Below are 56,794 nucleotides of genomic sequence, written 5' to 3'. Positions count from 1 at the left end.
TGATCTTGCAGCGCATCCAGCTCATCGGCGCTCACCGGGTCAAACCGCACCGCATCACCCGCGCGCAGCACGAACGGCTCCGCTGCGCCGCGCCGGAAGGGCCGGAAGGCGCAGCGCCCAATCATGCGCCAGCCGGTCACGCTTTCGCTGGGAAACAGCACAAGCTGCCGCACCGCCACCACCAGCGCCCCGGCGGGCACCTTGGGCGTCAGCTCGGTTTGGCGGGGGATGTTCCAATGCTCGGGCAGGTAGCCAAGATAGGGCATCCCGGGCGAAAACCCGATAGCGCGGACACGAAGTTCAGCCGCTGTTAACTCTTTGATGGCATCTTCCACCGAGAGTCCGGCCATCTCTGCCGCTTCCGTCAGTTGCGCACCGTCCAGCGCCACCGGCACGCGCCAGAGCCGTCTGGGCGCCGGGTCTGCCAGTGCCTGCCAGTCGTGGGTGTTCAGCAGGGCTTCTACCGCGCTCACCACCTCGGGTCGCGTCACCCGGGCCGGGTCGAAGCGTAGCAGCACCGAGGCGAGGGCAGGGGCTACCTCTTCGGCCAAGCCCTCCGCCTCTGCGGCAAAGCGGGCCACTGCCGCGCTGGCCTCTGGGCTTACCGCGCGGGCAAAGCGCACCAGCACGCCATCCTGCCCCAGTGGCAAAACCTCCGGTTTGATCACCCCATCCATCATCGCCCCACTCTCTCCCGCGCACAGCTCGGCAGCAATATGCAGAAAAATGCACATTTTTCGCGCGCCGCTTGATCGCTCCGGTGATGTATGCATTATAACGCACATACAGGGAGGAGACGCGATTCTGCGGAGTCGCGTCAGGGAGGACGACGCCAATGAACAGCAACGCAGCCCTTTATTTCGTTGATCGCCACATCACAGAAGGCCGGGCCGACAAGCCTGCTTTCCGCGAGGCAGACGGGGCAAAACGCAGCCTGACCTACGGCCAACTGGCTGATGAAACGTCAAAATTCGCCGGGGCGCTGCTGCGCCACGGGGTGCGCCGCGAAGAGCGCGTGGCGATGATCGTGCGCGACCAGATCGAGTTTCCGGTGGTGTTCTGGGGCGCGATCAAGGCCGGGGCGGTGCCGGTGCCGCTGAACACGCTGCTGGCCGCGCCGGTCTATGAGACGATCCTGCAAGACAGCCGCGCCTCCATCCTCGTTGTCTCCGAAGCGATGTGGAAAACCGTCGCCCCCGCCGTGCAGGGCAACCCCTTCCTCCGCGCCATTCTGGTCATCGGCGATGCCCCGGAAGGCACGGAGTCCTATAGTAAATTCTGCGAGGGCGCGGAGCCGGTGCAAGCTGCCCACGCCCATGATGACGAGCTGGCCTTCTGGCTCTATTCCTCCGGCTCCACCGGCACGCCGAAGGGGGTGCGCCACGTTCATGCTTCGCTGAAGGCCACCGCCGATACCTTCGGCAAGGAGGTGCTCGGCATCCGCGAGGATGATGTGGTGTTTTCCGCCGCCAAGATGTTTTTCGCCTACGGTCTCGGCAACGCCATCTCCTTCCCGATGGCCGTCGGCGCCACCTCCATCATCTACTCCGGCCGCCCCACGCCCGATGCCTGCCTCGCCATCATGGCCGAGGAGAAGCCCACGCTGTTTTGCGGTGTGCCTACCCTCTTCGCCGCGCTCGTCGCCGCGCAGGAAAAAGCCGGCACATCGCCCAGCCACGCCATCCGCCTTTGCACCTCCGCCGGCGAGGCTCTGCCGCGCGAAATAGGCGAACGGTGGGAGGCGCTCTGGGGGGCTGAGATCGTCGATGGTGTGGGCTCCACCGAGATGCTGCACATCTTTCTGTCCAACCGCCCCGGCGCATGCGTCTATGGCACCTCCGGGCTGGCTGTGCCGGGCTATGAGGTGCGGCTGGTGAATGAGCATGACGAACCGGTAAGTGACGGAGAAGTCGGCGAACTTCTGGTTCGTGGTCCCTCCGCCGCCGAGGGATACTGGTGCCGCCGCCTCAAGAGCCAAGACACGTTTCAGGGCCATTGGACGCGCACCGGCGACAAGTACGAGCGCACCGCTGAGGGCCGCTACGTCTACTGCGGGCGCACGGATGACATGTTCAAGGTCTCCGGCATTTGGGTCAGCCCCTTCGAAGTGGAGCAGGCGCTGGTGGAGCATCCGGCGGTGCTGGAGGCTGCCGTCGTTGCCCGCGCCGATGAGAAGGGGCTCGACAAGCCCGCCGCCTACATCGTCCTGAAGGACGGGGCCGACCCCTCCATTGCCGGGGATCTCAAGGAACTGGTGAAGGAGAAGATCGGCATGTGGAAATACCCCCGCTGGATCGAGGTGGTCGACGAGTTGCCCAAAACCGCCACCGGCAAAATCCAGCGTTTCAAGCTGCGTGAAGGAGAACCGGCATGATCGACTTTCCCGGGAACGGCCGCGTTGAGGCGGCAGGCAAATCGCTCGAATGGCAGAGCTGGGCGGGTGATGCGTCCGCCCCGGTCATCGTGATGATTCACGAGGGGCTCGGCTGCCTCGCCCTCTGGCGCGATATTCCGGAGCGGCTGGCACAGGCCACCGGATTGCGCGTGTTCGCCTATTCGCGCGCTGGCTACGGCCAGTCAGACCCCGCCGATCTGCCCCGCCCGCTTGATTACATGACACGCGAGGCGATGGACTCGCTGCCAGAGGTGCTCGCCGCAATCGGTGCCGATCATTACATCCTCATGGGCCACTCCGATGGCGCCACCATCGCCGCCGAACACGCAGGCCGCCATGCCGATCACCGCATTCGCGGCCTTGTCCTCATGGCCCCCCATTTCTTCACCGAACCCGCCGGGCTGGCCGCCATCGCCGCCGCCCGCGAGAGTTTCGAGGCAGATCTCAAGCCGCGGATGGCCAAGTATCACGCCGACCCGGAGGCCACCTTCCGCGGCTGGAACGACGCCTGGCTCGCGCCCGGCTTCAAGGATTGGCACGTGGGCGAGGTGGTCGATTACCTCCGAGTGCCCAGCCTCGTGATTCAGGGCGCCGACGACCAATATGGCACGCTGGCGCAGGTCGAAGAGGTCGAAACCCGCAGCTATGCGCCGGTTGATGTGGCCATCCTTCCCGATTGCCGCCACAGCCCCCATCTGGATCAACCCGAGGCCGTGCTCGATGCCGTGGCCGAGTTCACCGCCCGCCTCGTGCGGATCGAGCGCGAAGAGGTGGTGCCCGCGTGAGCGCCACGCCCGAATACGCCTATGTCCCCGGCCAGACCGCGCGCCACCCCGAGGGCGCGTTCGACGGGTTGCGCGCAACCGCCGAGCCCAAGCCGCTGGCCTCCGAGGCGCTCACCACCGGCCTCGACTGGATAGACGCGGGCTATTTCTGGGAGGCCCATGAGGTGCTGGAGCCTGTCTGGCTGGCACTGCCCGATGGCGCCGCGCGCACCGGCATTCAGGCGCTGATCCAGCTTGCCAACGCCGGGCTCAAGGCCCGCATGGAGCGCCCCGCCGCCGCCCTGCGCCTGTGCGACATCGCCGCCCGGCTGATCGACGAAGCCGCCCCCTTCACCGCGCCTTCCCGCCCTGCCGGGTGGTTCACCCTGCGACTTGAGGCGATTCGCGAGCGCGCGCTGGAGATGCAAAATAGTGCAGTATAATGCATAATTGGCGCTGATATTGCGCCGATATGCCCGAAGATGTGAATTATTATGCCAATTTCCCGTTTACTCCGGCCCTGCAAGCCGGTAGAACGCGGTAACAGGAGGAAACGCGCCATGAGTGACAAGCTGATAGATTTCCGTACCGACCCGTCAAAGTATCGCCACTGGAAAGTGGAGTACGAAGGCGAGGTGGCCCGCGTTTCCATGGACGTCGATGAAAACGGCGGGTTGTTCGACGGCTACCAGCTCAAACTGAACAGCTACGATCTGGGTGTTGATATCGAGCTGTCCGACGTGGTGCAGCGCATGCGCTTCGAGCACCCCGAGGTGAAGGTCGTCATTATGCAGTCGGGCAAAGAGAAGGTCTTCTGCGCCGGGGCCAATATCCGCATGCTCGGCGGCGCGAGTCACGCCCACAAGGTCAACTTCTGCAAGTTCACCAACGAGACCCGCAACACCTTCGAGGCCGCCGAGGCGGACTCCGGCCAAAAGTGGATCGCCGCCGTCAAAGGCGCCTGCGCCGGGGGCGGCTACGAGCTGGCGCTGGCCTGCAACCACATCATGCTGACGGATGACTCCAGCTCCTCCGTCGCGCTCCCCGAGGTGCCGCTGCTCGCCGTGCTCCCCGGCACCGGCGGCCTCACCCGCGTGACCGACAAGCGCAAGGTCCGCCGTGACCTCGCCGATGTGTTCTGCGCAATGGAGGAGGGCGTGCGCGGCAAGCGGGCAAAAGACTGGCGGCTGGTGGATGAAGTGGTGCCGAACTCCAAGTTCGATGACACCGTCACCGCCCGCGCCGCCGAATTCGCCTCGCAAATGCCCAGCCGCGCCGAAAAGGGCATCAGCCTCGGCCCGATCGAGCGCAGCATCACCGACACCGCCGTGACCTACACCCATGTCGAGGTGGAGCTTGATCGCGCCGCACGCTCGGCCACGATCACCATCAAGGGCCCCGAAGGCGCCGCCCCGAGCGGCCCCGAAGACCTCGTGGCGCAGGGTGATCAGAGCTACCTTCTCAAGCTCGCCCGCGAGCTGGATGACGCCATCCTGCACCTGCGCCTCAACGAGATGGAGCAGGGCACATGGACTTTCCGCACCCAGGGCGATGCCGAGGCGCTGCTGGCCCATGAGGCCGTGCTGCTGGCCAACAAGGATCACTGGCTGGCGTCCGAAACCCTCGCCTTCTGGAAGCGCATCCTGAAGCGGATCGACGTGACCTCGCGCAGCCTCGTCGCGCTGGTCGAGCACGGCTCCTGCTTTGCCGGTGTGCTGGCCGAGATCCTATGGGCTGCCGACCGCACCTACATGATGGAAGACGAGTTCGAGGGCGATAATCGCCCCACCGCCGCCATCACCCTGTCAGAGTCCAACTTCGGGCAATACCCGATGGGCAACGATCTGACCCGCCTGCAAACGCGCTTCCTCGGCACCCCCGAGCAGGTAGACACGCTGCGCGAGCACATCGGCGAGGCCATCGAAGCCGAAGAGGCCGAAGAACTGGGCCTCGTCACCTACATCCTTGATGACATCGACTGGGAAGACGAGATCCGCATCTTCATGGAAGAGCGCGCCAGCTTCTCGCCCGATGCGATGACCGGGATGGAAGCCAACCTGCGCTTCGCTGGCCCCGAAACGATGGAAACCCGCATCTTTGGCCGCCTCACCGCTTGGCAAAACTGGATCTTCCAGCGGCCCAACGCGGTGGGTGAGGAGGGGGCCCTGCAACGCTACGGCACCGGCATCCGCGGCGACTACAACATGCAACGCGTCTGAAATTTTCCGTAGGGTGGGCAATTTGCCCACCACCCCGAGGAGGAACCCAATGCTCGATCTCATCAACGTAAGCTACGACACGCAAATCCCCAACAACGTGGGCCTCAGCGAAGACAAGCGCGTGCTGAAGGCGCTGGAAAAATGGCACCCCGGCTACATCAACTGGTGGAACGACCTGATCCCCCAGAACTTTCAGGAAAGCCTCGTTTACCTGCGCACCGCCGTCTCCGTGGACCCGAAGGGCTGGGCCAAGTTCGACTACGTGAAGATGCCCGAGTACCGCTGGGGCGTGCTTCTGGCCCCGCAGGGCGACGGCCGTACCATCCCTTGCGGCGAGCATGCAGGCCAGCCCGCGTGGCAGGAAGTGCCGGGCGAGTACCGCAACATGCTCAAGCGCCTGATCGTGATCCAGGGCGATACCGAGCCGGGCTCGGTTGAGCAGCAGCGCTTTCTCGGCCTCACTGCCCCCTCGCTCTACGACCTGCGCAACCTGTTTCAGGTCAACGTCGAAGAGGGCCGCCACCTTTGGGCCATGGTCTACCTGCTGTTCAAATACTTCGGCAAGGACGGCCGGGAAGAGGCCGATGACCTGCTCCGCCGCTCGTCGGGCTCCGAAGAGGCCCCCCGGATGCTCGGTGCCTTCAACGAAGAAACGCCCGACTGGCTCTCTTTCTTCATGTTCACCTATTTCACCGACCGCGACGGCAAGATGCAGCTGGAGTCGCTGGCCCAATCCGGCTTCGACCCGCTCAGCCGCACCTGCCGCTTCATGCTCACCGAAGAGGCGCACCACATGTTCGTGGGCGAAACCGGCGTGGGCCGAGTGGTGCAGGCCACCTGCGAGGCGATGAAGAAGGCCGGCATCACCGACCCCTACGACATCAACAAGATCCGCGATCTCGGCGTGATCGACCTGCCGACGATCCAGAAAAAGCTGAACCTGCACTACACGCTCAGCCTCGACCTCTTCGGTCAGGAAGTCTCCACCAACGCCGCCAACGCCTTCAACGCGGGCATCAAGGGCCGTTACATGGAGCACCGCATCGACGATGACCACCAGCTGCGTGGCGACACCTACAAGGTCTGGAACCTCGTGGACGGCAAGGTGGTGCAGGAGGAAGTGCCCGCGCTGACGGCGATCAACATGCGCCTTCGCGACGACTACGTGCGCGACGCCTCGGGCGGTGTGGGCCGCTGGAACAAGGCCATCGAGAAAATGGGCATCGAGTTCGAGCTGAAGCTGCCGCACGAAAGCTTCCACCGCCAGATCGGCGTGTTCTCGGCCGCCAAGTTCGACCCGCAGGGCAATCCGCTGTCCGAGGAGGAATACGCTGCCAAGAAAGACGAGTGGCTGCCCACCAAGGCCGATGGCGACTTTATCCAGTCGCTGATGAAGCCCTGCTACGAACCCGGCAAATACGCCAGCTGGATCGCCGCGCCCAAGGTCGGCATCGACAACAAGCCCGGCGACTTCGAATACGTGAAGCTGCACATGGCCTAAGGCCACCCCGGGCGGCGCTTCGGTGCCGCCCGACCCACTGCAACAGGGAGGAAACCGCCATGATGACCCAAACCCAGGCCCTCGCCCGCCCGCGTGCGCTGACCACCGGCAAATGCCTCGGCTGCACCGGCTGCAAGGGCGCTTGCCGCGAAGTGCTGGATCTGTTGGCGGTGCCCGAGATGGTGCTGAAGCCGAAGGGCAGGGCGGCATGAACAAGCCTCTCAAGCAACACCTGATCGACCCCGAAATCTGCATCCGCTGCTACACCTGCGAGATGACCTGCCCGGTCGAGGCGATCACCCATGACGACATGAACGTCGTGGTCGATGCCGAGAAGTGCAACTTCTGCATGGATTGCATTCCCGTCTGCCCCACCGGCTCCATCGACGAGTGGCGGGTGGTTGAGCAGCCCTACTCGCTCGAAGAGCAATTCGAGTGGACGGAACTGCCCGAGCAGGAAGAAATCGAAACCGGTGGCGGCGACAGCACCGAGGCGCTCGACGAGGCGATGGCCGCGCTGCTGGCCGAGGCCCACGCCGGGGCAGGGGGCAAATCGGTTGCGCCCGCCTCCGCCTCCAAGCCCTCGATCAACCTCCACACCATCGGCAAGCCGGTCACGGCCAAGGTGCAGGGCAACTACCGCCTCACCGCCGAGGGCGCGGATTCTGATGTGCGCCACATCATCTTGGATATGCAGGGCGCGCCCTTTCCGGTGCTCGAAGGCCAATCCATCGGGATCATCCCGCCGGGCACCGATGCCGAGGGCAAGCCCCACCTGCCGCGCCTCTACTCGGTCAGCTCCCCGCGCGATGGCGAGCGCCCCGGCTATGCCAATGTTTCACTCACCGTGAAGCGCGAGGCCCACGGCGTTGGCTCCAACTACGTTTGCGATCTGGAGCAGGGCGCAGAGGTGCAGGTCACCGGCCCCTTCGGCGCCACCTTCCTCATGCCCGACGACCCTTCAGCCCGGCTGCTGATGATCTGCACCGGCACCGGCTCCGCCCCCTTCCGCGCCTTCACCATGCGCCGTCAGCGGATGTCGGCAGGCGCGGCGGGCGACATGGTGTTGTTCTTCGGCGCCCGCACCCCCGACAGCCTGCCCTACTTCGGCCCGCTCAAGAAGGTGCCCGACAGCCTGCTGAAGAAGCACTTCGCCTTCTCGCGCCAGCCCGAGGCGCAAAAGGAATATGTGCAGGACAAGATGCGCCAGCACGAGGACGAGGTGGCCGAGCTTCTGGCCGACCCGAAAACCCATATCTATGTCTGCGGGTTGCGCGGCATGGAGGCGGGGGTGGACGAGGCGCTTTCCAATATCGCCGAAAGCATCGGCTTGCCGTGGCAGAGCACCCGCGACGCCATGCGCGCCGAAGGGCGCTATCACGTCGAAACCTACTGATGGCCCCCTACACTCACCAGATCCAGGTTGGCTGGGGCGATTGTGACCCGGCCCGCATCGCTTACACCGCCCGGCTGCCGTGGTTTGCGCTGGAGGCCATCAACGGCTGGTGGGCCGATGCGCTGGGCGAGCAGGCGGGCTGGTATCATATGGAACTCGACCGCGGCACCGGCACCCCCTTCGTGTCGATGTCCATGGATTTCCGCGCGCCGGTCACGCCGCGCCATGTGCTGGAGTGCGCCTGCTGGCCCACGCGGCTGGGCACCACCTCCATCAGTTTTCGGGTCGAGGGGCGGCAGGACGAGACGCTTTGCTTCGAGGGCGAGTTCACCTGCGTCTTCGTCGATAGCCCCACCTTCACCAAGGCACCTCCGCCCGACGACATTCGCGCTCTGGTTGAGGCGCGCATCCCGGGCTAAAGTGGGCGCGCCCGGCTGACGCTACGGAAATGCTGCACCTGCGCAACTCTCCGCCCATCGCGGTTGACATGACGCCACCCTTGCGGACTCATGGCGCCATTAGAGTCACCTACCCTGCTGATTTTCGGGCGATTAATTTCCATGAGTTCCATCCAGCTACCGGATTTCTCTGTCGACGTGCCCGATGGTTGGGTCGATCGTTCTGTGCTCGTCTGGTCCGCCCACGGCACGCCTTCTGCGGTGCCACCCAACGTGGCCATCGCGCGTGACGAGATGCGCCCGGACGAGAGCTTTCTGGACTACTGCAACCGCCAGATGATGAGCCTCAGCTCCGCGCTTGATGGCTTTCGCCTTATCAAACAGGACGAAACCAACCTCTCCGGGCGCTTCGCCATGGAGCTTGTCTTTACCTGGAAAACCGCCGCGGGGCGGATGAAGCAGCGGCAAATTTTTCTGCCGCTCGACGCCCCCCGGATCGCCTCATTTGCCGGCACCGCCTCTGAGGCGGACTTTGACCATGCCGACGAAACCCATTTTCAACCGATGTATGCCTCGCTCGCAATTACCGCGCGCCAGTAAGTAACCGTTCCTTTCTCTGGCCCTCGGAGGGCCGCAAGTCATGTCCGATGCAAAGCCGGCCGCCCGGCTGCTTGATCAGATCTCCCACACCTCCGCGCTCGCCGGGTTTCTCGGTGGGGCCATCCTTGGCGCTGTGGTCGGCGTGGCCATCGTTGCGGCCACCGTGGCCACCGGCGGCGCGGCACTGGCGGTGGTGGCGGCGGTGGGCGCGGGCGTGGCGGCAACGGGGGGCACGGCGCTTTTGGGCGGAGCGCTTGGCGCCACCTTCATGGGGCCACCATGCGGCACCATCTCGCCGCCCTGCGCGGTCAATGTCTTCGTCAACAACCGCCCGGCAGCGCGCTCGGTGCTCGACGGGGTGCTCTGCGCCATGCATGCGCCCGGCCCGCCCAAGCCCATCGCCACCGGCGCGGAGCGTGTTCATATCAACATGATGCCTGCCGCGCGGGTTGATGAAACCTCGGTTTGCGGCGCAAAGATTTCGCAGGGCTCGGAAAACGTGAGATACGGCGGTGCCTCGGTGCAGATGCTCGACATCCAGCCCGAGATCCCTGCGTGGATGACCACCACGGCACAGGTCATGGCCATCGGCGGCTCCATCGTTGCGGTGGGCGCCGGGGCGGCGGCGGCCTTCATGGCAGGCGGCACCTGTGCGCTCATCGGCTTTGCCGGTGAAACCATCGGCGGCCTGGCGCTTGGCTACGTTGGCAAAGAGGCGGGCGGCACCGTCGGCGAGCAGATCGGCGGCGAGCGCGGGCGCATCATCGGTGAGGCCACCGGCGAGTGGATCGGCGGCTTCTTCGGCGGCAGGCTCGGCGGGCGGATGTCGCGGGGCCACCCGGTTGACGTGGCCACCGGCGAGCTGTTCACCACTTCTGTCGATTTCACCCTGCCCGGCCCGCTGCCATTCGCCTTTTCGCGGGCCTGGATGTCGAGCTCCACCGAAACCGGGGCCAGCGGCAACCTCGGGGCAAAATGGGCCGATGTGCTGGGCCAGCGCCTGCTCTACTCGCCCGCACTCGATGCTTTCGCGCTGCGTCTGGAGGATGGCCGCCTTGCGCTGTTCCACGTGCCCGAGCCGGGCCGCCCCTCCGTCAACACCGTCGAGCGGCTCATTCTGGAGACAGACGGCAGCCGCTTTTCCGTTCGCGATTACAACGGCATCTCGCGCCACTTCGCGCCCGATCCCTACACGGCTGGCGGCTACCTGCTGTCGGGCTTCTCGGATCGCAACAACAACCGCATCTCAATCGAGCGCGACCGTCTGGGCCTGCTGACCCAGATGACAGGTTCGGCGGGCCATGTCGTCGGGTTTCACCACGACAGCTATGGCCGCCTTGTCGCCCTTGATGCGCCGCACCCCACCATTGAGGGCGAGCGCTTCGCACTGATGCGCTATGGCTACGATGCCGCGGGCAATCTCGCCCATGCCACCGATGCCGAAGGCAACGCCATCCGCTATGCCTATCACGCGGGCCAGATGGTCAGCGAAACCCGCAAGGGCGGGCTGCACTATGTGTTCGAGTGGGATGCCAGCTTTACCCGCGTCACCCGCACGTGGGGCCGCTCTGCCTCCGGCGCGATGGACCTGCTCAACCACGCCGCCTTCACCTATGACGAGCTTCACAGATGCAGCGTGGTCGCCGATGCGGACGGCCACGAAACGCGCTATTTCCACGACGGTGCAGGCCATGTGACGCTGGAGGTGGATCCGCTCGGGCGCGAGCGCCGGATGAGCTACGACAAAGCCGGCAACCTGCTGCGCACCGAAGAGCCCACCGGCGCGGCGGTGGAAAATGCCTATGACGACATGGGCCGTCTGGTGAAGGGCACCACCGAGAAGGGCGCGGTCTTTACCCAGACCATGCTCGATGTGCCGCCCACCGATATCCGCTTCGGCCTCGTGGCCTCCACCACCGACAGCCACCACGGCCCCACCAGCTACAGCTACGACGAGATCGGCAACTGCATGGCCGAGACCGATGCCACCGGTGCCGAAACCCGCTTTCTGCGCGATGAGCACGGCCGCAGGCTGGCCACGCTCGACGCCAAGGGCCCGCTCTGGCGCGGGCGCTACAGCGCTGGCGGCCTTCTGGTGGCCGAGGGCCCCGACGCGCTGGAGCGGTTCTATGAACGTGACAGGCTGGGCCGGGTTGTGCGCGAGCGCTACAGCGATGGGCGCGAGCTGCGCATCACCCTCGATCTGCTTGGCCAGCCGCTGGAGATAGATGAGGGCGCAGGCCGCATCACCCGGATGGAGCATGACCCGGACGGCAACATCGTGCGCCACATCACCGCCGAAGGCGCGGAAACCCGGCTGAGCTACGATGGTATCCGCCACCCTGTCCGCCGGGTCGAGCCCACCGGGGCCACCACTGTTTATACCTACGACAGCGAGTTTCGCCCGCTCACCGTCACCAATGCCGAGGGCGAGGTTTATCGGCTGGAGTATGACGCCGCGGGCGATCTGCTGCGGCAGGTGGCCTTTGACGGGCGCGAGACGCTGCTGGAGCTTTCCCCCGAAACCGGCGCGCTGGTGGCCTGGACAGAGGGTGGGCGGCGCACCGAGCAAACCGCCGATGTCTGGGGCAGGCCGCTCCAGCGCCGCCACGACGATGGCAGTTTCCACCGCTTCAGCTGGGCCGCGAATGGGCAGGTCGAAAAGGCGGTATCGCCCGGCGTGGTGGTGGGCTTCAGCTATGACGCGGCGGGCCGCGTGGTGGATGAAACCATCAACGGCGATACCACCACCCGCCGCTATGATCTGCGCGGGCGTGTAGAGGCGCTGCTGCTCCCCGATGGCCGCGAGATCACTCATGATTACGCCGATGATGGCAGCCCCGCTGCGCTCGCCCTCGATGGTCGCGAGCTCGCGCGCTTTTCGCACGATCCTCTCGGCCGCCTGAAAGGCATTGCCGCCGGGGCCGTTCACTTGCGGCACAGCTACGATGCGGGCGGGCGCCTTGCCGAGCGGGAGGTGCTGCACCACAGTGGCTCCGGCAGCTTCCGCCAATTGCTGCGGCGTGACTACGGCTGGACGGCCGAGGACACGCTGGCCGAACTGACCGACAGCCGCTTTGGCACCCGCACCTACAGCTATGACGCCGCCCAGCGGCTCACCGCCATTCAGGGCTGGTCGCCCGAGCACTTCGCCTACGATCAGGCCAACCACCTCATCGCCGCCACCACGCCCGAAAGCCCCACCACTTCCTTGGCGATCCGCCAGAACGCCGGGCAGGTGCGGGTGATGGGTGACCACCACTTCAGCTATGATGCCGAGGGCAACATGGTGGAAGACTGGTCAGGCGCACGTCAGAACACCCGCCGCACCTATACCTACGACGGGGCCGGGAGGCTCAGCGAAGCGCGCATCACCACTTGGGAAAGCGAGGTCACCGCCAGCTACACCTACGACGCCTTCAACCGCCGCATCTCCAAAACCCTGCGCACCCACCGAGACTCTGCCAACGACGGCGCAGGCGCGGACAGCATTCAAACCACCCGGTTCTACTGGTGTGGCGACGATATGATCGGCGAGAGCACCGCAGTCGGGGCAGGAGCTGAGGCGGAGGCCGATATCACGCCCTGCCAGCGGCTTTATATCTATCACCCCGGCAAGTTCGTTCCGCTCTTCCTCGTCGAGAACGGCGCGCATTATCTCTACGACACCGACCACCTCGGCACGCCGCAGGCGCTGTTTGACGCGAAGGGTGGCATGGTCTGGTCGGCGCAGTATCGCGCCTATGGGCGGGCACAGGTCATGGAGCCCGGCGGCCTATCTCAGCCTCTGCGTGCGCCCGGCCAGTATCACGACCCCGAAACCGGCCTGCACTACAACCGCAACCGCTACCTGCACCCCGAGCTTGGTCGCTACACCCAACCCGACCCAATCGGCCTGCTGGGCGGCGAAAACCTCTATGGCTACCCAACCAACCCGACAGGCGCGATCGACTTCTTCGGCCTCACGCCGCTCGATCAGGGGGGCTATTCGCTCTACCACATCACCAATGGCGCCGGTGATGTCGTCTATGTCGGCATCACCAACGACCCAGCCGTCCGCCGCTCGGGCCACACCGGCACTGGGCGGCTCGGCCGGGGCTACCAGATGAACGTGGTCGAGCGGAATTTGACTTACGCGCAGGCCCGTGGTTACGAACAGGCCGACATCAGGCACTACGGCACCCGCGATACCAGCCGCATCGGCCAGCCCTATCAGGCCGGCGATCCCAACCGGGTCTGGTCCTATGCCGAAGGTCGAAACGACGCCCGCGCCCAGGCGTTTCAAGAACACGAACGGCAGCGCACCGCCGGCTACGGCGGCTGCGGATGAGGAGAGCAGATGCCACGGATGCCCAAGATCAAACCCGGCCAGTATTTTTCGGCCCCGCTGCTCGGCGGGGGCTATGGCTACGGATATTTCACCCACGTCTATGAAAACTTCATCTTCTTCTGCGACGTCTTCGACCGCATGGGCGAAAGCCCCGATCTGCCCGCCGACATCGACGATAGCCCGCTGCTGATCACCGATATGGCGATCGGCGGCGAGGAGTTTACGCTGAAGCCGGAAGAGGCCGAGGAATTCGGCGGCAAATGGGTGCTGCACAAGGCGCCGATGCGCGAGGGCGCGGCGCTGCATCAGCCGCTGCGGATCATGGGCACCAAGGTCGTTGATCTCAGCGAGGCCGCGCCCGACCGTCCCGCCACGCCCGCCGAGCTGGAGAGTCTCGGCAAGCTAGGCCACCCCTTCCCGCCGACCACGCACAACATGATCGAGGTCGCGCTGCGGCGGATCGACGTGAACCCGGATGACTTCTACCCGAAGGACTTCCCGAAAAACTGAGCCTCCCGGGCGGAACCCGCGCCGGTTTCAACCGTTGAGGGCCGATCCCCGGAGGCTTCCATGCAAATCTTCCACTGCCCCGACTGCGCCGCTCAGGTGTGGTTCAACAACACCTTCTGCCCAAACGGCCACCCGCTGCACTTCGACCCCGATGCGCAGGTGATGACCCATGGCGACGATTGCGCTCGCCGCGTGGCCATCGGCTGCAACTGGCGGGCCGAGGGGGCAGGGGAGCTGTGCCGCTCCTGCGCGATGACAGAGGTGATCCCCGATCCCGAGGTGGAAGGGGCCGAAAGCCGGCTTGCCCGCACCGAGGCCGCCAAGCGCTGGGTGCTGGCCGGGCTGTTGCGCTGGGGCTGGTTCGGCCCCGCCGATCACGGCCCCGCCCCCCGCTTCGATCTGGTCGCCGACCGCACCCGCCACGGGCCGGAAGACATCATCATGGGCCACGCCGATGGGCTCATCACCCTCGATGTGGCCGAATCCAGCCGCGCGGTGCAGGAAGAGCGCCGCGAGCAGTTGGCCGAAGATTACCGCACCATGTCGGGCCATCTGCGCCACGAGCTGGCGCATTACCTCTTCATGCGTCTCAGTCAGGATGATCCGGGCTTTGCCCCCGCCTTCCGGGCCCTCTTTGGCGACGAGCGGGTCGACTATGGCGAGGCGCTCAAGGCGCATTATGACAATCCCAAGCCCGCGGGCGGCACCCACATCACCAGCTACGCCACTGCGCACCCGCATGAGGACTGGGCCGAGACGGTGGCCCACTTGCTGCACCTGACCGACCTTGTCGACAGCGGCTGGGCCGTGGCCCTCGCGCCCGGCGGCGATGGCTATGCCGAGCCCGATGCGCTGGCCCTGATCGAACGCGCCGCCGATTTCGCCATGCGCGTCAACCACGTCAACCGCGCGCTCGACCTCCCCGATCTCTACCCCTTCGTGCTCACCGACGCGGTGCGCGACAAGCTCGCCTTCGCCCATGGGGCGCTGCGCCGGGGAGGGTAGGCGCGAATTTCGTTGAAGCCGCCCGGCGGATCGTCCATCTTGTGCACTATAATTCACACGATGGATTGACGGGCACCAAACGCGGCAGGACATGAGCGAGATCACCAACTTTCAGGGCGAGGCGACCGATGCGCTTGCCGCCGACGAGATGGAGGCCGCCGTCGACCGTCTGATCGCGCGGGTGGGCGAGCGCGTGCGCAAGGCCCGCGAGCTGCGCGGGCTGCCCCGGCGGGTGGTGTCAGAGCTGTCCGGCGTCTCGCCGCGCTATCTGGCGCAGCTTGAGGCCGGAGAGGGCAATATCTCCATCGGCCTGCTCAAGCGCGTCGCCGTGGCGCTCGATCACCGGATCGAATGGCTGGTGGGCGAGGATGACCCGTGGACTTCGGAGGCCATGCGCGTCGCCGATCTGTTTTCCTCCTCGTCCGCCGATGTGCGCAGCCGCGTGCTCGACCTGCTCAGCCCCGAGCCCCCGGGCCGCCTGCGCGGCCAGCGGATTTGCCTCATCGGCCTGCGCGGAGCCGGAAAATCCACGCTCGGTGCGGCGCTTGGCGCCCGCCTCGGCCTGCCTTTCATCGAGCTCAACCGCGAGATCGAAGAGCAATCGGGCATGCCGGTGAACGAGGTGATGGCGCTCTACGGGCAGGAGGGTTACCGCAAGCTGGAGGCGCAGGCGGTGAGCCGCATCACTGCCACCCATGAGGCCCTGATCCTCGCCGTCGCCGGCGGTATCGTCGCCGAGCCTGATACCTACAAAAGCCTGCTGTCGCAGTTTCATACGGTCTGGCTCAAGGCCTCGCCCGAAGAGCATATGGGCCGGGTGCGGGCGCAGGGCGATACGCGGCCCATGGCGGGCAATCCCGAGGCGATGGAGCAGCTCAAAAGCATCCTGCGTTCGCGCGAGGCGCTCTATGAGCGGGCCGAGGCGCAGCTCGACACATCGGGCCAAGCCTTCGAGGCAACGCTCGACGCGCTGGAGGCGCTGGTGCGCGAGCGCGGCTTTCTCACCAGCGAATGACCAGCACTATAATTCATGACGCCACCGCCCGGCTTCTGGCCGTGAGCCATGCCGAGGTGGAGGCGCTGCTGCTCGAAGGCTCCAACCCGTGGGAGTTGGACGAGGCGCTGGAGGCGGGCGGCATGGCGCAAGGCCCCTGCGCCATGCAGGACCAGATCGGCCTTGATGTGATCGCCGCCGCGCGCACCGAGCCCTTTCTCGTGGCAGACAGGATGGTGGCCGAGGGGCGGCTGGGCCGGAAGGTGGGCGTGGGCTGGTTCCGCTACCCCGGCGGCGGTGGCGCGGTGGTGGACCCGCTGGTCGAAGACCTGATCCGCGAAGAGGCGCATTTTGCCGGGCGGGAATGGCGCGAGCTGAGCGCCGATGTGATCCGGGCGCGGTATTTCGCGGCGATGGACCTCGCCTCGCGCGATATGCCGCCCGAAGCCCGCGCCGCGCTGGGTTTGCCCGGCTGACCGCCTCTTCGCCCCGGCCGGGGCGAAGACGCCTCGAAGGGCGGATGAGCCCTCTCCTCACAACCGCCGAAACACCTCCTGCATTACCCGCTCCGCCGCGCGGTGCATCTGCTGGCTGCGGTTGTGGATCACGAAATAGGGCGCCACGGCCAGTGCATCGGCCAGTTCCAGCGTGGCAAAGCTGTCTCCTATCCGGTTGCGGGTGATCACATCCGCCACTTCCTGGCTTTGCGGGGCAATCGCATCGGTGCCGCCGAGGATCGACAGCACCACCAGCAGGGACGATGAATTGGTGATCCGCTCCGGCGCGCCCAGCCCGGCGGCATGAAAGGCCCCGTCCATCGCCACCCGGATCGGCGTGCCGAGATCCTGAATCACCCATTCATAATCCCGCAGCTCCGCCAGCCGCCGCGGCGCGCCAAGCGCCGGGTGCCCGGCCCGCACCACAAGGCTCACCACCTCGTTGCGCGCCGGGTAAATGGCAAACTGGCGGCTGTCGTATTCCGGCGGCAAGCGACAGATGACAAAGTCAAACCGCCCCTCCTCCAGCCCCCGCACCAACTGCCCTGAAGGCCCCACCTCGATGGTGGCCTGAATGTCCGGCGCGGCCTCCCGCACCGCCTGAATGGCAGGCACCAGCACCCCCACCGTCGGCCCGGTCACCGAGCCCACCCGCACCTCGCCGCTCTCTCCGGCGCGCAGCCCGGCCACCTCGCTCTCAAGGCTTTCCAGCTCGCTCAGGATCACTCGGGCGTGGCGCAGAAAGGTCTCGCCCAGCAGGGTCGGCTCCATGCCCTTGGGGTGGCGGGCAAAGAGCGGCGCACCCACCTCGGCCTCGATTTCGGCAAGCACGCGGGAGGCGGCGGGCTGGCTCATCGCCAGCATATGCGCGGCCGTCTGCAACTGCCGCGTCTCCCCGATCCGCTGGATCAGCATCAGCTGCCTCGGTTTCAGCCGCCCGGCCAGATCCATGCGCCGCCCTCATAACAAAACTGATATGCACATCGCGCATAATCGCATTTTACAGTCATGTAAACGCCGGGCTATCGGAAGGGCATGGGCGCTTCACGGCCCCACAACAGGGAGATGTGCGCATGCAGGGGCTGGGAGGCCCGCCAAGCGCACGCATTTGGAGGAAACAAATGAATATCAAGACCCTTCTCGCCTCGGCTGCGGCCGTGGTGTCGCTGGCCGCTGGCGCCTATGCCGAAGGCACCGTTGGCATCGCCATGCCCACCAAATCCTCGGCCCGCTGGATCTCGGACGGTGAGTCCATGGTCAAGCAATTCGAAGAGGCCGGTTATGAAACCGACCTGCAATACGCCGAAGATGACATCCCCAACCAGCTCGCCCAGATCGAGAACATGATCACCAAGGGCGTCGACGTGCTGGTCATCGCCGCCATCGACGGCACCACCCTCTCCAACGCGCTGGAAAACGCCGCCGCCTCCGGCATCAAGGTCATCGCCTATGACCGCCTGATCCGCGACTCCGGCAACGTCGACTATTACGCCACCTTCGACAACTTCAAGGTTGGCGTGCAGCAGGCTTCCTCCCTCGTGGACGGCCTCAAAGAGCGCTTCGGCGACGGCCCCTACAACGTCGAACTCTTCGGCGGCAGCCCGGACGACAACAACGCCTACTTCTTCTACGATGGCGCGATGTCGGTGCTTCAGCCGCTGATCGATGACGGCACCATCAACATCGTCTCCGGCCAGATGGGCATGGATACCGTCGGCACCCTGCGTTGGGATGGCGCGGTGGCTCAGGCCCGGATGGATAACCTCCTCTCCGCTCATTACACCGACAAGCAGGTGCACGGCGTTCTCTCGCCTTACGATGGTCTCTCCATCGGCATCCTGTCATCCCTCAAGGGCGTCGGCTACGGCTCGGGCGACCTGAAGATGCCCATCGTGTCCGGTCAGGACGCCGAGGTGCCCTCGGTCAAGTCGATCCTCGCCGGTGAGCAGTATTCCACCGTCTTCAAGGACACCCGTGAACTGGCCCGCGTTACGGTGGGCATGGTTGATGCGGTGCTCGGCGGTGGCGAGCCCGAGATCAACGACACCGAAACCTATGACAACGGCGTCAAGGTTGTGCCGTCCTACCTGCTCGAGCCCGTCTCCGTCGACGCGAGCAACTGGGAAGAGATCCTGATCGGCTCCGGCTACTACAGCGAAGACCAGATCAAGTAATCCCTACGGGGGTTCCTCTGGGGCCTGCGCTCGCGCGGGCCCCAACCAAGGCGGAGGCAAAGCGAATGACAGCGCTGCTTGAAATGCGCTCGATCACCAAGGAATTCCCCGGCGTGAAGGCTCTCGATACCGTCAATCTGACGGTGAAAGAGGGCGAAATTCATGCGCTGGTGGGAGAGAACGGTGCGGGCAAATCCACCCTGATGAAGGTGCTTTCCGGCGTTTATCCCGTCGGCACCTACGAGGGCGAAATCCATTACGAAGGCGCGCTGGCCGAGTTTCGAAACATCTCCGACAGCGAGGCGCGCGGCGTCATCATCATCCACCAGGAGCTGGCGCTTGTGCCGCTGCTCTCGATTGCCGAAAACCTGTTTCTCGGCAACGAACGCGCCAAGGGCGGCGTCATCGACTGGCGCGATACCAACAAGCGCACCGAGGAACTCTTGCGCAAGGTCGGCCTCAAGGAGCCACCGACCACGCAGGTCGATTCCATCGGCGTCGGCAAGCAGCAACTCGTCGAGATCGCAAAGGCGCTTTCCAAAGAGGTGAAGCTACTCATCCTCGATGAGCCCACCGCCGCGCTTTCGGAATCCGATAGCCAGGCCCTGCTCGATCTCATGCTGGAGCTCAAGCAACAGGGCGTCACCCAGATCATCATAAGCCACAAGCTCAACGAAGTGCGCCGCGTGGCCGATACCGTCACCGTCATCCGCGACGGCACCACCGTGTCCACCATGGATGCCCGTGAGGGCGGCATCACCGAAGATCGCATCGTGCATGACATGGTGGGCCGCGACATGGCCAACCGCTACCCCGCCCGCGCCCGCCGCTCCGGCGACATGCTGATGGAGGTGAAAGACTGGAACGTCTGGCACCCCGAGCACGCCGAACGGCAGGTGATCAAAAACGCCAACTTCACTGTTCGCGCTGGCGAAGTCGTCGGCATCGCGGGGCTCATGGGGTCGGGCCGCACCGAGCTTGCGATGAGCATCTTCGGGCGCAGCTACGGGCGCAACGTTTCCGGCAGCGTCGAAATCAGCGGCCAGCCGGTCGACACTTCCAACGTCCCCCGCGCCATTCAGGCCGGGCTGGCCTATGTGACCGAAGACCGCAAATCGCTTGGCCTGATCCTCGAAGAAACGATCCAGCGCAACATCACCCTCACCAACCTCCCCGAGGTGGCCAATGCGGGTGTGCTGAACGAGGCAGAAGAAACCAAGGTTGCCGAGAAGTATCGCGCCGCGATGAACATCCGCACGCCCTCGGTGTTCCAGAAGGTGATGAACCTCTCGGGCGGCAACCAGCAAAAGGTGGCGCTCTCCAAATGGCTCTTTGCCGAGCCCGAGGTGCTCATTCTCGACGAACCCACACGCGGCATCGACGTGGGCGCCAAGTTCGAGATCTACGGCATCATCAACGAACTCTCCGAGCAGGGCAAAGGGGTCATCATGATCTCCTCCGAAATGCCCGAACTGCTCGGCATGTGTGACCGCATCTATGTGATGAACGAAGGGGCTCTCGTCGGTGAACTCACCGCCGAAGAGGCCAGCCAGGAGCGCATCATGTCGCTCATCGTGACCGATTGAGGAAGACCCATGGCAATCGCTGAAGACACAGAAACCCACGCCCCCAAGAGCATCGGAAGCTACCTGAAGAGCCACCTGCGCGAGTATGGCCTGCTCTTCGCGCTGATCTTCATCATGGTCTTCTTCCAGATCGTGACAGACGGCACCCTGTTCCGCGCGGTGAACATCACCAACCTGATGCTGCAAAACAGCTACATCATCATCATGGCCCTTGGCATGCTGGTGGTGATCGTCTCGGGCAATATCGACCTCTCGGTTGGCTCCGTCATGGGCTTCATCGGAGCGCTTGCGGCGGTGATGATCGTCAACTGGGGCTGGAATATCTATGCCACCGGCCTGATCTGCCTCGTCGCGGGCGGGCTGATCGGGGCGGCGCAGGGCTATTGGGTCGCCTATTGGAAGGTGCCCAGCTTTATCGTCACGCTGGCCGGGATGCTGGTGTTTCGCGGCGCCTCGCTCTGGCTGCTCGAAGGCCAGTCCGTCGGCCCCTTCCCGCGTGAATTTCAGGTCATCGCAAACGGCTTCATCCCCGATCTTTTTCCGGCGAGCCTTGGCGAAAGCCTCGCAGGCCTCTTTGGCGCGCGGCAGGTCAACGTGCTGGCCCTGCTCACCGGCGTTGTCGCCGCAGGCATCATCACATGGCTCGGCATGCGCAAACGCGCTCGAAACAAGGCCTATGGTATCGAGGATGAGCCCAAGAGCTTCTTCGTCGCCCGCAACCTGATCGTCTCTGCCGCGCTGATCTTCATCTGCTACAAGCTCGCCACCTTCCGGGGCCTGCCCAACGTGCTCATCACCATGGGCGTGCTGACGGTGATCTACGCTTTCGTTACCGAGCAAACCACTATCGGGCGGCGCGTCTATGCCCTTGGCGGCAACGAGAAGGCCGCCAAGCTCTCGGGCATCAAGACAGAGCGGCTCACCTTCCTCGCCTTCGCCAACATGGGTGTGCTCGCCGCCATCGCGGGCCTCGTCTACGCCGCCCGCCTCAACACCGCCACCCCCAAGGCCGGCTTCGCGCTGGAGCTCGACGTGATCGCAGCTGTCTTCATCGGCGGCGCATCCATGTCGGGCGGGGTTGGCAAGATCGTTGGCGCGGTCGTCGGGGCCTTCCTCATGGGTGTGCTCAACAACGGCATGTCGATCATGGGCATCGGCATCGACTATCAACAGATGATCAAGGGCCTCGTGCTGCTCGCCGCCGTGCTCTTCGACGTCTACAATAAATCAAAGCAGGGCTGATTCATGGCTTTCCAACCCGCAGACTGGCCCCGCAAACTCCGCTCGCAAGAGTGGTATGGCGGCAATTCCCGCGACACGATCTATCACCGTGGCTGGCTCAAGAACCAAGGCTACCCGCATGATCTGTTCGACGGTCGCCCGATCATCGGCATCCTCAACACATGGTCAGAGCTGACGCCTTGCAACGGCTCGCACGTGAAAGAGCTGGTCGAAAAGGTGAAGGCCGGCATCTGGGAGGCTGGCGGCTTCCCCGTCGAGGTGCCCGTGTTCTCGGCCTCCGAAAACACCTACCGCCCCACCGCCATGATGTTCCGCAACCTCGCCGCCCTCTCGGTGGAGGAAACCATTCGCGGCCAGCCGATCGACGGCTGCGTGCTGATGGTCGGCTGCGACAAGACAACGCCGAGCCTCATGATGGGCGCGGCCTCTGTCGACCTGCCCGCCATCGTCGTCACCGGCGGCCCCATGCTCAACGGCTATTTCCAGGGTGAGCGCGTCGGCTCCGGCACCCACCTGTGGAAGTTCTCGGAGGATGTGAAGGCCGGGAAGATGACGCAGGAGGAGTTTCTCGAGGCCGAGCAAAGCATGTCGCGGTCCACCGGCACCTGCAACACCATGGGCACCGCCTCGTCGATGGCGAGCATGGCCGAAGCCCTCGGCATGGCTCTCTCCGGCAACGCGGCGATCCCGGCGGTCGACAGCCGCCGCCGCGTCATGGCCCAGCTCTCCGGCCGCCGCATCGTCCAGATGGTGAAGGACGATCTGAAGCCATCCGACGTGATGACCAAGCAGGCCTTCGAAAACGCCATCCGCACCAACGCCGCCATCGGCGGCTCCACCAACGCGGTGATCCACCTGCTCGCCATGGCGGGCCGCTGTGGCGTGGACCTGACGCTGGAAGATTGGGACCGCTGCGGGCGCGACATCCCCACCATCGTCAACCTCATGCCCTCCGGCAAATACCTGATGGAAGAGTTCTTCTACGCCGGTGGCCTTCCCGTGGTGCTGAAACGCCTTGGCGAAGCGGGCGTGCTCCACCGCGACGCGCTCACCGTCTCCGGCACCGGCATCTGGGACGAGGTGAAGGACGCCGTGAACCACAACGAAGATGTCATCCTCCCCGCCGCAAACGCCCTGACACAATCGGGCGGCATCGTCGTGCTCAAGGGCAACCTCGCCCCCGGCGGCGCGGTGCTCAAGCCCTCCGCCGCCACGCCTGCGCTCCTGCAACACAAGGGCCGCGCCGTGGTCTTCGAGGATATCGACGACTACAAGGCCCGCATCAACGACGATGCGCTCGACATAGACGAAACCTGCATCATGGTGATGAAGAACTGCGGCCCCAAGGGCTATCCCGGCATGGCCGAGGTCGGCAACATGGGCCTGCCGCCCAAGGTGCTGAAGAAGGGCATAACCGACATGGTCCGCATCTCCGATGCCCGCATGTCGGGCACCGCCTATGGCACGGTGATCCTGCACACCTCCCCCGAGGCGGCAGCCGGTGGCCCGCTCGCGGTGGTGCAGAGCGGTGACATGATCGAGGTCGACGTGGAGGGCCGCCGCCTCCACCTCGACATCCCCGAGGCCGAACTCACCGAGCGCCTCGCCGCATGGCAGCCCACCCACGAACAACCTGCATCCGGCTACGCATGGCTACACCAGCAGCACGTCATGGGGGCAGATACAGGCGCCGACCTCGACTTCCTCCAAGGCTGCCGTGGCAACGAGGTGGGCCGCGACTCGCACTAGTAGGGTGGGCAATCTGCCCACCTTCCGGGGGCAATCTGCCCACCATTCGAACCAACCGGAGACCATCATGGAAATCGCCCTCGTCGGCATCGGCAAGATCGCGGTGGATCAACACGTCCCCTCCATCGCCGCCTCTCCCGATTGGGAACTGGCCGCCACCGTCTCGCGGAATGGCAGCGTGGAGGGCGTCGCCGCCTACACCCAGCTCTCCGAGATGCTGGAGGCGCACCCCGAAATCCGCGTGGTCTCGCTCTGCGTGCCGCCCGTCCCGCGCTTTGCGCTCGCCGCAGAGGCCCTCCGCGCGGGCCGCCACGTCATGCTTGAGAAGCCCCCCGGTGCGACCCTCTCGGAATGCCACACGCTGGAGGCGCTGGCCCGTGAGAACCGCGTCACTCTCTACGCCTCATGGCACAGCCGCGAGGCCGCAATGGTGCCCGCAGCAAAGGCATGGCTGGCCGACAAGACGCTCAAAAACTTCACCGTCACGTGGAAGGAAGACGTGCGCCGCTGGCACCCGGGGCAAGAGTGGATCTGGCAGCCCGGCGGCCTCGGCGTGTTCGACCCGGGCATCAACGCCCTCTCCATCGTCACCGAGATCCTGCCTGAGCCAATCCACCTCACCGCCGCCACGCTAGAGGTGCCGTCCAACTGCCAAGCCCCCATCGGCGCAACCCTCGCCTTCGCCCACCCCACGGCGCAGGTAAACATGACCTTCGACTGGCGCCAAACCGGCGACCAGACATGGGAAATCGAGGCTGAAACGAGCCAAGGCACCCTCAAGCTGCTCGACGGCGGCGCACGCATGCAGATCGACGGGCAGGAGCAGGGCGAGGACGCGGATGCGCTCAAGGGCGAATACCCGCGCCTCTACGCCAACCTCGCCCGCCTCGTTGCCGCAGGCGAGATCGACATGGACCTGCGTCCCATGCGCCACGTCGCCGATGCCTTCACCCTTGGCCACCGCACTCTGACGGAGCCCTTCATCGAATGACCCCCGATCAGAATCGCGAAATCTTCGCCACCACCCCCGAGGGCGATACCGTCGAGATCGTCACCCTCACCAATGGCCCCGCCACTGCCCGCGTGATGACATGGGGCGCAACCCTTCAGGACTTCCGCCTTGAGGGGGGCGAGCACAGCCTCGTCCTCGGCTCGCCCACCTTCGAGCCCTACCGCACGGGGATGAAGAACTACGGCGCAGTGGTTGGCCGCGCCGCCAACCGCATCGCCGGTGGCAAGGCCCCGCTCAACGGCCAGATCATCCAGTTGGAAACCAACGAAGCAGGCCGCACCGCCATCCACGGCGGCTCCGATGGCTGCGGCTACGTCAACTGGTCCCTCGCCAGCAGCACCGAAACCTCCGCCACCTTCACCATCACGCTGGCAGACGGGCAGGCGGGCTACCCCGGCAACCTCACGCTCAACGCCACCTATGCGCTCGACGACGAAGGTGCCCTGACGCTGGAGATCACCGGCACCACCGACGCGCCCACCCTCTGCAACATCGCGCATCACAGCTACTGGAACCTCGACGGCACCCCTTCCCTCGACGGCCACACCCTGCACGTCGATGCCGACAGTTACCTTGCCGTCGATGCCCACAAGATCCCGCAGAACGGCCCCATCCCCGTGGCCGGCACCCGCTTCGATTTTCGCCAGCCCCGAGCCATCACCACGCCCGAGGATGATCCCAAGCTCGATCACAACTTCTGCCTGCGCCTTCCCGGCACCCAGATGCACCCCGCGTGCACCCTGCGCGCGGGCGAGCTGCAACTGGAGATCGACACCACCGAACCCGGCCTGCAAGTCTACGATGGCTCCGGCCTGAACTCGCAGGCCCCCGGCCACGCGGGCGCGCCTTATGGCCCCCATGCAGGCGTGGCGATCGAGCCGCAACACTGGCCCGACGCGCCCAACCACCCGGACTATCCGCAAATCACCCTTTCGCCGGGCGAGACCTACCGACAGGTCTCCCGGTTCCATGTCACCCGCATCTGACGTAAGGACGACACATGCAAAACCCACTTACCGGAATCCTCCCCGTCGCCCCCACGCCCTTCACCGCCGAAGGCGCGGTGGATGAAGAGGGCATGCGCCGCGTCCTCGATTGCATGATCGATCAGGGCGTCGATGCCATCTGCATCCTCGCCAACTATTCCGAGCAATTCGTGCTCTCCGACGAAGAGCGCGCCCTGCTCACCCGCGTCTCCATCGAGCATGTCGCTGGCCGCGTTCCGGTGATCGTCACCGTCTCGCATTTCTCCACCCAAATCGTGGTGGACCGCGCCAAATATGCCGAGAGCCTCGGCGCCTCCATGCTGATGATGATGCCCCCCTATCACGGCGTCGGCCTCGTGCCCGCCGAGGCCGGGATCATGGAACATTTCCAGGCTGTTAGCGACGCAATCAACATCCCGATCATGGTGCAGGACGCCCCGCTGTCCGGCGTCTCCCTCCCCGTGCCCACGCTGGTGCGCATGGCCAAGGAGATCGAGCATGTGTCCTACTTCAAGATCGAAACCCCCTTCGCCGCCGACAAGCTCGCCGCGCTGATCGAGCAGGGCGGTGATGCCATCGTTGGGCCGTTCGATGGCGAAGAGGCCGTGACCCTTCTGGCTGACCTCGACGCAGGCTGCACCGGCACCATGACCTCGGCGCTCCAGCCCGAGCTGATCGGCCCCATCGTCGTCAACTACCTCGACGGCGACCATGACGCCGCGCTCACCGGCTGGAAGCGCTGCCTCCCCCTCATCAACCACGAAAACCGTCAATGCGGCCTCCGCGCCGCCAAGACGGTGATGATGGAGGGCGGCGTGATCGGCTCCGACCACGTCCGCCATCCGCTGAAACCCATGTCGCAGCGCACGAAGTCGCGCCTGCTGCAACTGTCCAAAGAACTTGATTTGATCGCCCTGAAATGGGGCAAGTGAGGAGAGAAATGAGCTTTACCCCCAAGTCCAAACACCTTGTCGCCGGCGAATGGCTGGATGGCCCCTCGACCTTCAAATCCGAGCCCGCCCACGGCGAGGCTTTCGACTATCCGGTCGGCACGCCCGATCTGGTGAACAAGGCCTGCGAAGCCGCTGAAGAAGCCTTCTGGACCTACGGCTATTCCTCCCGCGAAACCCGCGCCAAGTTTCTCGATACCATCGCCGACGAGATCGAGGCGCGCGGTGACGAGATCACCGAGATCGGCACCTCCGAGACCGGCCTGCCCGAGGCCCGCCTGCAGGGCGAGCGCGGCCGCACCACCGGCCAGCTCCGCCTCTTCGCGTCGCACATCCGCGACGGCGGCTATCTCGACGTGCGCCATGACGAGGCGCTGCCCGACCGTGCGCCGCTGCCCCGGCCCGACCTGAAGATGGTCCAGCGCCCGATCGGCCCGGTTGCGGTGTTCGGCGCCTCCAACTTCCCGCTCGCCTTCTCCACCGCCGGGGGCGACACCGCCGCCGCGCTGGCTGCTGGCTGCCCGGTCGTGGTCAAGGGCCACTCCGCCCACCCCGGTACCGGCGAGATCGTGGCGCAAGCCATTGATGCGGCGATCAAGAAATGCGGCATCCACCCCGGCGTCTTCTCCCTGATCCAGGGCGGCAAGCGTGACGTGGGCACCACCCTCGTCGAGCACCCGCTGATCAAGGCCGTGGGCTTCACCGGCTCGCTTGGCGGTGGCCGCGCGCTCTTCAACCTCTGCGCCGCCCGCCCCGAGCCGATCCCCTTCTTCGGTGAGCTTGGCTCGGTCAACCCGATGTTCGTGCTTCCCGAGGCCGCCAAGGCGCGTGGCGCGGCGATGGGCGAGGGCTGGGCCGGATCGCTCACCATGGGCGCAGGCCAGTTCTGCACCAACCCCGGCATCGCCGTGGTTGAAAAGGGCGCCGATGGCGACGCCTTTGTTTCTGCCGCCAAGGAGGCGCTCGAAAAGGCCGCACCGCAGGTCATGCTCACCGACGGCATCGCCCAAGCCTACAAGGACGGCAAATCCCGCTTTGATGGCCGCAACGCCGTGCAGCCCCTGCTGACCAACGAGGACGAGGGCCGCAACGCCTCTCCCAACCTCTACGAGACCGACGCAGAGGCCTACCTGCAAGACCACGCCCTTGGCGAAGAGGTCTTCGGCCCGCTCGGGCTGGTGGTGCGCGTCTCCGGCAAGGACGAGATGGAGACACTGGCAAAGGGCTTCGAAGGTCAGCTCACCGCCACCATCCACATGGATGAGGGCGACACCGAGCGCGCCAAGGCGCTGATGCCGATCCTCGAGCGCAAGGCTGGCCGCCTGCTGGTCAACGGCTTTCCGACCGGCGTGGAAGTGGCTGACACCATGGTTCACGGCGGCCCCTACCCGGCGTCGACGAACTTCGGCGCAACCTCTGTGGGCACCCTCTCGATCCGCCGCTTCCTGCGCCCGGTGTGCTACCAGAACATGCCCGACGCGATCCTCCCCGAAGATCTCGCCGGAGCCTGACAGGCACATGAAAACAAGCTGGATCGCGGCCGATTGGGGCACCTCCAACCTCCGTCTCTGGGCCATCGGCCCGGAGGGGGAGGTGAGCGGCCGCGAAACCTCTGACGCGGGCATGGGCGGGCTCACAGCGGATGGGTATGAGCCTGCCTTGCTCGCCCTCGCCGAAAAGTACCTCGGCGATGGCCCGACCGAAGTGCTGATCTGCGGCATGGCAGGCGCGCGCCAAGGCTGGGTTGAAGCCCCATATGGGGCCGTGCCCTGCAAGCCCTCGGGCCTCGCGCCGGTGACGGCCCCCACCACCGACCCGCGCCTCAGCGTGCGCATCCTGCCCGGCGTCAGCCAAGCCGAGCCCGCCGATGTGATGCGCGGCGAGGAAACCCAGGTCGCGGGCTTTCTTGCAGGCCACCCCGATTTCGATGGCATCCTCTGCCTGCCCGGCACCCACTCCAAATGGGTGCATATCTCGGCGGGCGAGATCGTCAGCTTCCGCACCTTCATGACCGGCGAGATCTTCTCGTTGCTCTCCTCCCAATCGGTGCTGCGCCACTCGCTCCACGACGAGGGCTGGGATGACGCCGCCTTTGCCGAAGCCGCGGCAGATGCCATGTCACGCCCCGAGCGGATGGCCTCTTCGCTCTTCTCGCTCCGCGCCGCCTCCCTGCTCACCGGCCTCGCTCCCGGCACGGCGCGCGCGCGGCTCTCGGGCACGCTCATCGGCCTGGAGCTGGCCGCCTCGCGCCCCTATTGGCTCGGCCAGCGCGTGGTGCTCATCGGTGGCCCGCTGCTGACCCAGCCCTACGCCAAGGCGCTCTCTGCCCAAGGCGTCGCCCCTGAAAGCCATGATGGCGAGCACCTCGCCCTCGCGGGCCTCACCGCCGCCCGCATCGCCCTGACCGGAACCGCCCAATGACCCGAAACCTCATCGCCATCCTGCGCGGCCTCAAACCCTCCGAGGCGCTGCCCGTGACCGAGGCGCTGATCGCCGCCGGGATCACCAAGATCGAGGTGCCGCTCAACTCGCCCCAGCCGCTCAAGAGCATCGCCGCTATGGCCAAGGCCTTCCCCAAGGCGGTGATCGGCGCGGGCACGGTGCTGACGCCCAAGCAGGTGGTGGACGTCTCCGCCACCGGCGCGCGCCTCGTGGTCTCTCCCGATACCAACCCCCGCGTGATCGACACCACCGTGGCGGCGGGGATGGAAAGTTACCCCGGTTGCATGACCCCCACCGAGGCCTTCACCGCCCTGCGCCACGGCGCAACGGGACTCAAGCTCTTCCCCGGTTCTCTGGTCGGCCCCGCTGGGCTGAAGGCCATGCTCGCCGTGCTGCCAGAGGGCACAGAGGTGCTGGCGGTTGGCGGAGCAGGGCCGGATAACTTCGCCGAATGGGCGGCAGCGGGCATTTCCGGCTTTGGCATCGGCTCGGCGCTCTATAAGCCCGGCGACAGCGCCGAAGCGGTGGCCGAGAAGGCCGCCGGTATCGTGGCGGCCTATGATGCGGTGATGGCATGAGCACGGTCTACGACACTCGCGCCTGCCGCCTTGGCGAAGGCCCGCTGTGGCACCCGCAGCGCGCCCAGCTCTTCTGGTTCGACATCCTCGGCAACCGCCTGCTGACCCGGGGCGACGACGGCCCGCATGAGTGGACCTTCTCCGAGCATGTCTCCGCCGCTGGCTGGATGTCGCAAGAGGTGCTCTTCATGGCATCCGAAACCGAGCTCTTCACCTTCGATCTCGCCACCGGCGTGCGCGAGAGCGTGCTGCCGCTGGAAGCAGATAACCCCGTCACCCGCTCCAACGACGGCCGCGCCGACCCGATGGGCGGCTTCTGGATCGGGACAATGGGCAAGAAGGAGGAGAAGGGGGCAGGGGCGATCTACCGCTACTACAAGGGCGAGCTGCGCCAGCTCTACAGCGGCATCACCGTCAGCAATTCCATCTGCTTCGCCCCCGGCGGTCGCGCCGCCTATTGGGCCGACACGCCGACGCACCAGATCATGCGCACCCCGCTCGACGCCGAGGGCTGGCCGTCGGGCGCGCCGGAGGTGTTCGTGGACCTGAGCGCAGAGGGCCTCTACCCTGATGGCTCGGTGGTGGATAGCGAAGGCGCGCTCTGGAACGCCCAATGGGGCGCGGGTCGGGTGGTGCGCTACCTGTCCGACGGCACGCCGGATCGCGTCATCGAGGTCGGCGGCGAAAAATCCACCTGCCCGGCGTTCGGCGGCGAGGGGCTGACCACGCTCTACGTCACCACGGCCTGCGGCGGCATGAAGAAAGACGGCAAGCAGGGCGTCACCTACGAGGCCCCCGCCGGCGTGGCCGGGATGCCAGAGCCGCAGGTGATCCTCTAACCCGCGAGGACGCCTCGAAGGGCGGACGAGCAGCCCCACGCCAGCTCATCAAGCCCCCCCGGGGCTTTCTTCGCCCGTGCTATCCCGTCACCCCGATCGGCCAGGGCGCAAACTCTTCCTCGCCCACACCCAGCGCCTCGCTCTTCGACTTCTCGCCCGAGGCCACCGCCAGCATCTTCTCGAAAATCTCCTGCCCCACCTCGTCGAGCGATTTCTCACCGTCGATCACCGTGCCGCAGTTCACGTCCATGTCGCCCGTCATCCGGGTAAACATGGGGGTATTCGTCGCCAGCTTGATGGTGGGCGCGGGCATCGAGCCAAAGCAGCTCCCCCGCCCGGTGGTGAAGCACACAAGGTTTGCCCCGCCCGCAATCTGCCCGGTGGCGCTCACCGGGTCGTAGCCCGGCGTATCCATTATAACGAGGCCCTTTTCCTCTACCGGATGCGCATATTCATACACCGCGTTGATCCCCGTAGAGCCACCCTTCTTCGAGCCGCCCAGCGACTTCTCGATCACATTGGCCAAGCCACCCGCATTGTTCCCCGGCGAGACCCGCCCGTTCATCTGCACATCGCGGCCCTCGTTGTATTTCAGCCACCAGTTGATCCGCTCGATGAATTTCTGCCCCACCTCCGGCGTCTTTGCCCGCGCGGTCAGCGTATGCTCCACGCCATAAAGCTCCGGCGTCTCGCTCAAAATCGCGGTGCCGCCGTGCTTCACCAGAATATCCACTGCCTTCCCAAGCGCCGGGTTCGCACTCAGGCCGGAAAACCCGTCAGACCCGCCGCACTGCAAGCCAACCATCAGGTGCTCCGCGCTCACTGGCTCCCGCTCAATCGCATTGGCCTCGTCCAGCATCTCGCGGATCACCCGCTTGCCTTCCTCCACCGCCGCCGCCGTGCCGCCGACATGCTGCATGGTGATCGCCCGCAGCATCTTGCCGCTCTCAAGGCTCTCCTTCTCGAAGAACTCGCCCAGATTGTTCCGCTCACACCCGAGCGAACACACCAGCGCCCCCGCCGTGTTCGGGTGCCGGATATACCCGGCAAGCGTCCGCCGCAGTAGGTCCATCGGCTCACCGGTCATCTCCATCCCGCAGCCCTGCTGGTGAACAAAGGCCACCACGCCATCGACGTTCGGCCACTTCTCCAGCCGCTCCTCGTCGAAATAGGCAGAAATCTTGCGGGCCACCGTGGCCGAGCAATTCACCGTGATGAAAATCCCGATGTAATTGCGCGTGCCAATCCGCCCATCCTTGCGCCGGATCCCCATGAACCGCGCGCGCTCCGTCTCGGGCAGCACCGGCGTTTCAACGTAGTCTTTTGAAAAGCGGTAATCTTTCTGGAAGTCATCGACGAGCACATTGTGCGAGTGCAGCCACGTCCCCGGCGCAATATCCTCGCCCGCAAAGCCGATGATGGTGGCGTATTTCAGCACCGGCTCGCCCTTCTTGATCTCCCGCGTGGCGATCTTGTGGCCCAGCGGCACCTCTTGCAGCGCCACCACACCCTCGCTCGCCACCGCGGTTCCGGCGGCAATCTCCACCCGCGCGACAACCACGTTATCCGCCTCGTCCAAGCGGATCACCGGGGACCGTTCCATCACGTCGCTCATCTGATCAATCCCTATCCTTGGGCCGCGCTAAAACTCTGCTCGGCCTGTGTCCAGCCCCGTGCCTGTTCGCTCAGCGTAAAGCCCAGCCCGGGGCGGTCGGGCACATGCATCTTGCCGCCCGAAATCTCCAGCCGCTCGTCAAACAGCGGCTCCCACCATTCAAAATGCTCCACCCAGCCCTCGCTGCCAAAGGCAGCGGCGGCATGAACGTGCAGCTCCATCACCATATGCGGCGCCAGCTCGATCCGCGCCGCCTCGGCCATGGTCATCACCTTCAGCATCGGGGTGAACCCGCCAATCCGGCACACATCCACCTGGCTCACATCGCAGCCGCCCTTGCCGATCAGGTCAAAGTGCTCCTGCTGCGAGGTCAGCATCTCGCCCGTGGCCACCGGGGTCGCCAGATTGCGGGCCAGCTCGGCGTGGCCGTCAAAATCCCAAGCGTCCAGCGGCTCCTCGATAAAGGCCAGCCCCATGCCATCCACAACCCGGCCGAACTGCAAGGCATAGGCCCGGTCCCACTGCTGGTTGGCGTCGATCATCAGGGCGATATGCTCGGGCAAATGCGCCCGCATCGCATCAATCCGCTTGAGGTCTTCCTGCCCGTCCGGCTGGCCGACCTTCATCTTGATCCCGCCGATTCCCTTGGCAATCGAGGCCTCCGCCGCCGCTTTCATCTCGTCAATCGACGCCTGCAAATACTGCCCCGACGAATTGTAGATCCGCACAGAATCCCGATGCGCGCCAAACAGCTTGGCCAGCGGCAGGCCCGCCCGCCGCGCCTTCATGTCCCAAAGCGCCGTGTCAAACGCACAGATCGCCTGATAGCTCATCCCACCGCGCCCCAGCGAAATCCCCTGCCAGGCCAGCCGCTCCCAGATGCGCGAAATATCGTTCGGGTCTTGCCCGATCACAAAGGGCGCCAGCTCGCAGCCAAGCGCATACATCCCCGCACCGCCAGCCCGGAGCGTGTAGGAAAACCCGAGGCCGGTGTGCCCCTCAGCGCTCGCGATCTCCACCATCAGCAGATCCAGCGCCGCCAGCGGGCTTTGCCGCCCGGTCAGCACCTTGGCGTCACTGATCGGCTTGTCCATCGGCACCACCACGTGGCGCAGGGTCAGGCTCTCGATGCGGTCGCTCTGAAAGCGCGGTTTATGCCCGGCCATGGGAGGCCGCGCAGCGATGCGGCGCTCGCTCAGGTCGAGCCCCATCAGTTGATCTCCGGTTCCGGCACAGGAGCGCCGAAGTCGGTGCGCAGGTAGTCGAAGTCACAGCCCTTGTCGGCCTGTTCAATGTGCTGGCTGAACATCGCGCCATAGCCGCGCTCATAGCGCGGGGCAGGGGGCGTCCACGCCTTGCGCCGCTCGGCCAGCTCTTCGTCGGACACTTCCATTTCCAGCTTCCGCCCCGGAATATCCAACACCACCATGTCACCCGTCTTCAGCAGCGCCAGCGGCCCGCCCACATAGGCTTCGGGGGCAATATGCAGCACGCAGGCGCCATAGCTCGTGCCGCTCATCCGCGCGTCAGACATCCGCACCATGTCCCGAATGCCCTGCTTCAGCAGCGCCTTGGGCATTGGCAGCATGCCCCACTCCGGCATCCCCGGCCCGCCCTGCGGCCCGGCGTTGCGCAGCACCAGCACGGTGTCGGCACTCATCGGGTGGTCTTCGTCGTTGATGATCTCTTTCAGCTCGGCGTAGCTGTCGGCCACCAGCGCCGGTCCGCGATGTTGGTAGAAATCCGGGTTGCAGGCAGCGGGCTTTATCACCGCGCCGTCGGGCGCAAGGTTGCCCTTCAACACCGCCAGCGAGCCTTCGTGATACACCGGGTTGCTCAGGGGCCGGATCACATCGTCATTGAAGTTCTTCGCCCCTTCGATGTTATCGCCAACCGACTTGCCAGTGACGGTCATCGCGCCAAGCTCCAGCTTGTCGCCCAGCTCATTCATCAGCGCAGGCAGCCCGCCCGCATAGAAGAAATCTTCCATCAGATACTTGTCGCCCGAGGGCCGCAGGTTCGCCAGCACCGGCACCTCGTGGCCAATGGCGTCGAACTCATCCAGCGTCAGGTCAATCCCCGCCCGCCGCGCCATCGCCAGCAGGTGGATCACGGCGTTGGTGCTGCACCCTGTCGCCATCGCCACCCGCACCGCGTTGCGCGTGGCCTCCCAAGTGATCACCTTCTCCGGCGTCAGGTCTTCCCAGACCATCTCCACCGCCCGCCGTCCACTGGCAGCCGCCATCCGCTTGTGGCCCGCGTCAGGTGCGGGGATGCTCGACGCACCCGGCAGGCACAGCCCAAACCCTTCCGCAATCGACATCATCGTAGAGGCCGTGCCCATCGTCATGCAGGTGCCGTAGCTGCGGGCGATTCCGCCCTCCACGCCATCCCACTCTGCCTTGCCGATGGTGCCCGCGCGCCGCTCGTCCCAGTATTTCCAGACGTCAGTGCCCGAGCCCAGCTTCTGCCCCGCGTAATTGCCCCGCAGCATCGCGCCCGCAGGCATGAAGATGAATGGAATCCCCATGGATATCGCGCCCATCACGAGGGCAGGGGTGGATTTGTCACAGCCCCCCATCAGCACCGCGCCATCCACCGGATGCGAGCGCAGCACCTCCTCCACCTCCATCGCGCCGAAGTTGCGATAGAGCATCGAGGTGGGCTTCAGGAACTGCTCGGAGAAGCTCTGCACCGGCATCTCCACCGGCATCCCGCCCGCCTGATACACCCCCTTCTTCACAAACTCGGCCCTGTCGCGCAGGTGGTGGTGGCAAGGCGAAAGATCCGACCACGTGTTGATGATCGCGATAACCGGCTTGCCCTCCCAGTCATTGCCATCCAGCCCCATCTGCCGCGCACGCGAGCGGTGGCCCATCGAGCGCAGGTCATCGGGGGCGAACCAACGGGCGGAACGCAGGTCTTCAGGCTTCTTGGTCATCGCGGCACCCTCAGGAAATCGGATGGGCGAATGTGAACATCACGGTGATGATCACGGCGACAAGGACAAGGCCAAGCACCCATGGCCAGATGCCATAGCCGTTGAGGTCTTGGTGGCTGTCACGTCCGATCATGTCGGTCTCCTCAATTCAGAAGTTCGGGCAGGAAGAGGGCGATCTGCGGGAACATCATGACCAGCACCAGCCCGGTGATCTGGAGCGCGATGAACGGCAGAACCGCAAGGAAGATCTCCTGCAATGTCACATCTTTGGGTGCCACCGACTTCAGCCAGAAGCAAGCCGGGCCAAAGGGCGGTGACAGGAAGTAGATCTGGATGTTCATGACAAAGAGGATGCCAAACCAGATTTTCGCCTGGTCCTCTGTAAGTCCCAGTTCCGGCGCTAGCGTCATGACAACCGGGGCAAAGACCGGCACGGTGATCAGCACGATGGCGATCCACTCCATGAAGGTGCCCAGCACCATCAGGATCAGCATCATCACAATCACCGTCCCCATGGCCGAGAGCCCGAGGTTGAGGAACAGCGAGCGGATGAAGTCGCCACCGCCAACGAGGTTGAAGATCCCCACAAAGCTCACCGCGCCGAGCACCAGCCAGATGATCGTGCCCACGGTGGTCATGGTGCCCAGCAGCGAGGCCGAGATGACGGCCCAGTTGAAGCGGTTGCGCACGGCGGCGATGAACAGCGCGCCGATGCAGCCCACGGCGGCAGACTCGGTGACCGAGGCAACACCGCCATAGATCGAGCCCATCACCATGCCGATCAGGATGATGCAGAGCACCACCGCCGTCATCCGCTCGCGCGAGAGCTTCTTCTTGCTGCCGGTGATCTTTTCCACCTCGGCGGCGGTCGGCGCCATCGAGGGGGTGATATTCACCCGGATCAGCACGTAACCGGCATAGAAGGTCGCCAGCATGATGCCCGGAATGGCCCCCGCCATGAACAGGTCGCCAATGCCCACCTCGGCAGAAACACCGTAAACGATGGTGATGATCGAGGGCGGAATGAGCGTAGCCAGCGCGCCCGCCGCGCAGATGAGGCCGATGGAGAGCTTTCTGTCATACCCGAGCCGAAACATCTGCGGCAGCGCCACAAGGCCCAGCATCACGATTTCGCCGCCCATCACGCCCGACATGGCCGCAAGGATCACGGCCACCACCGTGGTTTGCACCGCCACGCCGCCGCGCAGGTTGCCAGCAAAGATCGCCATCGCGTCAAACAGGTCTTCGGCAATGCCCGCCCGCTCAAGGATCGAGGCCATCAGCACGAAGAACGGCACCGCAACGAGGCTGTAATGCTCCAGCAGCCCCGCCGCATTGGACGACACAAGGAAAAGGCCGCGTGGCCCGAAGAAGCCCACCGCCATGATGACCGACACGAAGAGCGTCACGATGCCCAGCGGCATGCCCGTCATCATCAGCGCGATCAGCAGCACCACCATGATCAGGGAGATCGTGCCCAGATCCATGCTGCGCAGCTGCAAGGCCTTCGAGGGGTCCATCGACGCGCCCAGCCCGCTGATGAAATCGGTAAATCCGGCAAACAGCTGGATCTCCAGCACATGGCTGAGGAAGGCGGCGGAGAAGTAGAGGATGAAGTAGAGCGCCACCGCCTTGACGATCAGCTTGGCCCAGCCCGACGACAGATGCCGGTTCAGGTTTACCATCAGCTGCGCGAGGTACATGAAGGCGCCAACAACCATCAGCCCCTTCATCATGAAGGGCAGCGGCGAGTTGAAGGCAGAGCCCGATTTCTCGACCCGCAGAATGCTGTCATAGGCCCGCACCGAGGCGTCGGTCAGCAGCATATAAAGCGCAAAGACCCCGACAACCATGGCAAAGAGGTCCAGCCACCAGCGCACGCCGGGGCTGGCGATGTTGTGGATAACGGTGATCGCGATGTGCCGCCGCTTCATCGTCACGTAACCGGCCGAGAGCATCCACGCGGCGGCAACGGTGACCATCACGGTTTCAAAGGCCCAATAGGTCGGCTCGTTCAGCACGTAGCGCGAGAACACTTCCCAGAGGGTGGCCAGCGCGGCGACCATGTAAAAGGTCGACACGGCAATGCCGCTGATATGGCTGAAATGGTCGACGGGAGTATACTCCTCCATCGCCACGTCCTGCTCTTCATGCAGCGGATCCTGATCGGCTATGCCCGTGTGGGCGGCCTCCACGGCCTCTTCGTATCGCTGGCTCATCTGCGCGCGCTCCCCTGGCCCTCTCGGGGGCCGTCCCTCTCGCAATAAATCTCTTGGCCCCGCCAATTGGCACGGGGCAGTGTGGCCTGCGCCCCCCGTCGCAAGGGGGCGCAGGCATCAGCAGGGCTCAGAGCAGCCCGGCTTCTTTCATGAAGGCGATGTGGCTGTCATAGACTTCCTGCGCCAGCTCGGTCTGGGAGGCAAAATCGCTCCAGGCTTCCTGAGCGATCACGCGGAACTTGTCGCGCTCTTCCTGGCTCCAGTCGATGACTTCCAGCTCACCGGCGGCCTTGTCACGCGCCACCAGCTGACGGTCGAGCCGGTCCATGTGACGGCGTAGGCCGTTGTAGGCGGCCAGATACCACGTCTCCAGCGCCACCTGCTCGGTTTCGCTCATCTCGTCCCATGCCTGCTGGCTGACGGTGAACTGCAGGATCGGGGTGGAGTGGATGCCGGGGAAGATCGGGTATTTGGCGATCTTGTGCATCCCGTTGGCATCGTTGTTGGCATAGGCGCTGTTGTCGGCGGCGTCGATCACGCCCTTCTCCAGTGCGCCATAAGTCTCCGAGCCGCTCATCGAAACCGGCGCAGCGCCAGCCCGCTTGAACACATCGGCAGCCAGCCCCTCCGGCGAGCGGATCTTCAGGCCCTTCAGGTCTTCGACCGTGCGCACCGGCACCTTCGAAACAAAGGCCTCGCGGGCGTAGGCCCCGCAACCAACCACGTGCACACCCGGATAATGGGCGTCAAAAAGCTTTTGCAGCATTTCCTTGCCGCCACCCTGTGCGCAATAGGCCTGGATCTGGTCGGCGCTGTCGTAGCCCGCGATCAGGTCGCCCATCAGCGCGAAGGCCGGGTCGACCCCGGCGAAATAGTTGATCGAGGTGAGATCCCCGTCGAGGATGCCAACGCCGATGGCTTCGGCGGTTTCGCGGCGCGGCACAACCGCATCCACCGGCAGCAGCTCCACACCCAGCGATCCGCCGGTCATGGTCTCCAGCTTGGGCACCCATTGCTCGTTGAGATAGGCCAGCGAGGCGTGGCTGGCGTTGGAACTGGTCTGAATTTTCAGCGTGCGCTCGGCCGCCATGGCGCCCGTGGCGATGGCGCCCACAACCGCTGCCACCGCTAGGGTGCTGACGGTCTTGGCGAGGGTTCTAAAAGTCATTGGTGTCCTCCCGTTATATCTGTTGAAGCCGCGCGCCCGGCCTCCCCCCGGCGCTCCGACTCACTCACTGATATATTAGTGACCCAATGCAGGCAACCCTCTCACGCCCCAGCGCTCCCGCAACCTTACCAAAGGGAAAGGCCCCCGTGCCTTGTGGCAACAAAGGGCCTTTCTACAACGAAGCCAAATTCTCGTAGGTATCGGTTGTGCACGGGATGTGCATGGGTTGTGCATCTTCACGCCGCCGTGAAGATAAGGTGCATTAACCCTCCGGGCCGAATTATTTGCGGCCCGACATCAGCTCTTCCATCAGCCCCATTTCCTCGTCGGTCAGGTCTGTGAGCGGGCTGCGCACCGGCCCGGCCTCAAAGCCCCGCAGCCGCACGCCTGCCTTGATCGCAGAGACGGCATAGCCCGTCTGCCGGTCGCGGATCTTGGCGAAGGGATAGTAGAAATCCGTCAGCATCTGCTCGCATTTGGCATCGTCGCCGGCAGTGAAGGCGGCATGAAACTCCAGCGCCGTCTCGGGCACAAAGTTGAACACCGCCGAGCTGTAGGTCGGCATCCCCGCGCCCCGGTAGGCTTGGGCGAAAAGCTCATGCGTCGGCATCCCGCCAATGTAGCTGAGGCGCTCGCCCATCCGCACGGTGATGCGGCGCACAGTGTCGATATCGCCGGTGCCGTCCTTGAAGCCGATCATGTTCGGGCACTGCTCTGCCAGCCGCTCGATCATCCCTTCCGTCACCCGCGCCTGACCGCGGTTGTAAACGATCACCGCCATCTTGGTGCTGTCGCAAACGGCCTTGATATGCGCCTCGATCCCGGCCTCCGGCGCGCCGATCAGGTAATGCGGCAGCAGCAGAATGCCGTCGCCCCCGGCGGCCTCGATCCCTTGGGCCAACTCGCAGGCCATCCGCGTGCCATAGCCGCAACCGGCAATGATCGGCTGGCCCGGCTGGGCCGCCTTGGCGACCTTCACCACATCCACAATCTCTTGCGGCGTAAGCGAAAACATCTCCCCCGTGCCGCCCGCCACGATCAGCCCTGCCACCTCATAGTCGCTCAGCCATTCAAGGTGCTTGCGGAACGGATCGGCCGCAAATTCGCCATCCGCGCCAAAGGGCGTGACCGGAAATGAGAGCAGCCCGGTGCGAATGCGGGCCTGAAGGTCGTTGTTGTCGAGCATGTCTTGTCCTCAGCGATTGTTCTCTTTGCGCCAAGTTTCAAACTTGGCCAGGTTGCTTTCGTCGGTGGCCGGGTAGAGGCCGATGATCGTCGCGCCGCCCTTCACCTGTTCCACCACAAAATCTTCATAGGCGGTCATCTCCACCGCCTCCTTGCTCACCTCATCGGCAATCTCCGCCGGGATCACGATGACGCTGTCGTAGTCGCCCACGATCACGTCGCCGGGGAAAACGGCCACGTCACCGCAGCCGATCGGACCGTTGATCTCGATCGCCTCGTGCAGCGTGAGGTTGGTCGGGGAGGAGGGGCGGTTGTGGTAGGCCGGGATGTCGAGCTTGGCGATGGTGCCCGCATCGCGAAAGCCGCCATCGGTGACCACGCCCGCGCCGCCGCGCACCATTAACCGGGTGATAAGAATGTCGCCCGATGATGCGGCGCGCGGGTCTTTCCGGCTGTCCATCACCATCACATGGCCTTCCGGGCACTGCTCCATCGCTTGGCGCTGCGGATGGTCCGGGTCGCGGAAGACGACCAGTTGGTTCCGATCTTCCCGCGCCGGAATGTAGCGCAGCGTAAACGCCGGCCCGACCATGTTGCGCCCCTTCACGGCAACCGGATGCACATCCTGCAGCACCTGGTTGCGCAAACCGCGCTTGTAGAGCGCTGTGGCAAGCGTGGCGACGGAGACGCCCATCAGCCGCTCGCGAATTTCCTCAGTGAACGACATGGTTCAATCTCCTGTGCTCATCGCTGTGTCGCGCCGACTGATATATTAGTGTTTTGAAACTTGCAATGCCCCCTCTAGGCTGGCAGGATGCGTCAATTCCGAGGATGTGACCGCTAACATGAACGATCAGGACAGTTTTACAGACGTTATCACCCGCCTCGGCATCGGCGGTGAAACCAAGACCGCGCCGCAAACCGCTGCGGCCCGCACCCTCGATTCCCTGCGCCGCCGGATCATCTCGCTCCAGCTCCCGCCCGATACCGTGCTCACCCGCTCCGAACTGGCCCGCGAATACGGCGTCAGCCAGACGCCGCTGCGCGACGCGCTGCAAAAGCTCGAAGCCGAGGGGCTGGTCGATATCTTTCCGCAGAGCAAAACGGTGGTGACGCGGATCAATCCTGACGAGATCGAAGAGGCCCATTTTCTGCGCCGCTCGGTCGAGATCGAGGTGGTCCGCAAGCTCGCCGGCCAGATCAGCGACAGCACCCTGACCCGCCTGCAAACCCTCGTGTCCATGCAGGAAATGGTGGTCGCCAATGGCGATGACATCTCTGCCTTTCAGGACATAGACGACGCCTTCCACCAAGCCCTGCTCGCGGCGGCGGGCTATGGCGGGCTGCACCGGTTGATCCGCTCCCGCTCGGGCCATCTCAACCGCCTGCGCCGCCTTGATATGTGGGATGACGAGAAGGTTCAGCGCATCATCCGCGAGCACAAGCAGGTCATCGAAGCCCTGCGCTCCGGCGATGCCGATGGCGCCGTCAGCGCGGTGCGCACGCACCTCAGTCAAACCATCAAGCGCCTCGACAGGCTGCGCGCCGAACATCCCACCTACTTCCCTGATTGATCGTCAGAACTTGGGCCGCCCGAAGGTCCAGTCCGGCCAGTGCTTCTTCATCTCGCTGGCGTCGTCGCGCACCGTGTAGCCGCAGGCGTTGTAGTTGCCGTGCAGCCGCTTCAGCGCCTCCCGATCCAGCGTCACCCCCAGCCCCGGCCCCTCCGGCACGGTCAGCGAGCCGCCTTCAAACGCCAGCTTGCCCCCCGCGATCACCTCGTCCGTCTGCCACGGTTGATGGGTGTCGCAGTCATAGGTCAGGTTCGGCGTGGCGGCGGCCAGATGGGTCATCGCGGCAAGGCTGATCCCGAGGTGCGAGTTGGAATGCATCCCAAGCCCCAGCCCCCAGAGATCGCAGATATGCGCCAGCTGGCGGCAGGCCGCGAGCCCGCCCCAATAGTGGTGATCGCTCAGGATCACCCGAAAGGCATCCTGCGCCATGTTCGGCGGAAGATGCGCGTTTTCAACCACATACATATTGGTCGCCAGCGGAATATCCGTTGCCGCCTGCACCTGGGCATTCTCGCTCAGGCCGGCGGTTGGATCTTCAAGGTATTCCACCAACCCGGTAAGCCGGGGCAACAGCTTCAGTGTGGTCTCCACCGTCCAGCCGCCATTCGGATCAATCCGCAAGGGCGCGTCCGGAAAGGCCTCCCGCAGCGCTTCCAGCCCGGCAATCTCTTCCTCCGGCTCCAGCACCCCGGCCTTCAGCTTGATCGCCTTGAAGCCATTCTCGGCAATCATCTTCCGCGCTTGTTCCACAAGCCCTTCGGGCGTGAGTGCCTCGCCCCAGTCATCCCCAGTGCCATCGGCATGGGCCGCGAATTTGTAGAAAAGATAGGCCGAGAATGGCACGCGGTCGCGCACCTGCCCGCCGAGCAGGTCCACCACGCGCTGCCCGGTTGCCTTGCCGAGCGCGTCCCACATCGCCACCTCGATCGCCGCCACCACGCGGGGCACAATCGCTTCCTTGCCGGTGTAGCCCTCGGCCCGCGCTTCGCCCGGCGCACGCGCTGCGGCCCAAAGCGCGTTAAGGTCCGTCACCTTGCGCCCCACCATCGCCGCGCCCACGGCGGCGATGCCATCAACCACGGCCTTGGTGCCATAGCTCTCACCCAGCCCCACCACGCCGTCTTCCGTCTCCACCTCGATGACCGAGCGCAGCGCGAAGGGCTGGTGGCATCCCGCGTTGTTCAACAGCGGCGGGTCGAAAAAGGCGATGGGGGTAACGCGAACGTCCGCGATGCGCAGGTCAGTCATGGTTCACCCGGTTGGCTTCGATGTAGTCCATGTTGATGTCCTGCCCCAGCCCCGGCTCCTCGCGGCCGTGCACATAGCCGTCCTCGTCCATCTCGTCGTCGACCCGGTTCTGGTAGTCGGCAGGCGCGTCGTAATCGGTGAAGGGGTGCAGCAGCCCGCGCTCGTAATAGGTGCAATTGTGCGAGGCCAACGCCACCGCGAGGTTGCCCGCGCCTGTGCCATGCACCTCGCAGGCCATGTGGAAGCACTCGGCCATATGCGCGCATTTCATGGCAGGGCTGATCCCGCCCACGTCCCACACCCCGGTGCGGACCATGTCGCAGGCGTCGTGCTTCACCCATTCGCCCCGCGTCCAATGCTTGCCGGTCATGGTCTCGGGGCCAAGGATGTTGAGCCCGGTGTTGGCCGTGAGCCATTTGTAAGAGCTCATGGAGGCCTCCTCCATCGGCTCTTCCATCCACAGAAAATCCAGCTCTTCCAGCTTCTTGGCCATCCAGAGCGTCTCGGAGCGCGAGTAAAAGTGATGCGGATCCAGCATAAGCGGAAAGCCCTCGCCCACCACCTCGCGCACGGCGGCGCAGGCCTTGTAATCCAGCCGCACATCCGGCGCGCCGGGCATCGGGGTCATCCAGCCATGCAGCTTGATTGCCTTGTACCCGCGCCCCATCAGCCACTCGGCAAAGCGGGCATAATCCTCGGGCGTCGCAAGCCCACCCTCCATGTCGTCGCCGCACATGGTCGAGCCATAGGCGAGGATTTTCGGGCGCACGGCGCCGAGCAGCTTCCACACCGGCTGGCCGGCCTGTTTGCCCAGCAGATCCCACAGGGCAAGGTCCACCGCCGTCAGCGTCCGGTCGCTCAGCGCGCCGCCACTCAGCCGCTGCCAGTGATAAATCGCATACCACGCCCGGTCGATCAGCAGCGGATCCTCCCCGATCAGGTTGGGCCGCACAAAGCGCTCCAGCACATCCTCGCGCACATCCACGGGGCGGCACACGGCACGGCCCTCGCTGCCGTCCTCGCAGATGATCCGCAGCAGCGAGGAGGTGCCGGTGCCCTCAGGGCCGGGGTGGTTGTGCCCGTCACTGTCACGCTGGGTATAGGTGCGATGGGTAAAGGTGATTGCCTCGACGCGCTCGATTTTCATTTGAGGGTCTCCCTGAGAAATGTGGCAGCCCGGCTGATGCAGGCATTGGCGGCGGGCACGAGCCTGCCGCGATTGATGAATCCGTGGGTCACGCCCGGTTCGACGTGCCATTGTGTAGGCACTCCCGCGCTGTTGAGCGCCTGCGCCATGGCACTGTTTTCACTGAGCAACACGTCAACTTCGGCAGCGACAAGCAGCGCGGGAGGAAGGCCGCGCAGGTCGGCCTTGAGGGGCGCGATCAACTCGTCGCGCGTCTCTTTGGGGTCATACATGGCGAAGAGCTCGCGCATCCGGGCGCGGGTAAGGCCAGGGCCGTTCTCGTGGCGGCGATAGCTTTCGGTCTCAAAGTCATCGCCGAACACGCCGTAAAACAGCACCAGCCCGGCCAGCTCAGCGTCGGTTGAAAGGGCCGTGGCGAGCGCAAGGTTGGCCCCCGCCGAGGCGCCGCCAATCGCCACCTTGCCGCCCTTCGCCGCCAGCCATGCCAGCGCCGCGCGGCAATCTTCCAGCCCGGCGGGGTAGGGGTGGGCCGGGGCGAGGCGGTAGCTGATGCTGAGCACGTCCCAACCGCTCTCCAGCGCCATCCCGGCGGCAGAGGGCTCATGCAGGGCAATCGAGCCTCCGGCCCATCCGCCACCATGAATGTAAAGCAGCGTGCCCGCATCCCCGCCCCGGTAAAGCCGCGCCGCCTGCGGCTGGCCCGCGCCACCCTCATAGGTCAGGTCTTCAAAGGGCGCCTTGGCCACGCCCTCATTCCAATAGGCAGCGGCATCCTCAGGCGTTGGGAAGTCTCCCAGCGCGATCACCTCGTCTATGCCTTCCGCAAGCTTCATGCGCCGTTGCCCAGGTAGCGATGCCGCTGGCGGGTGCCGCGCAGGCTTGGGTCGGCAATGGGCACAGAGCTCAGCAGGGCCTTGGTGTAGGGATGCTGCGGATCGGTGATGATCTGCTCGGTCTCCCCGATCTCGACGATCTTGCCTTGATACATCACCGCCACCCGGTCGCAGAAATAGCGGATCACCGCCATGTCGTGGCTGATGAAGATAAAGCTGAGGCCCATCTCGGCCTGAAGGCGCAGTAGAAGGTCGAGCACCTGCGTGCGGATCGACACATCCAGCGCCGAGGTCGGCTCATCGGCGATCACCAGCTTGGGCTCCAGTGCAATCGCACGCGCCACCACGATCCGCTGCCGTTGCCCGCCCGAGAAGGCGTGGGGGTAACGTTCCATCATCTCGGGCGAAAGGCCAACCTCGGTGAGCAGCTTGGCCACCCGGTCCTCCAGCTCCTGCCCGCTGGCCACCCCGTTCACCACCAGCGGCTCGGCGATCAGCTGTTTCACGGTCATGCGCGGGTTGAGCGAAGCGAAGGGATCCTGAAAGATCATCCGGATCTGCTGGCGATAGCTCTGCATCTCCGCGCGGCCCGCCTTCACCAAGTCGGACCCGCGATAATCCACCACGCCTTCCGGGTCATAAACCCGCGCAATGCAGCGCCCCACGGTCGTTTTGCCCGAGCCGGATTCGCCAACGATGCCAAGCGCCTCCCCCTCACGGAGCGAAAAGCTCACACCGTCAACCGCCTTGGTCACATCGGTCACCCGCTGAAGGAAGCCCTCGCGCTTCTCGAACTTCAGCTTCAGGTCTTCCACTCGCAAAATCTCGGGCGCATCGGCTGCCGGGCGCACCTTGGCGGCGGCGGGCTCTTCCAGCCGTTTGACAGCGCCAAGCAGGCGTTTGGTATAAGGGTGCTGCTGGTGGGCAAAGAGCGGACCGGTGTCGCCGGTTTCCACCACATGCCCCTTCTCCATCACCACCACCTCATCGGCGATTTCGGCAACCACGCCCATGTCGTGGGTGATGAACATGATCGCCATGTCCAGCTCCACTTGCAGCTTGCGCATTAGGTCGAGGATCTCGGCCTGTGTGGTCACATCCAGCGCCGTGGTCGGCTCATCGGCGATCAGCACATCGGGGCGGCACGAGAGCGCCATTGCAATCATCGCCCGCTGACGCATCCCGCCGGAAAACTCGAAGGCGTATTGGTCCAGCGCCTTATCGGGCTTCGGAATTTCCACCTGCTCCAGCATCCCCCGGGCAATCTCGCGGGCTTCATGCTTGGTGCAGGTCCGGTGCAGGCGGATCGCCTCGATGATCTGGTTGCCGATGGTATGCACCGGGCTCAGGCTGCTCATCGGCTCCTGAAAGATCATCCCGATCTTGCCGCCGCGAATATCGCGGATCTCCTTGCCGCGCGGGTCCAGCGCGGTGGTGTCGGTTTCGCTGCCCTTCGAGGGCCTGAACAGCACGCGCCCGCCGTTGATCTGTCCGGGGCGTGGCACCATGTTCAGGATCGCCCGTGCCGTAACGGATTTGCCCGAGCCGCTCTCGCCCACGATGGCCGTCGTCTTGCCCCGGTGCAGCTCGAAGCTCACGCCGTGGAGCACATCGAACATGCCCTTCCGGGTGTTAAACCCGACGTTAAGGTTTTCGACCGATAGTATAGGTCGGCTGCTTGCTTCAGTGGCCATAAGGGTCTGCGGCATCGCGCATGCCGTCTCCAAGGAAGTTGAAGGCCAGGACTGCCACCACGACGAACCCGCCGGGGATGAACAGCCAAGGGGCCTGTGAGATGGATCGGATGTTCTGCGCCTCTTTCAGCAACACGCCCCAGCTGATGGCCGGAGGCTGAAGGCCGAGGCCAAGGAACGAGAGGCCGGTTTCGGCGAGGATCATCAGCGGGATCGCCAGCGTCAGCGAGGCGATGATGTGGCTGGTCAGCGAGGGCAGCATGTGGCGGAAGATGATCCGCCGTTCACTGGCCCCGTCGAGCCGCGCGGCGATCACGAAATCATCGTGCTTCATCGCCAGAAAGCGCCCGCGAACCACCCTGCCAAGCTCCGTCCACCCGACGAGGCTGACGATGAGGGTGATCACGAAATACTGCTGATAGATCGGCCAGCTTGGCGGCAGCGCCGCGGCCAGCGCCAGCCAGATTGGGATGGTCGGCAGACTCAGGACAAACTCGATAAGCCGTTGAATAACCGTGTCGGTCCGCCCGCCGTAGTAGCCCGAGATCCCGCCCAGCGTGATACCCAGCACAAGCGCAATCACCACGCCCACAAGGCCGATACTCATCGAAATCCGAGTGCCGTAAACCACCCGCGAGAACATATCGCGCCCCAGCCTGTCCGCCCCGAAGAGGAAAAAGTTGTCACGCGGCTTGACCGTGGCCAGCAGGTGAATATCGGTTTCCCAAAGGCCCCAGAATTTATACTCCTGCCCACGCCCGAAGAGCCGCAGGTATATCTTTTCGCCAGAGGGCGTGTAGGTCACCGCCAGAGTTTCCGGGTCGCGCTCGCGGTCCATTTCCCAGACATAGGGGCGAATGCGCCAGCCATCCTCGTCGCTGTCGATGAAGTGGATCATCTGCGGCGGGTGATAAACCGCGCGGCGGTTGCTGTCGGTCGGGTCGTTCGGTGCAACGAAGCCGGCAAAGAGCGACATCAGATACATGAAGCCGATCACCCAGAGGCCAATCATCGCCAGCCGGTGCTTTTTGAAGGCCCACCACGTGAGCTGCCACTGCGAGGCAATGGCAACCTCGTCCGGCGCATGGGCGTCGGCCACGGCAAGCGGCTCGTCGGGCTGATCTGGCAGGGCCTTGGAAGGGGTCTCAGTCATATTTCACCCGCGGGTCGAGCAGGACGAGCAGGATGTCTGAAAGCAGCATCCCGATCACCGTGAGAGAAGAGAGCATCAGCACGAAGGCCCCGGCGAGATACATATCCTGCGCCAGCAGCGCCTGAAGCATCAGCGGCCCGGCGGTCGGCAGGCTGAGCACGATGGCGGTGACAACCGCGCCGGAGACGAGGTTGGGCAGCACCCAGCCGATGGTCGAAACAAAGGGGTTAAGCGCCACGCGCACCGGGTATTTCATGATGAGCCAAAACTCCGACAGCCCCTTGGCGCGGGCGGTGTCGACGTAAGGTTTGTTCAATTCGTCCAGCAGGTTAGCCCGCATGATGCGAATGAGCGAGGCGGTGGCCGAAGTGCCGAGCACGACGACCGGCAGCCAGAGGTGCTTGGCCAGATCCCAGACCTTGGCCATGCTCCAGGGCGCGTTCTTGTACTCGTTGGAGAAGAGGCCGCCCACATCGGCGCCAAAGTGAACCACGCCGATATACATGAGGATCAGCGCCAGCAGAAAATTCGGGGTGGCAAGGCCGATGAAGCCGATGGTCGTGGCGAGATAGTCGCCGAAAGAATACTTGCGCACGGCGGAGTAGACGCCGATCGGGAAGGCTACGGCCCAGGTGAAGAGCAGGGTGGCCATCGAGAGGCAGAGGGTGAGGCCCATGCGGCCCCAAACAAGGTCAGACACCGGCTGCCGCCACTCGAAGCTCATGCCGAAGTCACCCACCATGAGGCGGCTAACCCATTTGAAGTATTGCACATAAAGCGGCTGATCGAGGCCGAAGCGTTCGCGCAGGTTCTGGATCGACGCTTGGTCCATCACCTCGTTGCTCTCGCCGAGCTTGGCAATATAGGTCGTCAGATAGTCGCCCGGTGGAGCCTGAATGAGCAGGAAGGCGACGATGGAGACACCGAAGAGAAACGGCACCATCCAGAGGATGCGTTTCAGGATGTAACGCCAGATCATGGGGTTTGCCTGTGGTTGGTCAGTTGGGCGCGGAAGGTGGGCAGATTGCCCATCCTGCGGGGGCCGTGGGTAGGGCGGGCCCGGAGGCCCGCCCTTGGTTCAGGTCAGCTCTCGGGCCAATACCAGGTTTGCGGCAGGGTCGGGCCCGGGTCGGGATACATCCACGACGAGGGCAGGCTGCGCGGCGCGTTCTTCAAGTCTTTATTCACCACGCCCACAAGGTTGGGAGCGAGCGAGATGCCGATGATTTCCATCTCGTCGGCGGCCTCCTGGTGAATCTGGCGGAAGATATCCAGCGCCTTCTCCTGATCGGCCTCCTGCTTGAAGCTGTCATAGAGCGCGAGCCGTTTCTTCATGCTCTCGGTCGGCTCTTCGCCTTCCGAACCGCCGGACAGATACCAACGGGTCCACGGGATGCCGAACCAGCTGGCCTGCGGATGCACGGCGAGCACATCACGCGGAGAGAGCGTCGGGTCTAGCCCGCCGGGCGCGCCCCAGACCATGAAGTCATGCTCGTTGGCTTCGCCGCGCGAGTAGTAGATCGACCGTTCGACAGAAGACGAGTTCAGCTCGATGCCGATCTCTTCCCACTGCTCCTTGATGATCTCGAGGCTGTCACCCCAATCGGGCTGTTCCACGCCGGTGTACTGCGCATTGAACACGATCCGGCTGCCATCGGGGAAGAGGCGGTAGCCCTCATCGTCCTTCTCGGCATAGCCCGCTGCATCAAGCAGCTCGTTGGCCCGGTCCGGGTCATACTCGGTGTGCTGACGCCCCAGTTGCTCGTTGTAGAGCACGTGGCTCGGCCTTGGCCCGATCTGGTAGGGCTCGCCTTGGCCCTGGTAGACGATGTCGATGATCTCCTCGCGGTCGATCCCGAGGCTCAGCGCCACGCGCACATCCTTGTTGCGGATCAGCTCCCGCATCTGCGGGTTCTTGTGCGTATGGTTGAAGTGGATCGCCATCGAGTTGGAGTTCGAGTTGATCATGTCGAGGATCTCGAAACCGCCCTTTTCGGCGTTCTCAGCAAAGACCGGCTTGTTCGCCGGGTTCGAGATTTTCCGGCGCTGGAAGTCGATGTTGCCAGCGATGGCCTCAAGCACGAGGGCCTCGTTATCCTGCGCCACGCCCATCTCCAGCGTGTCGATGTAGGGAAGCTGGTTGCCTTCCTCGTCGACCTGCCAGAAGTAGGGATTGCGCTCCATCACCACCTGCGTCGAGCCAGCGGAATAGCCCTCACCGGTCACCACCCACGGGTCGAGCGTGGGCCGCTCGGGGTTGGACCAGCGGTTGGGGGCCTCTACCTCGCCACACTTCAGGCGGTAAAGCGCGGGCCAGTCTTCGACCGCTTCGGTCTCGTCCACCATGGCCTGAACATTGTCGTTATAGGCGGGGTGGAACTGCTGGCAGTAGTGCTTGGCCCAAAGCACCGGCTCCTGCGCGAGCGGCGTGGCCAGCTCTGTGAGGAAGGTGCCGTAGGGCGCGGCGAACTTCAGCGTGATGGTGTGGTCATCCACCTTCTCGGCCTGCATCGGCTCGCCAGCCACCACAAAGCGGGCGGGGGCGTTGGGGTAGAACTCTTCGTTGTTCAACAGGTCGTTGACGAAAAACAGGATGTCATCGGCGGTAAAAGGCTCGCCGTCCGACCACTTCATGCCCTCGCGGAGCTTGAAGGTGAACTCGGAGCCATCCTCGTTGGTCTCCCAGCTTTCGGCCACGTTCGGCACAACGCCCGAGAAGTCGGCCTTCCAGCGGGTGAGGCCCTGTGGGCTGATGATCCGCAGGATAGAGTTGTGGTCGTTCGAGCCACCCAGCATCCGGCGAAGTTTGCCACCGTAAGAGCCGATGCTCTCGAGCCCTGTCACCACTTCGGGCTGCGCGGGCAGCCGCTCTTCCAGTGGGGGCAAATTGCCCGCCGCCACGGCCTCGGCCAATGCAGGCGCTTCACCCGCCTCGGCCATGAATGGATGCATGAATACGCCGACGGCAAGCGCGGCTACTGACGAGAATCGCCAATTTCGTGTCATGGATTTTCCTCCCTGTGCTTTCGCTCTTCCGAGTCTCAGCGTCGCAAGGTCAACATTCCGCGGCGCCACTTGTCAAACAAATTTTCAAATGTTGTAACTTGTCAGGTCGTGCTAAAGCTGCGGCGGGAGAATTGCATATGGATACTATGGCCAACGACGGCGCCGCCCGGGGCGAAACAGTGCGCGCAGGGCGGCTGGAGAGCGAGGTGTACGAGCGTTTGCTCGAACAGATTCGCAGCGGTCACTACACGCTGGGCGAAAAGCTGCCCGCCGAAAAAGACCTTTCGGCGGAGCATGGTGTGTCTCGCCCGGTGATCCGCTCAGCCCTTGCAAGATTGCGCGAAGATGGCCTGATCGTGTCGCGCCAGGGGGCCGGATCCTTTGTTAGCGGCGGCGGGCAGAGCGGGTCGGACGGATATGCGCCGCTTCAGAGCATCGACGACATCGCCTCCTACATCGAGTTTCGCAAAATGCTGGAGGTGGAGAGCGCCGGCTTGGCAGCGCTGAAGGCCGGGCCGGAAGAGGTGGTGGCCTTGGAAGCGATGCTGGTGAGCATGGAGAAAAGTGTGCGCGATAAGACGTCCACCATCGAGATGGATGCGCGATTCCATGTGCGAATCGCAGAATTGTCTGACAACCGCTTCCTACTTGATACCCTCCAGATGCTCCGCTCGCACATGTTCTTCATCGGAAAGTTCGTCCGCAGCCTCGGTGTTACGGGGTATCGGCAGGGCAAGATCTCGATGGTCAGCGAGCACCGGCGCATCTTTGACGGGATCGCGGCAGGTGATCCGGAGGCCGCGCGAAAAGCGATGGCAGAGCATATCGAGGCGTCCGAGCGGCGCGTCTTCAAGGGGGAGTGAGGCATGGCAGTTTCGGTGGAGGTGGCTGTGCCTGCGCGCGCGCAGCTGGGCGAGGGGCCGGTTTGGGATGTGAGCGACCAGGCGCTTTGGTGGGCCGATATCTCTGGCGGCAAGATCCATTGCACGCGTGAAGACGGCAGCGATGAGGTGTTCGACTTTGGCGAGCCGGTGGGCTGCATCGCACGGCGCGAGGCTGGTGGGCTGATCGTGGCGGCCAAGTCAGGTTTTTATCAGTTTAAGCCGGAAACCTTAACGCGCACTTTCCTCACGGACCCGGAGGCCCACATGCCGGGCAACCGCTTCAATGATGGCGGCACCGATATGCAGGGCCGGTTTTGGGCCGGGACGATGAAGGACGGTGGTGACCCCGAAGAGATCGGGCAGTTCTATCGTTTGGATCCAAACGGCTCGGTGACCCAGCATTTCGACAAGGTCTACACCACCAATGGCCTCGCTTTCAGCCCGGATGGCACCACGCTTTATTATTCTGACAGCAACGCCAAGGTGCGCACCATCTGGGCTTGCGACTATGACACCGAAACCGGAACCCCCTCTAACCGCAGGGTTTTCTTTGATACCCGCGAGGTAGCGGGGCGGCCCGATGGCGGGACGGTGGATGCCGATGGCTGCTACTGGATGGCCGGGATCAGCGGCTGGCAGTTGGTGCGGATCACGCCGCAGGGCAAGGTTGACCGGATCATCGACATGCCGGTGGAGCGCCCGACAAAGCCGATGTTTGGCGGGGCGAACCTTGATGTGCTCTATGTCACCTCGATTGGCTCTGACGCTCCGGACGCGCTGGATGGCAACCTGTTTGCCGTCACCGGCTTGGGCGTAACCGGGGTGCCGCAGGCGAGGTTTGCGGGATGAAGATCACCGGGCTTCGCAGTTTCATGAGCCGCGATGGCAACCGCCCCCGGGTGATTGTCGCCGTTGATACCGACGAGGGGATCACCGGCTGGGGCGAGTGTTACAACCACGGGCCGGATCGCGCCTTGCCGCCCTTGCTGGACTATCTCTACTTGCAGATCGAAGGCGAAGACCCGACGCGGATCGAGCGGCTGGTGCTGAAGCTGCTGCAACAAAGCCGCTTTCCGCCCGGTGCGCTGGGGCTGGCCGCGATTGCCGGGATCGACCACGCGCTTTGGGACATTTCGGCCAAGGCGCTGGGCGTGCCGGTTTACAAGCTGCTCGGCGGGCATGTGCGGGACCGGGTGCGAGTGTATCAGGGCGTTTATTCCGCGCCAGAGGCCGAGGCGGTGCGCGACCATGTGGTGGAACACTCGGAAAAATGGGGGTTTTCCGCCTTCAAGCTCTCGCCCTATCGCTGCGATATCCATGCCGAGCCGTGGCACAAGGTTGTGGCGGCGACGGAAGACTGGGTGGCCGAGCTCAGGGGACTTTGCCCGGATGCCGAGTTTGCCTTCGACGCCCATGCGCGCCTCTTCGAGCCGTACCAAGCCGTTGAGATGGGCAATGCGCTCGCCGCCTTCCGCCCGCTGTTTTACGAAGAGCCGATGCGGATGGAGAACATCGAGGCCTGGGGGGATCTGAAGCGCCAGCTGAAGGTGCCACTGGCGACCGGGGAGAGCCTTTACTCGCGATTTGAATTCAACCGTTTGCTCGCGGTGAAGGGGGCCGACATCATCCAGCCCGATATCTGCGCTGTTGGCGGGCTGCTGGAGATGCGCAAGATCGCGGCGATTGCCGAGGCGCATTATGTTAACGTGGCGCCGCACAACCCGATGGGGCCGCTGGCGACGGCGGTGAACGTGCACTTTTGCGCCGCGCAGCCCAACTTCAAAATCCTCGAGTACCGGCTGCCCGGCACCGTCGCCTACCTCAGCCGAGAGATGGGGCAGCCGGAAGACAAGGCGGCCTATGTCGCGGACCCTTACCTGCCGGTGGACGGCCATTTGGAGCTGCGGCCTGATCGGCCCGGCTGGGGGGTGGAGATCGACGAGGACTATCTGGCCTCCGACCGTTACATCCACTGGGAGCGCAAGCTGCCGGTGCGGCCTGACGGGTCTTACGGATACACCTGATGAGCTTCGAAGCGCTGGTGGGATGGACGGCGGCGGAGCCCTTGTCGAGCGGAGTTTTTCTTTGCCCTGAAGGGGATGGCCCGCATCCGGCGGTGCTATATTGCCACGCCCACGGCGGGGATTACGCGCTTGGTAAAGAAGAGGTTAACCGCGGCGCACGCTGGACCGATGGCCCGCCCGGCGCGGCGCTCTCGGCGGCGGGGTTTGCGGTGTATTGCGTCGACATGCCCGGCTTTGGCGCGCGGCAGGGCGAGGGAACCGAATCTGCGCTGGCCAAGGCGGAAGCTTGGCGGGGCGGCTCGCTGTTTGCCCGTATGCTGGCCGACCAACGCGGGGCTTTCGAGCATCTCGCCGCCGATCCGCGCGTGGACGGCACGCGCATTTACACTTGGGGCGTCTCCATGGGTGCGGCGCTGGCCATGTGGCTGGCCGCACTGGAGCGGCGCGTGGCGGGGCATGTGAACATCACCATGCTCGCCGATATTGCGCCGCTCATCGCCAGCGGCACGCATGATCGACACGGGCCTTACCTGACCGTGCCCGGCCTGCTGCGCGAGGGCGATCAGGGCGATGTGGCCGCGATGATCGCGCCGCGCCCGATGTTCGTCGCCCATGGCGAGCGGGATGGGCTGACACCAAAGGATGCCCGCGATGCTGCGCTGGCCAAGCTGCCGCGCGCGGGGCTCACGACCTTCCTCCAGCCCGAGGCGGGCCACGGAGAAACACCTGAAATGCGGGCGGCGGCTCTGGCCTTCCTCGCCCGCCACGCTCATAAAACCGACAGGGAGAGACAACCATGATGAACCGACTGCTGATTACAGGCGCCGCTGGCGGCCTTGGCTCGATTTGCCGCGACCGTCTGAAACATATGGCGAAAACCTTAAGGCTTTCTGACGTGGTCGAGATGCCACCGGCCGGCGAGAACGAAGAGGTCGTGGTGTGCGACCTTGGCGACAAGGCGGCGGTGGAAGAGCTGGTGAAGGATTGCGACGGGATCGTGCACCTTGGCGGGCGCTCGATTGAAGACACGTGGGAGGTGATCTCGAACGCCAATATCGACGGGGTCTTCAACCTCTACGAGGCCTGCCGGAAGACAGGCTGCAATCGGGTGATCTTTGCCAGTTCCAACCACGCGGTGGGCTTCCACAAGCAGACAACCCGGCTCGATGCGAACGCGCAAACCAAGCCTGATGGGCTTTATGGCGTGAGCAAGGTGTTCGGCGAGGCGATGGCGAGCATGTATTTCAACAAGTTCGGGATCGAAACCGCCAGCGTGCGGATCGGCTCGTGCTTCCCCGAGCCGAAGAACCGCCGGATGCTGGCAAGCTGGATGAGCTACGATGACTTCGTTCGGCTGATCGAATGCGTCTTCCGCGTGCCCAAGCTGGGCTGCCCGATCATTTATGGTGCATCCAACAACGCGACCGGCTGGTGGGACAATCGCGAGGTCGGTTATCTCGGCTGGGAGCCGCAGGACCGCTCGGAGGAGTATCGGGCCGTGGTGGAGCAGATGGAGGAGATGCCTGCCATCGACGCGCCGCAGGTGGTGTATCAGGGCGGGGCCTTCACGGCGGACGGGATTCACGAGGAATAGCATGGCGATATTCGGGGCGATTGCAGACGATTTCACCGGTGCGACCGATCTGGCCGGCTTGCTGGCGCGGAGCGGGGCGAAGGTTTCGCTGCGGATCGGAGTGCCGGAGGAGGGCGAGAGCGATGCGCCCTTCGAGGTGATCGCCCTGAAGATCCGCACTGAACCGGTGGCCGATGCCGTGGCCGAGGCGCTGGCGGCGCTCGAATGGCTGAAGGGCACCGGGGCGGAGCGGTTTTTCTGGAAGTATTGCAGCACCTTCGACTCGACGGAAGAAGGCAACATCGGGCCGGTGGCCGAGGCGCTGATGGCGGCGCTCGGAGCGCGGCAGACAGTTTACTGCCCGGCCTTTCCGGAAAACGGGCGCTCGGTTTTCATGGGCAACCTCTTCGTCGGGCAGCAGCCCTTGGCGGAAAGTCCGATGAAGGACCATCCGCTGACGCCCATGTGTGACAGCAACCTGATGCGCCTTCTGGCGCCGCAGGTGAAGGGTGAGGTTGGGCTGGTGGACAGGCTCACCGTGGCGCGCGGGGCGGAGGCCTTGGCGGCGGCGCTGGCAGAGGCTCCGGCGCATGTTGTGGTGGATGCGGTGGCGGATGCCGACTTGCAGGTGATTGCCCGCGCGGGCCGCGAAATGGCATTGATGACGGGTGGCTCGGCGCTGGCCATGCCGCTTCCGGCGCTCTACCGCGAGGCGGGCTTGCTGGATGATAGCGCCCGCGAGGCCACGGCGCCGCAGGTGGGACCAGGGGCGGTGGTGCTCTCGGGCAGTTGCTCGGCGATGACGCGGGCACAGGTGGCGGCCTATGGCGGACCGGCGTTCAAGCTCGACCCGCTGGTGCTGGCGGCGGAGGGCCACGGCGCGGCGTCAAACTGGCTGGCCCGGCAGGACGTGGGCAAGGCGCCGATCATCTATGCCACGGCAGAGCCTGACGCGGTGCGCCGGGCGCAGGGGGAGCTGGGCACAGCGCGGGCCGGGGAAGTGGTTGAGGCCGCGCTCGCGGCATTGGCGGTGCAGGCGCGGGGCCAAGGCGCGCGGCGGATCGTGGTGGCGGGGGGGGAAACCTCTGGCGCGGTGACGAAGGCGCTCGGCGTCACGCGGCTCGATGTGGGGCGCGAGATTGCGCCGGGGGTGCCGTGGTGCGGCTGCGTTTCCGGCGGTGAGGAGATTGCGCTGGCTCTGAAGTCGGGCAACTTCGGGGCCGAGAGCTTCTTTTCCGACGCGCTGGGAATGTTGCCATGAGCGAGACGGCGCTGAGAGAGCAGATTTGCCTGCTGGCAAAATCGCTGTTTGACCGGGGGCTGACCCATGGTTCGACCGGCAATATCTCGGCGCGGACGGAGGACGGCGGGTTGCTGGTTTCGCCCACAGGCACCAGCTTTGGCCGGCTCGACCCGGCGCGGCTGGCGCGCTTCGACGGGGCGGGGCAGCATGTGGGTGGCGACAAGCCGACCAAGGAGATGCCTTTGCATACGGCCTTTTATGACACCCGCGGCACGGCGGGGGCGGTGGTGCATTTGCATTCGTGCCATTCGGTGGCGCTGTCGATGCTCGAGGCCGATGAGGATGACTTTCTGCCGCCGCTCACGCCCTATGGTGTTATGCAGCTGGGCCGGGTGAAGCTGCTGCCGTTTTTCCTGCCGGGCGATCCGGCGATGGGCGAGGCGGTGCGGGGGCTGGCGGGCAAGCGCAGCGCGGTGATGCTGGCCAACCACGGGCCGGTTGTGGCCGGCAAGGACGTGGAGGCGGCCTGCAACGCGGTGGAAGAGCTGGAAGCAACGGCGAAGCTGGCGCTGATGACGCGGGGCATGAACGCGCGTGGGCTGGATGAGGGCCAGGTTCAGGCGCTGGTCAAAAAATTCAACCTGGAGTGGGACGCATGAAGTTTTCGGCCAATCTCGGGTTTTTGTGGAGTGAACTGCCGCTGCCAGATGCGATCCGCGCCGCGAAGGCCGCCGGGTTTGATGCGGTGGAGTGCCATTGGCCCTATACGATCCCTGCCGGAGAGGTGGCTGATGCGCTGGCCGAAACCGGGCTTGAGATGCTCGGCCTGAATGTCTCGCGCGGCGATGCCTCAATTGGCGAAATGGGCTTTTCGGCGGTGCCGGGGCGTGAGGCCGAGGCGCGGGACGCGATTGATCAGGCGCTGAGCTATTCCGAGGCGACGGGCACCGGAGCGGTGCATGTGATGGCCGGGTTCGACGGCGATCACGGCACCTTTGTTGAGGCGCTAGGCTATGCTTGCGAGGGCGCGGCGAAGCTGGGCAAGACCGTGCTGATCGAGCCGATCAACCACTACGATGCGCCGGGATATTTCCTCTCTACCACCGTGCAGGCAGAGGCG

The 56,794-nt window shown here is 64.8% G+C and carries 51 protein-coding genes (2 of these 51 running past the window's edge); 34 read left to right on the top strand and 17 right to left on the bottom strand.

What is annotated here, in order from left to right; genetic code table 11:
* Positions 1 to 680 carry the 5' portion of an allophanate hydrolase subunit 1 gene (locus tag FHY55_RS19225; RefSeq protein ID WP_140015726.1) on the bottom strand. Its footprint begins 37 nt before the window's first position, so the window shows 680 of its 717 coding nt (coding positions 1-680); it begins with the start codon at positions 678 to 680; its stop codon lies off the left edge, out of view.
* A gap of 155 nt (positions 681 to 835) precedes the next feature.
* Here FHY55_RS19225 and FHY55_RS19220 point away from each other — a divergent pair, with 155 nt between their 5' ends.
* From FHY55_RS19220 to FHY55_RS19160, 14 genes are all read left to right on the top strand, one after another.
* Positions 836 to 2,374 carry a benzoate-CoA ligase family protein gene (locus tag FHY55_RS19220; RefSeq protein WP_140015725.1) on the top strand — a complete coding sequence of 513 codons (1,539 nt, stop codon included), beginning with the start codon at positions 836 to 838 and terminating at the stop codon, positions 2,372 to 2,374.
* Positions 2,371 to 3,180 (top strand): alpha/beta fold hydrolase, encoded by an 810-nt coding sequence (locus FHY55_RS19215; protein WP_140015724.1) that lies wholly within the window; start codon positions 2,371 to 2,373, stop codon positions 3,178 to 3,180. The genes FHY55_RS19220 and FHY55_RS19215 overlap by 4 nt, the downstream gene beginning before the upstream one ends.
* Entirely contained in the window at positions 3,177 to 3,602 is a 426-nt protein-coding gene (locus FHY55_RS19210) for a DUF309 domain-containing protein (protein WP_168223064.1), read from the top strand. The genes FHY55_RS19215 and FHY55_RS19210 overlap by 4 nt, the downstream gene beginning before the upstream one ends.
* Positions 3,603 to 3,719: 117 nt before the next feature.
* The gene (boxC, locus tag FHY55_RS19205; protein WP_140015722.1) at positions 3,720 to 5,378 is read left to right on the top strand and encodes a 2,3-epoxybenzoyl-CoA dihydrolase; all 1,659 of its coding nucleotides are present in this window, start codon (positions 3,720 to 3,722) and stop codon (positions 5,376 to 5,378) included.
* Positions 5,379 to 5,427: 49 nt separating this feature from the next.
* On the top strand, positions 5,428 to 6,879 hold the full coding sequence (gene boxB / locus FHY55_RS19200; protein WP_140015721.1) for a benzoyl-CoA 2,3-epoxidase subunit BoxB: 1,452 nt from the start codon (positions 5,428 to 5,430) through the stop codon (positions 6,877 to 6,879).
* A gap of 59 nt (positions 6,880 to 6,938) precedes the next feature.
* Positions 6,939 to 7,091, top strand: coding sequence for a hypothetical protein (locus FHY55_RS20610; RefSeq protein WP_168223063.1), 153 nt, complete (start codon positions 6,939 to 6,941; stop codon positions 7,089 to 7,091).
* Positions 7,088 to 8,275 (top strand): benzoyl-CoA 2,3-epoxidase subunit BoxA, encoded by a 1,188-nt coding sequence (gene boxA, locus FHY55_RS19195; protein ID WP_140015720.1) that lies wholly within the window; start codon positions 7,088 to 7,090, stop codon positions 8,273 to 8,275. The genes FHY55_RS20610 and boxA overlap by 4 nt, the downstream gene beginning before the upstream one ends.
* Positions 8,275 to 8,694 carry a thioesterase family protein gene (locus FHY55_RS19190; protein ID WP_140015719.1) on the top strand — a complete coding sequence of 140 codons (420 nt, stop codon included), beginning with the start codon at positions 8,275 to 8,277 and terminating at the stop codon, positions 8,692 to 8,694. The genes boxA and FHY55_RS19190 overlap by 1 nt, the downstream gene beginning before the upstream one ends.
* A 141-nt stretch (positions 8,695 to 8,835) precedes the next feature.
* Positions 8,836 to 9,273 (top strand): DcrB-related protein, encoded by a 438-nt coding sequence (locus FHY55_RS19185; RefSeq protein WP_168223062.1) that lies wholly within the window; start codon positions 8,836 to 8,838, stop codon positions 9,271 to 9,273.
* 40 nt (positions 9,274 to 9,313) lie between these two features.
* Positions 9,314 to 13,603: an RHS repeat-associated core domain-containing protein gene (locus FHY55_RS19180; protein ID WP_140015717.1), complete on the top strand. Its 4,290-nt coding sequence runs from the start codon at positions 9,314 to 9,316 to the stop codon at positions 13,601 to 13,603.
* A 9-nt stretch (positions 13,604 to 13,612) separates the two neighbouring features.
* A complete protein-coding gene (locus FHY55_RS19175; RefSeq protein ID WP_140015716.1) occupies positions 13,613 to 14,113 on the top strand; it encodes a hypothetical protein in 501 nt (166 codons plus the stop codon).
* A 60-nt stretch (positions 14,114 to 14,173) separates the two neighbouring features.
* The gene (locus FHY55_RS19170) at positions 14,174 to 15,118 is read left to right on the top strand and encodes a putative zinc-binding metallopeptidase (RefSeq protein ID WP_140015715.1); all 945 of its coding nucleotides are present in this window, start codon (positions 14,174 to 14,176) and stop codon (positions 15,116 to 15,118) included.
* 91 nt (positions 15,119 to 15,209) lie between these two features.
* A complete protein-coding gene (locus tag FHY55_RS19165; RefSeq protein WP_140015714.1) occupies positions 15,210 to 16,133 on the top strand; it encodes a helix-turn-helix transcriptional regulator in 924 nt (307 codons plus the stop codon).
* Positions 16,130 to 16,588, top strand: coding sequence for a 3-hydroxyacyl-CoA dehydrogenase family protein (locus FHY55_RS19160; RefSeq protein ID WP_140015713.1), 459 nt, complete (start codon positions 16,130 to 16,132; stop codon positions 16,586 to 16,588). Before FHY55_RS19165 ends, FHY55_RS19160 begins: the two co-directional genes overlap by 4 nt.
* Positions 16,589 to 16,645: 57 nt before the next feature.
* Here the strand turns inward: FHY55_RS19160 and FHY55_RS19155 are convergent, their stop codons facing one another.
* Positions 16,646 to 17,560 (bottom strand): LysR family transcriptional regulator, encoded by a 915-nt coding sequence (locus tag FHY55_RS19155; protein ID WP_140015712.1) that lies wholly within the window; start codon positions 17,558 to 17,560, stop codon positions 16,646 to 16,648.
* 170 nt (positions 17,561 to 17,730) lie between these two features.
* On the opposite strand from FHY55_RS19155, the gene chvE reads away from it, so the two are divergent.
* From chvE to FHY55_RS19100, 11 genes are all read left to right on the top strand, one after another.
* On the top strand, positions 17,731 to 18,783 hold the full coding sequence (chvE, locus tag FHY55_RS19150) for a multiple monosaccharide ABC transporter substrate-binding protein (RefSeq protein ID WP_140015711.1): 1,053 nt from the start codon (positions 17,731 to 17,733) through the stop codon (positions 18,781 to 18,783).
* Between the two features lie 65 nt (positions 18,784 to 18,848).
* A complete protein-coding gene (gene mmsA / locus FHY55_RS19145) occupies positions 18,849 to 20,369 on the top strand; it encodes a multiple monosaccharide ABC transporter ATP-binding protein (protein WP_140015710.1) in 1,521 nt (506 codons plus the stop codon).
* Between the two features lie 9 nt (positions 20,370 to 20,378).
* On the top strand, positions 20,379 to 21,611 hold the full coding sequence (mmsB, locus tag FHY55_RS19140) for a multiple monosaccharide ABC transporter permease (protein ID WP_140015709.1): 1,233 nt from the start codon (positions 20,379 to 20,381) through the stop codon (positions 21,609 to 21,611).
* 3 nt (positions 21,612 to 21,614) lie between these two features.
* Positions 21,615 to 23,360, top strand: coding sequence for an L-arabinonate dehydratase (araD, locus tag FHY55_RS19135; protein ID WP_140015708.1), 1,746 nt, complete (start codon positions 21,615 to 21,617; stop codon positions 23,358 to 23,360).
* A 67-nt stretch (positions 23,361 to 23,427) separates the two neighbouring features.
* A complete protein-coding gene (locus FHY55_RS19130) occupies positions 23,428 to 24,351 on the top strand; it encodes a Gfo/Idh/MocA family protein (RefSeq protein WP_140015707.1) in 924 nt (307 codons plus the stop codon).
* Complete coding sequence (locus FHY55_RS19125) at positions 24,348 to 25,358, top strand: aldose epimerase family protein (protein WP_140015706.1); 1,011 nt, start codon at positions 24,348 to 24,350, stop codon at positions 25,356 to 25,358. The genes FHY55_RS19130 and FHY55_RS19125 overlap by 4 nt, the downstream gene beginning before the upstream one ends.
* A 14-nt stretch (positions 25,359 to 25,372) precedes the next feature.
* Positions 25,373 to 26,290 carry a dihydrodipicolinate synthase family protein gene (locus tag FHY55_RS19120; RefSeq protein ID WP_140015705.1) on the top strand — a complete coding sequence of 306 codons (918 nt, stop codon included), beginning with the start codon at positions 25,373 to 25,375 and terminating at the stop codon, positions 26,288 to 26,290.
* A gap of 8 nt (positions 26,291 to 26,298) precedes the next feature.
* Positions 26,299 to 27,819, top strand: a complete 1,521-nt coding sequence (locus FHY55_RS19115) for an aldehyde dehydrogenase (NADP(+)) (protein WP_140015704.1) — start codon at positions 26,299 to 26,301, stop codon at positions 27,817 to 27,819.
* Positions 27,820 to 27,826: 7 nt separating this feature from the next.
* Positions 27,827 to 28,729 carry a 2-dehydro-3-deoxygalactonokinase gene (locus tag FHY55_RS19110; protein ID WP_140015703.1) on the top strand — a complete coding sequence of 301 codons (903 nt, stop codon included), beginning with the start codon at positions 27,827 to 27,829 and terminating at the stop codon, positions 28,727 to 28,729.
* Entirely contained in the window at positions 28,726 to 29,328 is a 603-nt protein-coding gene (locus tag FHY55_RS19105; RefSeq protein WP_140015702.1) for a 2-dehydro-3-deoxy-6-phosphogalactonate aldolase, read from the top strand. The genes FHY55_RS19110 and FHY55_RS19105 overlap by 4 nt, the downstream gene beginning before the upstream one ends.
* Positions 29,325 to 30,167, top strand: a complete 843-nt coding sequence (locus FHY55_RS19100; RefSeq protein ID WP_140015701.1) for an SMP-30/gluconolactonase/LRE family protein — start codon at positions 29,325 to 29,327, stop codon at positions 30,165 to 30,167. Before FHY55_RS19105 ends, FHY55_RS19100 begins: the two co-directional genes overlap by 4 nt.
* Before the next feature lie 79 nt (positions 30,168 to 30,246).
* Here the strand turns inward: FHY55_RS19100 and FHY55_RS19095 are convergent, their stop codons facing one another.
* The 8 genes from FHY55_RS19095 to FHY55_RS19060 all read right to left on the bottom strand — a co-directional run bounded on the left by FHY55_RS19095 (position 30,247) and on the right by FHY55_RS19060 (position 40,022).
* A complete protein-coding gene (locus FHY55_RS19095) occupies positions 30,247 to 31,782 on the bottom strand; it encodes a UxaA family hydrolase (RefSeq protein ID WP_254695371.1) in 1,536 nt (511 codons plus the stop codon).
* An 11-nt stretch (positions 31,783 to 31,793) separates the two neighbouring features.
* The gene (locus tag FHY55_RS19090) at positions 31,794 to 32,993 is read right to left on the bottom strand and encodes a mandelate racemase/muconate lactonizing enzyme family protein (protein WP_140015700.1); all 1,200 of its coding nucleotides are present in this window, start codon (positions 32,991 to 32,993) and stop codon (positions 31,794 to 31,796) included.
* Entirely contained in the window at positions 32,993 to 34,723 is a 1,731-nt protein-coding gene (araD, locus tag FHY55_RS19085; protein WP_140015699.1) for an L-arabinonate dehydratase, read from the bottom strand. The genes FHY55_RS19090 and araD (FHY55_RS19085) overlap by 1 nt, the downstream gene beginning before the upstream one ends.
* A 10-nt stretch (positions 34,724 to 34,733) precedes the next feature.
* The gene (locus tag FHY55_RS19080) at positions 34,734 to 34,856 is read right to left on the bottom strand and encodes a dihydroxy-acid dehydratase (RefSeq protein ID WP_140015698.1); all 123 of its coding nucleotides are present in this window, start codon (positions 34,854 to 34,856) and stop codon (positions 34,734 to 34,736) included.
* A gap of 10 nt (positions 34,857 to 34,866) precedes the next feature.
* Positions 34,867 to 36,942 (bottom strand): TRAP transporter large permease subunit, encoded by a 2,076-nt coding sequence (locus tag FHY55_RS19075; RefSeq protein ID WP_140015697.1) that lies wholly within the window; start codon positions 36,940 to 36,942, stop codon positions 34,867 to 34,869.
* A 127-nt stretch (positions 36,943 to 37,069) separates the two neighbouring features.
* Complete coding sequence (locus FHY55_RS19070; protein WP_140015696.1) at positions 37,070 to 38,110, bottom strand: TRAP transporter substrate-binding protein; 1,041 nt, start codon at positions 38,108 to 38,110, stop codon at positions 37,070 to 37,072.
* Between the two features lie 280 nt (positions 38,111 to 38,390).
* Positions 38,391 to 39,296, bottom strand: coding sequence for a 5-dehydro-4-deoxyglucarate dehydratase (locus FHY55_RS19065; protein ID WP_140015695.1), 906 nt, complete (start codon positions 39,294 to 39,296; stop codon positions 38,391 to 38,393).
* Between the two features lie 9 nt (positions 39,297 to 39,305).
* The gene (locus FHY55_RS19060; protein WP_140015694.1) at positions 39,306 to 40,022 is read right to left on the bottom strand and encodes a ribonuclease activity regulator RraA; all 717 of its coding nucleotides are present in this window, start codon (positions 40,020 to 40,022) and stop codon (positions 39,306 to 39,308) included.
* A 118-nt stretch (positions 40,023 to 40,140) separates the two neighbouring features.
* Here FHY55_RS19060 and FHY55_RS19055 point away from each other — a divergent pair, with 118 nt between their 5' ends.
* A complete protein-coding gene (locus tag FHY55_RS19055) occupies positions 40,141 to 40,869 on the top strand; it encodes a GntR family transcriptional regulator (RefSeq protein ID WP_140015693.1) in 729 nt (242 codons plus the stop codon).
* Between the two features lie 3 nt (positions 40,870 to 40,872).
* On the opposite strand, the gene FHY55_RS19050 is transcribed toward FHY55_RS19055, so the two are convergent.
* The 7 genes from FHY55_RS19050 to FHY55_RS19020 form a co-directional block, all read right to left on the bottom strand.
* Complete coding sequence (locus FHY55_RS19050; protein ID WP_140015692.1) at positions 40,873 to 42,117, bottom strand: enolase C-terminal domain-like protein; 1,245 nt, start codon at positions 42,115 to 42,117, stop codon at positions 40,873 to 40,875.
* The gene (locus FHY55_RS19045) at positions 42,110 to 43,264 is read right to left on the bottom strand and encodes an enolase C-terminal domain-like protein (protein ID WP_140015691.1); all 1,155 of its coding nucleotides are present in this window, start codon (positions 43,262 to 43,264) and stop codon (positions 42,110 to 42,112) included. The genes FHY55_RS19050 and FHY55_RS19045 overlap by 8 nt, the downstream gene beginning before the upstream one ends.
* On the bottom strand, positions 43,261 to 44,097 hold the full coding sequence (locus FHY55_RS19040; RefSeq protein WP_140015690.1) for an alpha/beta hydrolase: 837 nt from the start codon (positions 44,095 to 44,097) through the stop codon (positions 43,261 to 43,263). Before FHY55_RS19040 ends, FHY55_RS19045 begins: the two co-directional genes overlap by 4 nt.
* Positions 44,094 to 45,791: an ABC transporter ATP-binding protein gene (locus FHY55_RS19035; protein ID WP_140016200.1), complete on the bottom strand. Its 1,698-nt coding sequence runs from the start codon at positions 45,789 to 45,791 to the stop codon at positions 44,094 to 44,096. Before FHY55_RS19035 ends, FHY55_RS19040 begins: the two co-directional genes overlap by 4 nt.
* A complete protein-coding gene (locus FHY55_RS19030) occupies positions 45,781 to 46,944 on the bottom strand; it encodes an ABC transporter permease (RefSeq protein WP_140015689.1) in 1,164 nt (387 codons plus the stop codon). The genes FHY55_RS19035 and FHY55_RS19030 overlap by 11 nt, the downstream gene beginning before the upstream one ends.
* Positions 46,937 to 47,923: an ABC transporter permease gene (locus FHY55_RS19025; protein WP_254695370.1), complete on the bottom strand. Its 987-nt coding sequence runs from the start codon at positions 47,921 to 47,923 to the stop codon at positions 46,937 to 46,939. Before FHY55_RS19025 ends, FHY55_RS19030 begins: the two co-directional genes overlap by 8 nt.
* A gap of 104 nt (positions 47,924 to 48,027) precedes the next feature.
* Positions 48,028 to 49,950, bottom strand: coding sequence for an ABC transporter substrate-binding protein (locus tag FHY55_RS19020; protein WP_140015688.1), 1,923 nt, complete (start codon positions 49,948 to 49,950; stop codon positions 48,028 to 48,030).
* A 137-nt stretch (positions 49,951 to 50,087) separates the two neighbouring features.
* On the opposite strand from FHY55_RS19020, the gene FHY55_RS19015 reads away from it, so the two are divergent.
* The 8 genes in view from FHY55_RS19015 to FHY55_RS18980 are tightly spaced (at most 3 nt apart) and all read left to right on the top strand, a layout consistent with a single transcriptional unit that may run on beyond the window.
* Complete coding sequence (locus FHY55_RS19015; protein ID WP_140015687.1) at positions 50,088 to 50,813, top strand: FadR/GntR family transcriptional regulator; 726 nt, start codon at positions 50,088 to 50,090, stop codon at positions 50,811 to 50,813.
* A 3-nt stretch (positions 50,814 to 50,816) separates the two neighbouring features.
* Positions 50,817 to 51,683: an SMP-30/gluconolactonase/LRE family protein gene (locus tag FHY55_RS19010; RefSeq protein WP_140015686.1), complete on the top strand. Its 867-nt coding sequence runs from the start codon at positions 50,817 to 50,819 to the stop codon at positions 51,681 to 51,683.
* On the top strand, positions 51,680 to 52,858 hold the full coding sequence (locus FHY55_RS19005; protein WP_140015685.1) for a mandelate racemase/muconate lactonizing enzyme family protein: 1,179 nt from the start codon (positions 51,680 to 51,682) through the stop codon (positions 52,856 to 52,858). The genes FHY55_RS19010 and FHY55_RS19005 overlap by 4 nt, the downstream gene beginning before the upstream one ends.
* The gene (locus tag FHY55_RS19000) at positions 52,858 to 53,658 is read left to right on the top strand and encodes a S9 family peptidase (RefSeq protein WP_140015684.1); all 801 of its coding nucleotides are present in this window, start codon (positions 52,858 to 52,860) and stop codon (positions 53,656 to 53,658) included. The genes FHY55_RS19005 and FHY55_RS19000 overlap by 1 nt, the downstream gene beginning before the upstream one ends.
* Positions 53,655 to 54,452: an NAD(P)-dependent oxidoreductase gene (locus FHY55_RS18995; RefSeq protein ID WP_210410515.1), complete on the top strand. Its 798-nt coding sequence runs from the start codon at positions 53,655 to 53,657 to the stop codon at positions 54,450 to 54,452. Before FHY55_RS19000 ends, FHY55_RS18995 begins: the two co-directional genes overlap by 4 nt.
* A gap of 1 nt (position 54,453) precedes the next feature.
* Positions 54,454 to 55,692: a 3-oxo-tetronate kinase gene (gene otnK / locus FHY55_RS18990; RefSeq protein WP_140015683.1), complete on the top strand. Its 1,239-nt coding sequence runs from the start codon at positions 54,454 to 54,456 to the stop codon at positions 55,690 to 55,692.
* Complete coding sequence (locus FHY55_RS18985) at positions 55,689 to 56,333, top strand: aldolase (RefSeq protein WP_140015682.1); 645 nt, start codon at positions 55,689 to 55,691, stop codon at positions 56,331 to 56,333. The genes otnK and FHY55_RS18985 overlap by 4 nt, the downstream gene beginning before the upstream one ends.
* A protein-coding gene (locus FHY55_RS18980; protein WP_140015681.1) for a hydroxypyruvate isomerase family protein crosses the window boundary here: on the top strand, positions 56,330 to 56,794 show its 5' portion. The gene runs 294 nt beyond the window's last position; 465 of the gene's 759 nt are visible here — the first part of the coding sequence; its start codon is at positions 56,330 to 56,332; its stop codon lies beyond the right edge, outside the window. The genes FHY55_RS18985 and FHY55_RS18980 overlap by 4 nt, the downstream gene beginning before the upstream one ends.

Source organism: Oceanicola sp. D3 (assembly GCF_006351965.1).
Taxonomy (GTDB): Bacteria; Pseudomonadota; Alphaproteobacteria; order Rhodobacterales; family Rhodobacteraceae; genus Vannielia.
This window is presented reverse-complemented; position numbering and strand designations above follow the sequence as displayed.

Excerpts from the sequence above, each read along its gene's own strand:
- FHY55_RS19220 (WP_140015725.1), top strand. The coding sequence starts at position 836 with ATGAACAGCAACGCAGCCCTTTATTTCGTTGATCGCCACATCACAGAA.
- FHY55_RS19215 (WP_140015724.1), top strand. The coding sequence starts at position 2,371 with ATGATCGACTTTCCCGGGAACGGCCGCGTTGAGGCGGCAGGCAAATCG.
- boxC (WP_140015722.1), top strand. The coding sequence starts at position 3,720 with ATGAGTGACAAGCTGATAGATTTCCGTACCGACCCGTCAAAGTATCGC.
- boxB (WP_140015721.1), top strand. The coding sequence starts at position 5,428 with ATGCTCGATCTCATCAACGTAAGCTACGACACGCAAATCCCCAACAAC.
- FHY55_RS20610 (WP_168223063.1), top strand. The coding sequence starts at position 6,939 with ATGATGACCCAAACCCAGGCCCTCGCCCGCCCGCGTGCGCTGACCACC.
- boxA (WP_140015720.1), top strand. The coding sequence starts at position 7,088 with ATGAACAAGCCTCTCAAGCAACACCTGATCGACCCCGAAATCTGCATC.
- FHY55_RS19190 (WP_140015719.1), top strand. The coding sequence starts at position 8,275 with ATGGCCCCCTACACTCACCAGATCCAGGTTGGCTGGGGCGATTGTGAC.
- FHY55_RS19185 (WP_168223062.1), top strand. The coding sequence starts at position 8,836 with ATGAGTTCCATCCAGCTACCGGATTTCTCTGTCGACGTGCCCGATGGT.
- FHY55_RS19180 (WP_140015717.1), top strand. The coding sequence starts at position 9,314 with ATGTCCGATGCAAAGCCGGCCGCCCGGCTGCTTGATCAGATCTCCCAC.
- FHY55_RS19175 (WP_140015716.1), top strand. The coding sequence starts at position 13,613 with ATGCCACGGATGCCCAAGATCAAACCCGGCCAGTATTTTTCGGCCCCG.
- FHY55_RS19170 (WP_140015715.1), top strand. The coding sequence starts at position 14,174 with ATGCAAATCTTCCACTGCCCCGACTGCGCCGCTCAGGTGTGGTTCAAC.
- FHY55_RS19165 (WP_140015714.1), top strand. The coding sequence starts at position 15,210 with ATGAGCGAGATCACCAACTTTCAGGGCGAGGCGACCGATGCGCTTGCC.
- FHY55_RS19160 (WP_140015713.1), top strand. The coding sequence starts at position 16,130 with ATGACCAGCACTATAATTCATGACGCCACCGCCCGGCTTCTGGCCGTG.
- FHY55_RS19155 (WP_140015712.1), bottom strand. The coding sequence starts at position 17,560 with ATGGATCTGGCCGGGCGGCTGAAACCGAGGCAGCTGATGCTGATCCAG.
- chvE (WP_140015711.1), top strand. The coding sequence starts at position 17,731 with ATGAATATCAAGACCCTTCTCGCCTCGGCTGCGGCCGTGGTGTCGCTG.
- mmsA (WP_140015710.1), top strand. The coding sequence starts at position 18,849 with ATGACAGCGCTGCTTGAAATGCGCTCGATCACCAAGGAATTCCCCGGC.
- mmsB (WP_140015709.1), top strand. The coding sequence starts at position 20,379 with ATGGCAATCGCTGAAGACACAGAAACCCACGCCCCCAAGAGCATCGGA.
- araD (WP_140015708.1), top strand. The coding sequence starts at position 21,615 with ATGGCTTTCCAACCCGCAGACTGGCCCCGCAAACTCCGCTCGCAAGAG.
- FHY55_RS19130 (WP_140015707.1), top strand. The coding sequence starts at position 23,428 with ATGGAAATCGCCCTCGTCGGCATCGGCAAGATCGCGGTGGATCAACAC.
- FHY55_RS19125 (WP_140015706.1), top strand. The coding sequence starts at position 24,348 with ATGACCCCCGATCAGAATCGCGAAATCTTCGCCACCACCCCCGAGGGC.
- FHY55_RS19120 (WP_140015705.1), top strand. The coding sequence starts at position 25,373 with ATGCAAAACCCACTTACCGGAATCCTCCCCGTCGCCCCCACGCCCTTC.
- FHY55_RS19115 (WP_140015704.1), top strand. The coding sequence starts at position 26,299 with ATGAGCTTTACCCCCAAGTCCAAACACCTTGTCGCCGGCGAATGGCTG.
- FHY55_RS19110 (WP_140015703.1), top strand. The coding sequence starts at position 27,827 with ATGAAAACAAGCTGGATCGCGGCCGATTGGGGCACCTCCAACCTCCGT.
- FHY55_RS19105 (WP_140015702.1), top strand. The coding sequence starts at position 28,726 with ATGACCCGAAACCTCATCGCCATCCTGCGCGGCCTCAAACCCTCCGAG.
- FHY55_RS19100 (WP_140015701.1), top strand. The coding sequence starts at position 29,325 with ATGAGCACGGTCTACGACACTCGCGCCTGCCGCCTTGGCGAAGGCCCG.
- FHY55_RS19095 (WP_254695371.1), bottom strand. The coding sequence starts at position 31,782 with ATGAGCGACGTGATGGAACGGTCCCCGGTGATCCGCTTGGACGAGGCG.
- FHY55_RS19090 (WP_140015700.1), bottom strand. The coding sequence starts at position 32,993 with ATGGGGCTCGACCTGAGCGAGCGCCGCATCGCTGCGCGGCCTCCCATG.
- araD (WP_140015699.1), bottom strand. The coding sequence starts at position 34,723 with ATGACCAAGAAGCCTGAAGACCTGCGTTCCGCCCGTTGGTTCGCCCCC.
- FHY55_RS19080 (WP_140015698.1), bottom strand. The coding sequence starts at position 34,856 with ATGATCGGACGTGACAGCCACCAAGACCTCAACGGCTATGGCATCTGG.
- FHY55_RS19075 (WP_140015697.1), bottom strand. The coding sequence starts at position 36,942 with ATGAGCCAGCGATACGAAGAGGCCGTGGAGGCCGCCCACACGGGCATA.
- FHY55_RS19070 (WP_140015696.1), bottom strand. The coding sequence starts at position 38,110 with ATGACTTTTAGAACCCTCGCCAAGACCGTCAGCACCCTAGCGGTGGCA.
- FHY55_RS19065 (WP_140015695.1), bottom strand. The coding sequence starts at position 39,296 with ATGCTCGACAACAACGACCTTCAGGCCCGCATTCGCACCGGGCTGCTC.
- FHY55_RS19060 (WP_140015694.1), bottom strand. The coding sequence starts at position 40,022 with ATGTCGTTCACTGAGGAAATTCGCGAGCGGCTGATGGGCGTCTCCGTC.
- FHY55_RS19055 (WP_140015693.1), top strand. The coding sequence starts at position 40,141 with ATGAACGATCAGGACAGTTTTACAGACGTTATCACCCGCCTCGGCATC.
- FHY55_RS19050 (WP_140015692.1), bottom strand. The coding sequence starts at position 42,117 with ATGACTGACCTGCGCATCGCGGACGTTCGCGTTACCCCCATCGCCTTT.
- FHY55_RS19045 (WP_140015691.1), bottom strand. The coding sequence starts at position 43,264 with ATGAAAATCGAGCGCGTCGAGGCAATCACCTTTACCCATCGCACCTAT.
- FHY55_RS19040 (WP_140015690.1), bottom strand. The coding sequence starts at position 44,097 with ATGAAGCTTGCGGAAGGCATAGACGAGGTGATCGCGCTGGGAGACTTC.
- FHY55_RS19035 (WP_140016200.1), bottom strand. The coding sequence starts at position 45,791 with ATGGCCACTGAAGCAAGCAGCCGACCTATACTATCGGTCGAAAACCTT.
- FHY55_RS19030 (WP_140015689.1), bottom strand. The coding sequence starts at position 46,944 with ATGACTGAGACCCCTTCCAAGGCCCTGCCAGATCAGCCCGACGAGCCG.
- FHY55_RS19025 (WP_254695370.1), bottom strand. The coding sequence starts at position 47,923 with ATGATCTGGCGTTACATCCTGAAACGCATCCTCTGGATGGTGCCGTTT.
- FHY55_RS19020 (WP_140015688.1), bottom strand. The coding sequence starts at position 49,950 with ATGACACGAAATTGGCGATTCTCGTCAGTAGCCGCGCTTGCCGTCGGC.
- FHY55_RS19015 (WP_140015687.1), top strand. The coding sequence starts at position 50,088 with ATGGATACTATGGCCAACGACGGCGCCGCCCGGGGCGAAACAGTGCGC.
- FHY55_RS19010 (WP_140015686.1), top strand. The coding sequence starts at position 50,817 with ATGGCAGTTTCGGTGGAGGTGGCTGTGCCTGCGCGCGCGCAGCTGGGC.
- FHY55_RS19005 (WP_140015685.1), top strand. The coding sequence starts at position 51,680 with ATGAAGATCACCGGGCTTCGCAGTTTCATGAGCCGCGATGGCAACCGC.
- FHY55_RS19000 (WP_140015684.1), top strand. The coding sequence starts at position 52,858 with ATGAGCTTCGAAGCGCTGGTGGGATGGACGGCGGCGGAGCCCTTGTCG.
- FHY55_RS18995 (WP_210410515.1), top strand. The coding sequence starts at position 53,655 with ATGATGAACCGACTGCTGATTACAGGCGCCGCTGGCGGCCTTGGCTCG.
- otnK (WP_140015683.1), top strand. The coding sequence starts at position 54,454 with ATGGCGATATTCGGGGCGATTGCAGACGATTTCACCGGTGCGACCGAT.
- FHY55_RS18985 (WP_140015682.1), top strand. The coding sequence starts at position 55,689 with ATGAGCGAGACGGCGCTGAGAGAGCAGATTTGCCTGCTGGCAAAATCG.